General features: G+C 59.4%; 53 protein-coding genes and 5 pseudogenes. 28 read left to right on the top strand and 30 right to left on the bottom strand.

The window, feature by feature from the left end; translation table 11 throughout:
• Positions 1-378 precede the first annotated feature (378 nt).
• The 17 genes and pseudogenes from gcvT to F0169_RS06420 all read right to left on the bottom strand — a co-directional run bounded on the left by gcvT (position 379) and on the right by F0169_RS06420 (position 18,013).
• Positions 379-1,503: a glycine cleavage system aminomethyltransferase GcvT gene (gcvT, locus tag F0169_RS06495; RefSeq protein WP_152746044.1), complete on the bottom strand. Its 1,125-nt coding sequence runs from the start codon at positions 1,501-1,503 to the stop codon at positions 379-381.
• A 39-nt stretch (positions 1,504-1,542) separates the two neighbouring features.
• Positions 1,543-1,659: pseudogene (locus tag F0169_RS27740) on the bottom strand (hypothetical protein); the annotation flags it as partial.
• Between the two features lie 108 nt (positions 1,660-1,767).
• On the bottom strand, positions 1,768-4,608 hold the full coding sequence (gcvP, locus tag F0169_RS06490) for an aminomethyl-transferring glycine dehydrogenase (protein ID WP_152746043.1): 2,841 nt from the start codon (positions 4,606-4,608) through the stop codon (positions 1,768-1,770).
• 10 nt (positions 4,609-4,618) lie between these two features.
• The gene (gene gcvH / locus F0169_RS06485) at positions 4,619-5,002 is read right to left on the bottom strand and encodes a glycine cleavage system protein GcvH (protein ID WP_058412466.1); all 384 of its coding nucleotides are present in this window, start codon (positions 5,000-5,002) and stop codon (positions 4,619-4,621) included.
• 443 nt (positions 5,003-5,445) lie between these two features.
• The gene (locus F0169_RS06480; protein WP_058412465.1) at positions 5,446-6,954 is read right to left on the bottom strand and encodes a sigma-54-dependent transcriptional regulator; all 1,509 of its coding nucleotides are present in this window, start codon (positions 6,952-6,954) and stop codon (positions 5,446-5,448) included.
• A 123-nt stretch (positions 6,955-7,077) separates the two neighbouring features.
• Entirely contained in the window at positions 7,078-7,440 is a 363-nt protein-coding gene (locus F0169_RS06475; protein WP_152746042.1) for a DUF5064 family protein, read from the bottom strand.
• Positions 7,441-7,458: 18 nt separating this feature from the next.
• Entirely contained in the window at positions 7,459-8,388 is a 930-nt protein-coding gene (arcC, locus tag F0169_RS06470) for a carbamate kinase (RefSeq protein WP_152746041.1), read from the bottom strand.
• Positions 8,389-8,545: 157 nt separating this feature from the next.
• Positions 8,546-9,556: an ornithine carbamoyltransferase gene (locus F0169_RS06465; RefSeq protein WP_152746040.1), complete on the bottom strand. Its 1,011-nt coding sequence runs from the start codon at positions 9,554-9,556 to the stop codon at positions 8,546-8,548.
• Between the two features lie 11 nt (positions 9,557-9,567).
• Entirely contained in the window at positions 9,568-10,824 is a 1,257-nt protein-coding gene (arcA, locus tag F0169_RS06460; protein ID WP_058412461.1) for an arginine deiminase, read from the bottom strand.
• A gap of 23 nt (positions 10,825-10,847) precedes the next feature.
• Positions 10,848-12,275: an arginine-ornithine antiporter gene (arcD, locus tag F0169_RS06455; RefSeq protein WP_152746039.1), complete on the bottom strand. Its 1,428-nt coding sequence runs from the start codon at positions 12,273-12,275 to the stop codon at positions 10,848-10,850.
• 194 nt (positions 12,276-12,469) lie between these two features.
• A complete protein-coding gene (locus F0169_RS06450) occupies positions 12,470-13,819 on the bottom strand; it encodes a CoA transferase (protein ID WP_152746038.1) in 1,350 nt (449 codons plus the stop codon).
• Between the two features lie 37 nt (positions 13,820-13,856).
• Positions 13,857-15,202, bottom strand: a pseudogene (locus F0169_RS06445) (sensor histidine kinase).
• 67 nt (positions 15,203-15,269) lie between these two features.
• A complete protein-coding gene (locus tag F0169_RS06440; protein ID WP_058412457.1) occupies positions 15,270-15,746 on the bottom strand; it encodes an LTXXQ domain protein in 477 nt (158 codons plus the stop codon).
• 217 nt (positions 15,747-15,963) lie between these two features.
• Entirely contained in the window at positions 15,964-16,641 is a 678-nt protein-coding gene (locus F0169_RS06435; protein WP_058412456.1) for a response regulator transcription factor, read from the bottom strand.
• A 7-nt stretch (positions 16,642-16,648) separates the two neighbouring features.
• Positions 16,649-17,026, bottom strand: coding sequence for an SH3 domain-containing protein (locus tag F0169_RS06430; protein WP_152746037.1), 378 nt, complete (start codon positions 17,024-17,026; stop codon positions 16,649-16,651).
• Positions 17,027-17,115: 89 nt separating this feature from the next.
• The gene (locus F0169_RS06425; protein ID WP_058412454.1) at positions 17,116-17,415 is read right to left on the bottom strand and encodes a YciI family protein; all 300 of its coding nucleotides are present in this window, start codon (positions 17,413-17,415) and stop codon (positions 17,116-17,118) included.
• Position 17,416: 1 nt separating this feature from the next.
• Positions 17,417-18,013 carry a septation protein A gene (locus F0169_RS06420; RefSeq protein ID WP_172979351.1) on the bottom strand — a complete coding sequence of 199 codons (597 nt, stop codon included), beginning with the start codon at positions 18,011-18,013 and terminating at the stop codon, positions 17,417-17,419.
• 87 nt (positions 18,014-18,100) lie between these two features.
• On the opposite strand from F0169_RS06420, the gene F0169_RS06415 reads away from it, so the two are divergent.
• From F0169_RS06415 to rluB, 7 genes are all read left to right on the top strand, one after another.
• Positions 18,101-18,964, top strand: a complete 864-nt coding sequence (locus F0169_RS06415; protein ID WP_172979350.1) for a PHP domain-containing protein — start codon at positions 18,101-18,103, stop codon at positions 18,962-18,964.
• A gap of 13 nt (positions 18,965-18,977) precedes the next feature.
• Positions 18,978-19,607: an L-threonylcarbamoyladenylate synthase gene (locus tag F0169_RS06410; RefSeq protein WP_172979354.1), complete on the top strand. Its 630-nt coding sequence runs from the start codon at positions 18,978-18,980 to the stop codon at positions 19,605-19,607.
• A 60-nt stretch (positions 19,608-19,667) separates the two neighbouring features.
• A complete protein-coding gene (locus tag F0169_RS06405) occupies positions 19,668-20,426 on the top strand; it encodes a segregation and condensation protein A (protein WP_172979353.1) in 759 nt (252 codons plus the stop codon).
• 12 nt (positions 20,427-20,438) lie between these two features.
• Positions 20,439-21,389: an SMC-Scp complex subunit ScpB gene (gene scpB / locus F0169_RS06400; protein WP_152746034.1), complete on the top strand. Its 951-nt coding sequence runs from the start codon at positions 20,439-20,441 to the stop codon at positions 21,387-21,389.
• Positions 21,390-21,558: 169 nt separating this feature from the next.
• Positions 21,559-21,954, top strand: coding sequence for a hypothetical protein (locus F0169_RS06395; protein ID WP_058412448.1), 396 nt, complete (start codon positions 21,559-21,561; stop codon positions 21,952-21,954).
• A gap of 81 nt (positions 21,955-22,035) precedes the next feature.
• Positions 22,036-22,227 (top strand): DUF1289 domain-containing protein, encoded by a 192-nt coding sequence (locus F0169_RS06390; RefSeq protein WP_152746033.1) that lies wholly within the window; start codon positions 22,036-22,038, stop codon positions 22,225-22,227.
• 144 nt (positions 22,228-22,371) lie between these two features.
• Positions 22,372-23,613 (top strand): 23S rRNA pseudouridine(2605) synthase RluB, encoded by a 1,242-nt coding sequence (rluB, locus tag F0169_RS06385; protein WP_152746032.1) that lies wholly within the window; start codon positions 22,372-22,374, stop codon positions 23,611-23,613.
• Between the two features lie 146 nt (positions 23,614-23,759).
• Here rluB and F0169_RS06380 read toward each other — a convergent pair whose 3' ends face one another.
• Positions 23,760-24,719, bottom strand: coding sequence for a M29 family metallopeptidase (locus tag F0169_RS06380; protein ID WP_058412445.1), 960 nt, complete (start codon positions 24,717-24,719; stop codon positions 23,760-23,762).
• Positions 24,720-24,790: 71 nt separating this feature from the next.
• Positions 24,791-24,928, bottom strand: a complete 138-nt coding sequence (locus tag F0169_RS27330; protein ID WP_058412444.1) for a hypothetical protein — start codon at positions 24,926-24,928, stop codon at positions 24,791-24,793.
• Between the two features lie 648 nt (positions 24,929-25,576).
• On the opposite strand from F0169_RS27330, the gene F0169_RS06375 reads away from it, so the two are divergent.
• The 7 genes and pseudogenes from F0169_RS06375 to arfB all read left to right on the top strand — a co-directional run bounded on the left by F0169_RS06375 (position 25,577) and on the right by arfB (position 31,325).
• Positions 25,577-26,998, top strand: a complete 1,422-nt coding sequence (locus F0169_RS06375; RefSeq protein ID WP_152746031.1) for an amino acid permease — start codon at positions 25,577-25,579, stop codon at positions 26,996-26,998.
• A gap of 103 nt (positions 26,999-27,101) precedes the next feature.
• Positions 27,102-27,785: a pentapeptide repeat-containing protein gene (locus F0169_RS06370; protein WP_058412442.1), complete on the top strand. Its 684-nt coding sequence runs from the start codon at positions 27,102-27,104 to the stop codon at positions 27,783-27,785.
• A 247-nt stretch (positions 27,786-28,032) separates the two neighbouring features.
• A complete protein-coding gene (locus F0169_RS27735; protein WP_241679061.1) occupies positions 28,033-28,764 on the top strand; it encodes a PAAR domain-containing protein in 732 nt (243 codons plus the stop codon).
• Between the two features lie 5 nt (positions 28,765-28,769).
• Positions 28,770-29,564, top strand: coding sequence for an S-type pyocin domain-containing protein (locus F0169_RS27730; RefSeq protein WP_241679060.1), 795 nt, complete (start codon positions 28,770-28,772; stop codon positions 29,562-29,564).
• Complete coding sequence (locus F0169_RS06360; RefSeq protein WP_152746030.1) at positions 29,561-30,013, top strand: DUF6392 family protein; 453 nt, start codon at positions 29,561-29,563, stop codon at positions 30,011-30,013. The genes F0169_RS27730 and F0169_RS06360 overlap by 4 nt, the downstream gene beginning before the upstream one ends.
• Before the next feature lie 312 nt (positions 30,014-30,325).
• Positions 30,326-30,613: pseudogene (locus tag F0169_RS06355) on the top strand (transposase); the annotation flags it as partial.
• 298 nt (positions 30,614-30,911) lie between these two features.
• Entirely contained in the window at positions 30,912-31,325 is a 414-nt protein-coding gene (gene arfB, locus F0169_RS06350; protein ID WP_152746029.1) for an alternative ribosome rescue aminoacyl-tRNA hydrolase ArfB, read from the top strand.
• On the opposite strand, the gene F0169_RS06345 is transcribed toward arfB, so the two are convergent.
• From F0169_RS06345 to F0169_RS06335, 3 genes are all read right to left on the bottom strand, one after another.
• Entirely contained in the window at positions 31,322-32,518 is a 1,197-nt protein-coding gene (locus F0169_RS06345; protein ID WP_058412440.1) for an MFS transporter, read from the bottom strand. The two genes, arfB and F0169_RS06345, sit on opposite strands and share 4 nt — an antisense overlap.
• 93 nt (positions 32,519-32,611) lie before the next feature.
• Positions 32,612-32,806: a hypothetical protein gene (locus F0169_RS06340; RefSeq protein WP_122250878.1), complete on the bottom strand. Its 195-nt coding sequence runs from the start codon at positions 32,804-32,806 to the stop codon at positions 32,612-32,614.
• A gap of 362 nt (positions 32,807-33,168) precedes the next feature.
• A complete protein-coding gene (locus tag F0169_RS06335; protein WP_058412513.1) occupies positions 33,169-33,480 on the bottom strand; it encodes an Mpo1-like protein in 312 nt (103 codons plus the stop codon).
• 162 nt (positions 33,481-33,642) lie between these two features.
• On the opposite strand from F0169_RS06335, the gene F0169_RS06330 reads away from it, so the two are divergent.
• Positions 33,643-34,701 (top strand): AraC family transcriptional regulator, encoded by a 1,059-nt coding sequence (locus F0169_RS06330; protein WP_152746028.1) that lies wholly within the window; start codon positions 33,643-33,645, stop codon positions 34,699-34,701.
• Here F0169_RS06330 and F0169_RS06325 read toward each other — a convergent pair.
• The 7 genes from F0169_RS06325 to F0169_RS06290 form a co-directional block, all read right to left on the bottom strand.
• Positions 34,658-36,112, bottom strand: a complete 1,455-nt coding sequence (locus tag F0169_RS06325) for a TrkH family potassium uptake protein (RefSeq protein ID WP_058412437.1) — start codon at positions 36,110-36,112, stop codon at positions 34,658-34,660. The two genes, F0169_RS06330 and F0169_RS06325, sit on opposite strands and share 44 nt — an antisense overlap.
• A 221-nt stretch (positions 36,113-36,333) precedes the next feature.
• The gene (locus tag F0169_RS06315; RefSeq protein ID WP_058414450.1) at positions 36,334-37,677 is read right to left on the bottom strand and encodes an imelysin family protein; all 1,344 of its coding nucleotides are present in this window, start codon (positions 37,675-37,677) and stop codon (positions 36,334-36,336) included.
• A 127-nt stretch (positions 37,678-37,804) separates the two neighbouring features.
• Positions 37,805-39,856, bottom strand: a complete 2,052-nt coding sequence (locus F0169_RS06310; protein ID WP_152746027.1) for a putative bifunctional diguanylate cyclase/phosphodiesterase — start codon at positions 39,854-39,856, stop codon at positions 37,805-37,807.
• A 196-nt stretch (positions 39,857-40,052) separates the two neighbouring features.
• Complete coding sequence (locus F0169_RS06305; protein WP_058414448.1) at positions 40,053-40,331, bottom strand: hypothetical protein; 279 nt, start codon at positions 40,329-40,331, stop codon at positions 40,053-40,055.
• 149 nt (positions 40,332-40,480) lie between these two features.
• Positions 40,481-41,077 (bottom strand): superoxide dismutase, encoded by a 597-nt coding sequence (locus tag F0169_RS06300; protein WP_017125974.1) that lies wholly within the window; start codon positions 41,075-41,077, stop codon positions 40,481-40,483.
• A 178-nt stretch (positions 41,078-41,255) separates the two neighbouring features.
• Complete coding sequence (locus F0169_RS06295) at positions 41,256-41,855, bottom strand: LysE/ArgO family amino acid transporter (protein ID WP_152746026.1); 600 nt, start codon at positions 41,853-41,855, stop codon at positions 41,256-41,258.
• 5 nt (positions 41,856-41,860) lie between these two features.
• On the bottom strand, positions 41,861-42,262 hold the full coding sequence (locus tag F0169_RS06290; protein WP_152746025.1) for an ACT domain-containing protein: 402 nt from the start codon (positions 42,260-42,262) through the stop codon (positions 41,861-41,863).
• 101 nt (positions 42,263-42,363) lie between these two features.
• On the opposite strand from F0169_RS06290, the gene F0169_RS06285 reads away from it, so the two are divergent.
• From F0169_RS06285 to F0169_RS06240, 10 genes and pseudogenes are all read left to right on the top strand, one after another.
• Entirely contained in the window at positions 42,364-43,260 is an 897-nt protein-coding gene (locus F0169_RS06285) for a LysR family transcriptional regulator ArgP (RefSeq protein ID WP_152746024.1), read from the top strand.
• A gap of 98 nt (positions 43,261-43,358) precedes the next feature.
• Positions 43,359-44,356 (top strand): annotated as a pseudogene (locus F0169_RS06280) (NAD-dependent epimerase/dehydratase family protein).
• Between the two features lie 127 nt (positions 44,357-44,483).
• On the top strand, positions 44,484-45,311 hold the full coding sequence (locus F0169_RS06275) for an ATPase (protein WP_122250870.1): 828 nt from the start codon (positions 44,484-44,486) through the stop codon (positions 45,309-45,311).
• Between the two features lie 168 nt (positions 45,312-45,479).
• A complete protein-coding gene (locus F0169_RS06270; protein ID WP_152746023.1) occupies positions 45,480-46,739 on the top strand; it encodes a D-mannose isomerase in 1,260 nt (419 codons plus the stop codon).
• 104 nt (positions 46,740-46,843) lie between these two features.
• A complete protein-coding gene (locus F0169_RS06265) occupies positions 46,844-48,130 on the top strand; it encodes an ABC transporter substrate-binding protein (RefSeq protein WP_058414441.1) in 1,287 nt (428 codons plus the stop codon).
• Between the two features lie 128 nt (positions 48,131-48,258).
• Positions 48,259-49,167: a carbohydrate ABC transporter permease gene (locus F0169_RS06260; protein WP_058414440.1), complete on the top strand. Its 909-nt coding sequence runs from the start codon at positions 48,259-48,261 to the stop codon at positions 49,165-49,167.
• Positions 49,160-50,005, top strand: a complete 846-nt coding sequence (locus tag F0169_RS06255) for a carbohydrate ABC transporter permease (protein ID WP_058414439.1) — start codon at positions 49,160-49,162, stop codon at positions 50,003-50,005. The genes F0169_RS06260 and F0169_RS06255 overlap by 8 nt, the downstream gene beginning before the upstream one ends.
• A 2-nt stretch (positions 50,006-50,007) precedes the next feature.
• Positions 50,008-51,171 (top strand): ABC transporter ATP-binding protein, encoded by a 1,164-nt coding sequence (locus tag F0169_RS06250; RefSeq protein WP_152746022.1) that lies wholly within the window; start codon positions 50,008-50,010, stop codon positions 51,169-51,171.
• A gap of 88 nt (positions 51,172-51,259) precedes the next feature.
• Complete coding sequence (locus F0169_RS06245; RefSeq protein ID WP_058414437.1) at positions 51,260-52,606, top strand: carbohydrate porin; 1,347 nt, start codon at positions 51,260-51,262, stop codon at positions 52,604-52,606.
• A 102-nt stretch (positions 52,607-52,708) separates the two neighbouring features.
• Positions 52,709-53,552: pseudogene (locus F0169_RS06240) on the top strand (D-hexose-6-phosphate mutarotase).
• Between the two features lie 131 nt (positions 53,553-53,683).
• On the opposite strand, the gene F0169_RS06235 reads toward F0169_RS06240, so the two are convergent.
• The gene (locus F0169_RS06235) at positions 53,684-54,544 is read right to left on the bottom strand and encodes a MurR/RpiR family transcriptional regulator (RefSeq protein ID WP_172979352.1); all 861 of its coding nucleotides are present in this window, start codon (positions 54,542-54,544) and stop codon (positions 53,684-53,686) included.
• Positions 54,545-54,762: 218 nt separating this feature from the next.
• Between F0169_RS06235 and zwf the strand changes: the two genes are divergently transcribed.
• From zwf to F0169_RS06220, 3 genes are read left to right on the top strand one after another with little or no spacing between them, the layout of a single operon-like run.
• Entirely contained in the window at positions 54,763-56,229 is a 1,467-nt protein-coding gene (gene zwf / locus F0169_RS06230; protein ID WP_058414434.1) for a glucose-6-phosphate dehydrogenase, read from the top strand.
• Entirely contained in the window at positions 56,216-56,929 is a 714-nt protein-coding gene (pgl, locus tag F0169_RS06225) for a 6-phosphogluconolactonase (RefSeq protein ID WP_152746021.1), read from the top strand. Before zwf ends, pgl begins: the two co-directional genes overlap by 14 nt.
• A 17-nt stretch (positions 56,930-56,946) precedes the next feature.
• Positions 56,947-57,612, top strand: a complete 666-nt coding sequence (locus F0169_RS06220; protein WP_058414432.1) for a bifunctional 4-hydroxy-2-oxoglutarate aldolase/2-dehydro-3-deoxy-phosphogluconate aldolase — start codon at positions 56,947-56,949, stop codon at positions 57,610-57,612.
• Positions 57,613-57,671 lie beyond the last annotated feature (59 nt).

The raw sequence follows: 57,671 nt of genomic DNA, 5'->3' as shown, positions 1-57,671 counted from the left end.
TCCCTGACGCTAAAATTAATGACAGCCCCTTTCATTGAAGGAGTACTGAGCTGAGTTGCAGGAAAGTAAGAGACGTCGAACGGGTTGTAGCGTCCGTTGGCTACTGCCCAGGTCCAGGTTCAAAGCGACCCATGCAAACACAGTGGGGAAACTCTACGCCAACTAACGGAGAAAAAACAAGCCCTGCCAAAAGGCCATGTTTTGCTGGGCTTCGTGACAGTTTGGCGAATAAAGTAGCGCGCACTTATTCGATAGAGTTGGTCACTTGTTATAGGCAAGTGTTGGGCGTATTGGCTATCGTAAACGCACTACTTTAAGGCGGTTGCGTTACAGTTTAGTGCACGCTGACGCAACCGCGTTACTTATAGGAACAGTCAATCAACCACGGTAGTAGCGTTGCGGCACAAATGGCATTTTACTTACACGTAGTGGTACTTTTTTCCCACGTACTAATGCCGACACTTCGGTATCCAGTGCGGTGAAGGCGCTGTCCAGATACCCCATCGCCAACGGGCCGCCCAACGATGGGCCAAAACCACCGCTGCACACGGTGCCGATCACGCTGCCGTGTTCATCGACTATTTCTGCACCTTCACGCACCGGGGTGCGCTCTTGCGGCAACAGGCCGACACGCTTGCGGCTCACACCGGCTTGCTGTTGGGCAAAGATTCGCTCGGCGCCGGGGAAGCCACCGGCGCGCGCGCCATCGGCACGCCGGGCCTTGGAAATCGCCCAGAGCAGGCTGGCTTCAATCGGCGTGGTGTCGGTGTTCATGTCATGGCCGTACAGGCACAGGCCAGCTTCCAGGCGCAGGGAGTCGCGGGCGCCCAGGCCGATCGCTTGTACTTCGGTTTCGGCCAGCAGGCTGCGCGCCAGGCTCTCGGCGTTGGCCGCCGGCACCGAGATTTCAAAGCCGTCCTCACCGGTGTAGCCCGAGCGGCTCACGTAGCACTCCACACCCAGCAGGCGCAGGGTGGCGAACTGCATGAAGGTCATTTTGCTGACCTCAGGCGCCAGGCGCGCCAGTACCTTCACCGCCGCCGGGCCTTGCAACGCGAGCAGGGCGCGCGCCTCGAACAGCGGCTCGATGCTGCAGTGGTCGCCGATATGTTTGCGCAGGTGCGCCAGGTCCTGGTCTTTGCACGCGGCGTTGACCACCAGGAACAGCTCGTCGTTACCCAGGTTGGCCACCATCAGGTCGTCAAGAATCCCGCCCTGTTCGTCAGTGAACATGGCGTAGCGCTGCATGCCCACCGGCAGGTCAATGATGTCGACGGGCACCAGGCTTTCCAGCGCTTTGGCGGCGTTCGCGCCGCTGAGGCGGATCTGGCCCATGTGGGACACGTCAAACAACCCGGCGTGTTCACGGGTGTGCAGGTGTTCTTTCATCACGCCCAGCGGGTATTGCACCGGCATGTCGTAGCCGGCGAAGGGCACCATGCGCGCGCCCAGCTCAAGGTGCAGCGCATGCAGTGGAGTTTTCAACAGGGTTTCGGTGGGCATATTCAGCTCCTGAAAAACGTGCTGGCGCGCCTTTGGGCGTCAGCACTCGATAATCTTGACCGCCAAACCGCAACGCGTGGTTTCTGTGTATTTGCTTTTCATGTCGGCGCCGGTCTTGCGTAGGGTGCGGATAACTTTGTCGAGGAATACAAAGTTGAAGAAGCTTGTGTGGGAGGGGGCTTGCTCCCGATAGCGGAGTGTCAGTTGATAGAGCGGGTAACTGATACACCGCGATCGGGAGCAAGCCCCCTCCCACCGTTGATCCTAGGCATAGCTCTCGATTGAGGGGCACGCGCAGACGAGGTTGCGGTCGCCAAACACGTTGTCGACGCGGCCAACCGGCGGCCAGTATTTGCCTTCGATCAACGAGGCAACCGGGTACACGGCCTGCTCACGGCTGTACGGGTGGCTCCATTCGCCGACCAGTTCGGCCGCAGTGTGCGGCGCGTTTTTCAGTGGGTTGTCGTCCTTGTCCAACGTGCCGTTTTCTACCGCGCGAATCTCTTCGCGGATGGCGATCATCGCGTCACAGAAGCGGTCGAGTTCTTCTTTGGATTCGCTTTCGGTCGGCTCGATCATCAAGGTGCCGGCGACCGGGAACGACATGGTCGGCGCGTGGAAACCGAAGTCGATCAGGCGCTTGGCCACGTCATCCACGCTGATGCCGCTGCTGTCTTTCAGCGGGCGCAGGTCGAGGATGCATTCGTGCGCCACCAGGCCGTTGCTGCCGGTGTACAGCACCGGGTAGTGCTCTTCGAGGCGACGCGAAATGTAGTTGGCATTCAGGATCGCCAACTGCGAAGCGCGCTTGAGGCCCGCGCCGCCCATCATGCTGATGTACATCCAGGTGATCGGCAAAATGCTCGCGCTGCCGAATGGCGCCGCGCACACCGCGCCTTCCTTGCGCTGCATGGCCGCGTGGCCCGGCAGGAATGGCGTGAGGTGGGACTTCACGCCAATCGGGCCGACGCCTGGGCCGCCACCGCCGTGCGGAATGCAGAAGGTTTTGTGCAGGTTGAGGTGGGACACGTCGCCGCCGAATTTGCCCGGCGCACACAGGCCGACCATCGCGTTCATGTTGGCGCCGTCGATGTAGACCTGGCCGCCGTTGTCATGAATCACCGCGCAGATCTCGCGGATGCCTTCTTCGAACACGCCGTGGGTGGACGGGTAGGTGATCATCAGTGCCGCGAGGTGGTCGCGGTGCTCGATGGCTTTGGCGCGCAGGTCTTCGATGTCGACGTTGCCACGCGCATCGCAGGCGGTCACCACCACACGCATACCGGCCATGTTGGCGGTCGCGGGGTTAGTGCCGTGGGCCGACGAGGGGATCAGGCAGATGTCGCGACGCGCATCGCCACGGCTCTGGTGGTACGCACGAATCGCCAGCAGGCCTGCGTATTCGCCCTGGGAACCGGCGTTGGGTTGCAGCGAGATCGCGTCATAACCGGTGGCCGCGCAGAGCATGGCTTCCAGTTCGGAAGTCAGTTGCAGGTAGCCGGCGCTTTGTTCGGCCGGGGCGAACGGGTGCAGCGCACCGAACTCGGCCCACGTCACCGGGATCATCTCGCTGGCGGCGTTGAGCTTCATGGTGCACGAGCCCAGCGGGATCATGGTGCGGTCCAGCGCCAGGTCCTTGTCGGCCAGTTTGCGCAGGTAGCGCATCAATTCGGTTTCGGAGTGATAACGGTTGAACACCGGGTGGCTGAGGATCGGCGATTGGCGCAGCAGTGCGGCAGGCAGTGCGCTGTCGACCTCGGCGGCAAAGTCCGGCAGCGCTTTACCTGCGGCGAAGATCGACCACAAGGTTTCGATGTCAGCCTGGGTGGTGGTTTCGTCGACCGACAGGCCCAGACGCTCAGCGTCTACCACCCGCAGGTTGATGCGCTGGGCGCGGGCCTGGTCATGCAGGGCGGCGGTGTTGACGCCCGTGTGGAGGGTCAGGGTGTCGAAAAAGTGTTGCTGCTCAACCTTAAGGCCAAGCGCGGTCAAGCCTTTGGCCAGGATCGCGGTCAGTTGGTGAATGCGCCGGGCGATCTGGGTAAGGCCTTTAGGGCCGTGGTACACGGCGTACATGCTGGCGATGTTGGCCAACAGCACTTGGGCGGTGCAGATGTTGCTGGTGGCTTTCTCGCGACGGATATGTTGCTCGCGGGTCTGCATCGCCAGGCGCAGCGCCGGTTTGCCGAAACGGTCGACCGAAACGCCGACCAGACGCCCCGGCATGTCGCGCTTGAACGCATCCTTGGTCGAGAAGTACGCCGCATGCGGGCCACCAAAACCCAGCGGCACGCCGAAGCGTTGCGCGCTGCCAATGGCCACGTCGGCGCCGAACTCACCCGGCGGCGTCAGCAAGGTCAGGGCCAGCAGGTCGGCGGCCACGGCTACCAGCGCGTTGGCGGCGTGGAAGCGCTCGGTCAGTTCGCGGTAATCAAACACATCACCGTTGCTGGCCGGGTACTGCAGCAGGGCACCAAAAAACCCGCTGACGTCGCTCAGTTCACGCTCATCGCCAATCACCACGTCGATGCCCAGCGGCTCGGCACGCGTGCGCAGCACGTCGAGGGTTTGCGGGTGGCTATGGATCGAGGCGAAAAACGCATTGCTGCTTTTGTTTTTGCTCAGGCGCTTGCAGAACGTCATGGCTTCGGCGGCGGCGGTGGCTTCGTCGAGCAAGGAGGCATTGGCGATCGGCAAGCCGGTGAGGTCGCTGATCAAGGTCTGGAAGTTCAGCAGCGATTCCAGACGGCCTTGGGAAATCTCGGGTTGGTACGGGGTGTAGGCGGTGTACCAGGCCGGGTTTTCCAGCAGGTTGCGCAGGATCGGCGACGGCGTGTGGCAGTTGTAATAGCCCTGGCCGATGTAGGTCTTGAACAGTTGGTTTTTGCCGGCGATGGCCTTGATTTTGGCCAAGGCGTCGGCTTCGCTCAGGCCGTCTTCCAGGCCGAGCACGCTGGTGCCCTTGATGCTTTCCGGGATCACACTGGCGCTTAACGCTTCCAGCGAATCAAAGCCCAGACTTGCGAGCATGTGTTGCTCGTCTTGCGGGCGCGGGCCGATGTGGCGGGCGATGAATTCGTTGGCGGTGCTGAGATTAATCGTCATGGTGCGCTCCTCAAGCTTCAGCGTTGGCTTTGATCAGGCGGTCGTACGCATCCTGATCCAACAGCTTAGCCACTGCCTCGGCATCGGCGGGTTTAAAGCGGAAGAACCAGCCTTCGCCCATCGGGTCTTCGTTGACCAGTTCCGGGCTGCCGTCGAGCTTGTCGTTCACTGCGACCACTTCACCGTCCAATGGCATGTACACGCCGCTGGCGGCTTTGACCGACTCCACCGTGGACGCTTCAGCGCCTTTGGCGTAAGCCTGCAACTCGGGCAGTTGCACGAAAACCACATCACCCAGCGCGTTCTGCGCGAAAGCGGTGATACCCACGGTGACGCTGCCATCGGTCTCGGCGCGCAGCCATTCGTGATCTTCAGTGAAACGCAACTCGCTCATGGAAACTCCTCAAAGCCAGATTTCTCTGGAGGGCGGCATTGGAATAATGAAGAGTTGCATAGCAATATTGCGGCCAACGTTATTAAATCGTTATAAATCAACAAGTTAATAAAATTGGTTATAAGCCTATAAATTTTATCTGTAGCGATTTCGATACAGGTCGGCGCCTGAAAAAAAGCCTATGTGGATCAAAGCCTTGCATGGCACGCAAAAAACATGGCTGTAGCGATAGCGTTACGCTGTAGCGCTTTCAGTACAGGTGAAGGTCGCTTTTGGTGAACCCCGGCGGCCTGGAAGCCGACCTCAGTGGTTGAAGCCGATCAAAAGTACTTTTTGCGGGAGCGGGCTTGCTCGCGATGGCGGTGTGCCAGATAAGTATCTTTCAACTGACACGCCGCCATCGCGAGCAAGCCCACTCCCACAGTTGCATCTTTGCGCAGCCGTCAGGGCTTGTTGGGAATGCCGTACTTGCGCAGGCGATGCGCGATGGCGGTGTGGGAGGTTTGCAGGCGGTTGGCCAGTTGGCGGGTCGACGGGTAGCTAGCATAGAGCTTTTCCAGCAAGTTGCGCTCGAAGTCTTCCACCGCCTGTTCCAGGCTGGCGACTTCGCCGTCGCTTTGGCGCGCCACCGACGTACCGGCAATGTCCAGGTCACCAATGTCGACGATATTGCTTTCGCAGATGGCGGCGGCGCGGAAGATCACGTTTTGTAACTGTCGAACATTGCCCGGCCAGCGGTTGCCCAACAGCGCCGGGTAAGTGCCGGGCGCCAGGCGGCAGACCGGGCGCTGTATCTGCGCGCACGCTTGCTGCATGAAGTAGCGCGCGAGCAGCAGGATGTCCTGGCCGCGTTCACGCAGCGGCGGTACTTCGACGTTGAGCACGTTGAGGCGGTAAAACAAGTCTTCGCGAAACGTGCCCTCGCTGACCATTTTTTCGAGGTCGCGGTGCGTGGCGCTGAGGATGCGCACATTGACCTTCACTTCGCGGTCACCGCCCACGCGGCGGAAGCTGCCGTCATTCAGAAAGCGCAGCAGCTTGGCCTGCAGGTACGGCGACATCTCGCCGATCTCATCGAGAAACACCGTGCCCTGGTTGGCCAGCTCCATCAGCCCCGGTTTGCCGCCGCGCTGGGCACCAGTGAAGGCGCCCGGGGCATAGCCGAACAATTCGCTTTCGGCGAGGTTTTCCGGCAGCGCCGCGCAGTTCAGCGCCAGGAACGGTGCACTGTAGCGCGCGCTGATGGCGTGGCAGGCACGCGCCACCAGTTCTTTGCCGGTGCCGGTTTCGCCCTGGATCAACAGCGGTGCGTCCAGTGCTGCCACCCGTTGCGCCCGCGCCTTGAGGGTGCGAATCACCGGGGATTCACCCAACAGCGCGTCAAACCCTTCGGCATGGTCGTGGTGCAGCGCAGACAGTTGCTCGCCGATGCGGTTGGGTTGGTAAAGCGTGAGCAGCGCGCCAGCATCGGTGATCGGCGTGGCCTCCAGCAAGAACGTATGGCCGTTCACGCTGATCTCGCGCAAGGGCAAGCGAAAACCCTGTTCAAGCAAGGTGTCGAGCAGCGCCGGGTCGTTGAACAGCGCGGCGATGCTTTCTCCGGCCGGTTCGCGCCCATACAAGGCGATCAATGCCGGGTTGGCCAAGAGAATTTTGCCCGCGCTGTCCAGCGCCAGTACCGGGTCGGTCATGGCCGCCAGCAGCGCGTCGAGTTGCAGGTGGCGGCGCTGGCCGGGCAGGATGTCGACCACGGTGACGGCTTGCACACCGTGCACGCTGAACAACGCGTCGCGCAGTTCTTCGAGCACCTCGGCGCTCAGCGTCGGGGCGTCGATATACACGTTGGGCGGCACCATCTCCACCGCATCCAGGTTGAGATTACGCCCACCGAGCAAGGCCAGGACTTCCTGGGTAATGCCGACGCGGTCGATGAAGCTGACGTGGATACGCATGGGGCGGTGTTGATTCTGAAGAGCGGAGGGTGGCAAGTATGCCTTGCAGATGATGCAGATCAAAATGTGAGAGCGGGCAGTGCGACGTTGATCGTTCCCACTGCGTGGGAACGATCATCGTGGCTATTCCAGGTGTTCCGGTTTGACCGGGTCGCCCGATTTCACATCCAACTGCTGCCGCACGTCCTCAAACATCAAGTCGTACTGCTTGTGCATCGAGCCATTGAGCACGGCCGTCTTCGGCATTCCGTATTTTTGCGCGATGTTCATCGCACGCCGGGCAAAGTCGAACGCCTGGTCCTTGGGTAAAAAGAACGCCTCGTCGAGGTCCTTGCCCTGCACCGAGCCGTGCAGCTTGAACAGCATCCCCTTGCCTTCCTTGGGGTCCTGGCTGACTGCGTAGTCGATGCACAAGTTGTAGCTGTAGTCGTCCTTGTTGAGCGCGTGACGCTCAACGTGCAAGTGACCGGGTTCAAACGTGGCCATAGGCGTTTCTCCTCTGCTTCACAGGTAAGTGATGCCAGCTTTCGCCGTGCTGATGCGTGTGCCGGCGGTGCCCTGGACGATGGCTTCGATGGTTGAGAGTGAACCGATAACCGCTGTTTTGCCAGTCTTGCGGGCGAACTCGCAGGCGGCTTGCACCTTTGGCCCCATGGAGCCTGCGGCGAAACCGAGCTTATCCATTTCGTCGGGGTGGGCCTGGCCGATGGCTTTTTGGGTGGGCGTGCCGTAGTCGATAAACGCGGCGTCGACGTCAGTGGCGATCACCAGCAAATCGGCATCCAGTTGCTCAGCCAGCAACGCTGAACACAGGTCTTTGTCGATCACCGCTTCGACGCCGCGCAGTGTGCCGTCTTCGCCGTAGAGGGTTGGAATACCGCCGCCGCCGGCGCAAATAACAATCGCGCTTTTTTCCAGTAACCACTTGATCGGGCGAATTTCAAAGATACGTTTCGGCCTGGGGCTTGCCACCACGCGGCGGTACTTGTCGCCGTCGGGGGCGATGGCCCAGCCTTTTTCGGCCGCAAGCTGTTCGGCTTCGGCCTTGCTGTACACCGGGCCGATAGGTTTGCTGGGGTTCTGGAAGGCCGGGTCGTTGGCGTCCACTTCCACTTGGGTCAGCAAGGTCGCAAACGGTACGTCAGCGTCCAGCAGGTTGCCCAGTTCCTGTTCGATGATGTAGCCGATCATGCCTTCGGTTTCAGCGCCCAGCACGTCCAGCGGGTACGGCGAAACCTGGGTGTAGGCCGCCGCCTGCAACGACAGCAGGCCGACTTGCGGGCCATTGCCGTGGGCGATCACCAGTTCGTTACCGGGGTGGATTTTGGCGATCTGTTCGGTGGCGGTACGGATGTTGGCGCGTTGGTTGTCCGCCGTCATCGGTTCACCGCGGCGGAGCAGGGCGTTACCGCCCAGTGCAACGACGATACGCATAATCAAATCCTTCTAGCGTTCAGCCTTGTGAATACGGAACCCGCTGTGGGAGGGGGCTTGCTCCTGATGGCGGCTGTACATTCAACATCTCTGGTGACTGACATACCGCCATCGGGAGCAAACCCCCTCCCACATGATCGAGTTCCAACCTTGAGCTTTAGATGTCTGCGAGCGCTGCCACCAGAATCGCCTTGATGGTGTGCATGCGGTTTTCTGCTTGCTCGAACGCGATATTGGCGGGCGACTCAAACACCTCTTCCGTCACTTCCACGCCGTTCGCCAGGTTCGGATAACGCGCCGCGATGTCCTTGCCCACCTTGGTGTCGCTGTTATGGAACGCCGGCAAGCAATGCATGAATTTCACCCGTGGGTTGCCCGAGGCTTTCATCATCCTGGCGTTGACTTGGTACGGCAGCAGTTGCTCGATGCGCTCATCCCACGCTTCCACCGGCTCGCCCATCGATACCCAGATGTCGGTGTGGATGAAGTCCACGCCGTTCACCGCCTCCACCGGGTCTTCGGTGATGGTGATGCGCGCGCCGCTTTCTTCGGCAAAGGCCTGGCATTGCTTGATGAAATCGTCGTGCGGCCACAGCGCTTTGGGCGCGCCGATGCGCACATCCATGCCCAGCTTGGCGCCGATCATCAGCAGCGAATTGCCCATGTTGTAGCGCGCATCGCCGAGGTAGGCGTAGCTGATGTCATGCAGCGGCTTGTCGCTGTGTTCGCGCATGGTCAAGGTGTCGGCGATCATTTGCGTGGGGTGGAACTCGGCGGTCAGGCCGTTGAACACCGGCACGCCGGCGAAGGTGGCCAGCTCCTCGACGATTTCCTGCGCAAAGCCACGGTATTCAATGGCGTCGAACATGCGGCCGAGTACGCGGGCGGTGTCTTTCATGCTTTCTTTGTGGCCGATCTGCGACGACACCGGGTCGATGTAGGTGACGTGCGCGCCTTGGTCATGCGCCGCCACTTCGAACGCACACCGGGTGCGGGTCGAGGTTTTTTCGAAGATCAGCGCGATGTTTTTGCCCTGCAAGTGCGGACGCTCGGTGCCGGTGTATTTGGCGCGTTTGAGGTCGCGGGACAAGTCCAGCAAGTAGTGCAGCTCGCGCGTGGTGTGGTGCATCAGCGAGAGCAGGCTGCGGTTGCGCATGTTGAACGCCATGATGGGTCTCCTTAATAGTCGATGGGGTCGCGGATGATCGGGCAGGTCATGCAGTGGCCGCCGCCACGGCCACGGCCGAGTTCACCGGCGCTGATGGTGATGACTTCCACCCCGGCCTTGCGCAACAGGGTGTTGGTGTACGTGTTGCGGTCGTAACCGATCACCACGCCAGGCTCGACGGCCACCACGTTGTTGCCGTCATCCCATTGCTCACGTTCGGCGGCGAAACTGTTGCCGCCGGTCTCGACCACGCGCAGGGCGTTCAGCTTGAGCGCGCTGGCGACCACGTCGAGGAAGCTTGCTTCTTCACGGCGCACGTCAATGCCGCCGGGCTTGCTCTCATCAGGGCGCAGGCTGAACGCGACGATCTGGCTGACCACTTCCGGGAATACGGTGACGAGGTCGCGGTCGCAGAAACTGAACACCGTGTCCAGGTGCATCGCGGCGCGGGATTTCGGCAGGCCGGCAACGATCACACGCTCGACGGCGTTGTGTTTGAACAGGTTCAGCGCCAGTTGGCCGATGGCTTGGCGCGACGAGCGCTCGCCCATGCCGATCAACACCACGCCGTTGCCGATCGGCATTACATCACCGCCTTCCAGCGTGGCGTTGCCGTGTTGCTGGTCCGGGTCGCCGTACCAGACCTGAAAGTCGGCATTGACGAACTCGGGGTGGAATTTATAAATGGCGCTGGCCAGCAAGGTTTCCTGGCGTCGCGCTGGCCAGTGCATCGGGTTGAGTGTCACGCCGCCGTAGATCCAGCAGGTGGTGTCGCGAGTAAATTGAGTGTTCGGCAGCGGCGGCAGGATGAAGCTTGAGTGGCCAAGAAAATCGCGGAACATCTCGATCGTCTTGCCGCCGAAACTGTCCGGCAAGTCGTCAGCCGAGACGCCGCCGATCAGGTATTCAGCGACCTTGCGCGGCTCCAGGCTGCGCAGCCAAGAACCCACTTCGTTGACCAGGCCAAGGCCGACCTGGTTGGCGGTGATCTTGCGCGCCAGTAACCAATCGAGGGCTTCAGGGATGGCGACGATGTCGGTCAGCAGGTTGTGCATTTCCAGCACATCAATGTCGCGCTCGCGCATTTTGGTCACGAAGTCGAAATGGTCGCGCTTGGCTTGGGCCACCCACAGCACGTCATCGAACAGCAGTTCATCGCAGTTGTTGGGGGTCAGGCGCTGGTGCGCCAAACCTGGGGAGCACACCATGACTTTACGCAGTTTGCCGGCTTCGGAATGTACGCCGTACTTCACTTTTTCGGTGGTCATTACAGATCCTCCAATGGGAACACTTACAACGTCAGGAAGCCGGCGTAGAGCCCATAAGCCGCCACCAGGGCGCCGATGACGACTGCGCCGAAAATCAGCTTCTCCAGCGTGGTGAAAATCGGTTTGCCGAGTTCACGCTTGGCCATTGCGAACAGAATCGCGCCGGGGGCGTAGAGCAGGGCGGACAACAGCAGGTACTTGGTGCCGCCGGCGTAAAGCAGCCAGATCGCGTAGATCAGCGCGATGGCGCCAATGCACAGGTCTTTCGCACGTTCGCGCGCGGCGTTTTCGTAGGTCTCGCCGCGCACCGCCAGCAGCAGGGCATAGGCGGCCGACCACAGGTACGGGACCAAAATCATCGACGTGGCGAGGTAGATCAGCGACAGGTAAGTGCTCGCGGAAAACAGCGTGATCAGCAGAAAAACCTGCACCATCGCGTTGGTCAGCCAGAGGGCGTTGACCGGTACGTGGTTGGCGTTTTCCTTGCGCAAAAACGCCGGCATGGTGTGGTCCTTGGCGGCGGCGAACATGATCTCCGCACACAGCAACACCCACGACAGCAGGGCGCCCAGCAGTGAGATGATCAAACCTACGCTGATCAGCAGCGCGCCCCAGTGACCGACCACATGCTCGAGCACGGCGGCCATCGACGGGTTCTGCAACTTGGCCAATTCCGGCTGGGTCATGATCCCGAGAGACAGCACATTCACCAGCATCAAAAACAGCAGCACGGTGATAAAGCCGATCACGGTGGCCTTGCCGACATCGGAGCGTTTTTCCGCCCGTGACGAGAAGATGCTCGCGCCTTCGATGCCGATGAACACGAACACGGTGACCAGCATCATGTTGCGCACCTGGTTCATCACACTGCCCAGGTCCGGGTTTTTTACGCCCCAAATATCTGCGGTGAAAATTTCCAGCTTGAACGCAAACACGGCGATCAACACGAACAGCACCAGCGGCACCACTTTGGCGATGGTGGTTACCAGGTTAATAAACGCGGCTTCCTTGATTCCGCGCAGCACCAAAAAGTGCACGGCCCACAGCAGCACCGACGCGCCGATCACCGCCGCAGGCGTATTCCCCGCGCCAAAAATCGGGAAGAAGTAACCGAGGGTGCTGAACAACAGGACGAAGTAGCCGACGTTGCCCAACCAGGCACTGATCCAGTAACCCCACGCCGACGAGAAACCCATGTAGTCGCCGAAACCGGCCTTGGCGTAGGCGTACACACCGCCATCGAGCGTGGGCTTGCGATTGGCCAGGGTCTGGAACACGAACGCGAGGGTCAGCATGCCGATGGCGGTAATCACCCAACCGATCAACACCGCGCCGACATCGGCGCTGGCGGCCATGTTTTGCGGCAGTGAGAAGATCCCGCCCCCAATCATTGAGCCCACGACCAGTGCAACCAGTGCACCGAGTCGAAGTTTTCCGGGAGAATCAGACATTGCGTGCCTCCAATGCAGGAGAAGAGAGGCCACAGAGTAATTGGATGTGCCAGGTAAGCAGCTGACTTAGATCACGGCATTGGCGTATTTAATTGTGATTGTCAGGGCCGTTTCGCGAGCAAGCCCGCTCCCACATTTTGAGGTATGAGCTGCATTAACTGTGTGCGGGCTTGCTCGCGAAGGCGATTTTCAGCTCACCACTGTGGCCGGTGTGACCCCAACTCCGCCGCCGGTAAATCCCACTGCAACGGTGTGCCGCTGATGCTCACCGGCGCGAGCAGCCGATGGGCTTGGCCCCAGGGTGTTTGCTCAACGACCACACCTTGATCGGTGGAGTCTTCCGCGCGCAACGCCGGTTGCTCCGGCACCGGCCCGGCGTCCATCAACAGCTTCGCCGTACGCGCCAATGACAACTGCGCCGAACCGCCGCGCCCGGTTTTCAAGCGCTGTGTTAAAGCCTGAAGCGCACTGGCCGCCATCAAATACCCGGTCGCGTGATCCAGTGCCTGCACCGGCAGCGGCAGCGGTTTATCCGCGTGTTGGCAGGCCATGCCCGCATCGGCAATCCCGCTGCTCATCTGCACCAAACTGTCGAACCCGCGACGATTGCGCCACGGCCCGCTCCAGCCGTAGGCATTAAGGCTAACGTCAATCAAACCGGGCGCGAGCAGTTGCAGCGCGTCGGCGGTGTAACCCAACTGCTCCAAGGCGTCGGCACGGTAACCGTGGAACAGAATGTCGGCGTCTTTAAGCAGGGTTTCAAAAATCTGCCGCCCTTCGATGCTTTTCAGGTCGAGCCGCGCGCAGCGTTTACCCAGCGTCATTTCCGGTACTACGCCCGGCTCGCTCCAGGTGGGCGAGTCGACGCGCAGTACGTCTGCACCCAAGCCTGCGAGGAATCGACTGGCCACGGGGCCAGCCAATACGCGGGTCAAGTCCAGCACTTTGATGCCCGCCAGCGGGCGCGCGACTGAACCGAGCCAGGGTTTATCGGCGGTGGTTTCAAACGTCTGGCGCTGCACCAGGGCTTGCGCGTTCACCGCCAACCCTTGCGGATGGTTTTGCCAGGCCCGCCACGAACGCATCTGCGCCGCACAGCCGCCTGTATCAACTATTGCCTGCTCCAGTTCAGCGGCGTTCCAGCTCGCGACGTGCTTGGCCATGTCGGCGCGAGTATTGACCTTGCCCAGTACCCGTTCAGCGGCGGCCCGGTGATGGGGCGCATTGGTGTGCAAACGAATCCAACCGTCGGCGCTGGCGTAGTCGCCGGCCACCTCATCCCACAGCGGCGGCACTTGCCAACCCACGGGGCGAATCGAGGACGAAAACCAGAAGGAGGCGAGGCGTCGGTCGACCGTGACGTTGGGCAAGCGGCCGGTCATCTCCAGTACAAGCTGGGCGACAGCCTGGCCTGCGGCACCGAGGCTGGCGCTGGCGAGTTCGGTCACGGCGAAGGTCGAGGGCAGGGCGCCGGCCTCGGTAAAGGCCAGCGCGGTGTGCGGCAGATCGAGTGCGGCTTGGATGGGGGTCAGCAGGTCAGTCATCAAAGGCCCTCCGTGAGAGAAGGCTAACTATAGAAGATCATCCGGCCGGTGTGGCAACCCCAGGCGTTAACGGCAAGTCGATGCTGGCGATAAAGCCGCCGTCAGGGTGATTCGCCAGGATCAGGCTGCCGCCATGCCGTTCCGCCGCGCGTCGGGCGATGGCCAAGCCCAGCCCGTGGCCTTGGGCCGCTTGGCCGGGGGCGCGATAAAACGGTTCGCCCAGTTGGCTCAGGTGCTCGGCCTCAACGCCCGGGCCATGGTCGCGCACGCTGATCAAAATGCGTTCGCCGAGGCGTTGGGCCTGCAGCTCGATCGGTTGGCCGAGCGGGTTGAAGCGCTGGGCGTTGCGCAACAGGTTATCCACTGCGCGCTCAATCATCGTCGGCCAGCCCTTGAGGTGCAGGTCGTTGTCGGCGGTCAGTTGCACCACTTGGTCCGGCGCGCCGAGTTGGGCGTCTTTTTGCAGGATCTTGAGCAGCGGGTTGAGGTCGACGTCCTCGGCGCTGGCGTTGTCGGCATCGACGCGCGCCAGCACCAGAATCTCGCTGATCAGCGCTTCCAGGCGGTCGCATTCACGCGTCAGGCGGGGCCAGAGCTTTTCGCGTTCTTCGGCGCTCGCGCGTTCGGCCAGGGCCAGGGCGATGCGCAAGCGGGCCAGCGGCGAGCGCAGTTCGTGGGACACATCGCGCAGCAACTGGCGCTGGCTGCCGATCAGGCTTTGCAGGCGCGCGCCCATGCGGTTGAAGTCGGTGGCCAATACGCCAAACTCGTCACGCCGGTTGGCCAGTCGCGCCAGGCTGTTCTGCTGGTAGGTGGCTTGGCCGAGGTCATGCACCGCACCGCGCAAGCGCTGAGTGGGCGGGTGATGGACAGCGTCACCAGCAAACTGAACAGCGTCAGCACCACCAGCGCAATCGCCAGCGCACTTAATGGCCACGTCAGGCTGCTACGGTGCCATTCGTCGAGTTCCGGGTGCGGGATGCGGTAGATCAGCAAGTAGGTGTCGCCGGTTTTTTCGCTGGTGTACTCGGCGGTCAGGCGGCGCCAGGGCAGGTGGCCGTCCTTGTTGTCACTTTGCCGGGCCTCAAGCGCGGCGGCACGTCGCGGGAAGGTGCCGCGCACCACCGGCTCGCCACTTTCATTCAGCACTTGCACGTCGATGTGGTACTGGCGTTTGCGTTGTTGCAGCAAATCCTGAGCGGCGTCCTCGCCTTGGGCTTCGTAGAGCTGGGTCCACTCTTGCGCCAAATTATTGAGGCCGGGGTGACGGCTGAGAATCCAGGCATCTTGGTTGAGCATGTGACCAAGCAGAATCGACAACCCGGCAACCAAGGCGATGGCCAGCCAGAAACTGGCCAGGATGCGCCAGAACAATGAACGCACAGGAAACCCTCAAACAGGAAAAGCCCAGCGGCGAGGGCCACTGGGCTGGGGAGGTGACGCGCTTACATTATTGCGCTTTTTGCGGCTGTTGCGCTTTCCAGGCCTGGAATTCCTTCCACTCGGCGCGGCGCTCGGCTTGCTTTTTGACTATTTCGTCGAATTTCTTCTGTTGATCGGGTTTCAGCACGGCACGGATGTCGGCTTGGGTTTTCTGTTTGCCGGCAGCCATTTCGTCCTGCATGGCTTTCTGGTCAGCGGCCGGGAGTTTGTCCAGGTACTTTTTGACCAGGTCTTTGCGAGCGTGCCATTGGTCGCCCATCAGCTTACCGATTTGCTCGCGCTGTTCCTTGCTCAGATCCAATTGGGCGAACGGGCCACCTTTGCCACGCGGGCCGTGTTCACCGTCGTGGCCCGGGCCGCCCATCATGTGGCCTTCAGGACCGCCCATCGGGCCAGGGCCAGGGCCTGGGCCTTCCGGCATTGCAGCCATGGCGACGGTGGGCAGGGCGGCGGCGAACATCAAAGCGATCAGGGTCTTGCGCATGGTGATTCTCCAGTGTCTATTCCGGTGAGTCCGGATGTGAGTAGATTACGGAGATCAAGGTCAACGGCGGTCAGGTGAGGGTAAAGGTTTGGTAAGGGGCATCAGTTGGAAGCTGCACGTTTTAAGCTGCAAGCTGCAAGATAACAGCGACTATCAATGCACCTTTGAGGGTGTTTTTTCTTGCAGCTTGCAGCCTGTGCTGTTTCTTGCAGCTTCTTCAAAGGCTGTAGTAGTACCCACGGCTGCGCAGCGCCACAATCCGTGGCCGGCCATCCGCGTGCGGGCCGATCTTTTTTCGCAGGTTGCTGACGTGCATGTCCAAACTGCGGTCATACAGCGTCAATTTACGCCCCAAGGCAATCTGCGCCAGCTCCTGCTTGTCCAGCGGTTCACCCGGTTGGCGCAACAAGGCTTCCAGCAAACGGCTCTCGGACACCGTCAGCACGAACTCCTGTTGATTAATGCTGACCACCCCGCGCACCGGGCTGAAGCACAGGTCACCCAACTCAAGCTGCGTCGATACAGCCGCCGGGTGGCTGCGGCGCAGTACGGCGCGCAAGCGGGCGGTAAGCTCGCGTGGGTCGCAGGGCTTGGCCAGATAATCATCGGCGCCCAGTTCCAGCCCGAGGATACGGTCCAGCGGCTCGCCTCGGGCCGAGAGCATCAGCACCGGCAATTCCGGGTGGTCGTTGCGCAATTGCTTGAGCAGCTCCAGGCCGCTGCCGTCCGGCAACATCACGTCGAGCACTACCGCCGCCGGGGCGCTATCGCTCAAGGCTTTGCGGGCGCTCAAACCATCGTGGCAGGCACGCACCTGGAAACCTTCCTGGCTTAACCAACTGGTCAGAAGCTCGCACAGCTCCTGGTCATCATCTATCAGTAACAGCTCGCTCATGACTCACTCAATTTAGCCATTGTCGACGACGACGGTGCCCACCGCTGGCGAAAACCCCGCACAGCAAGGCGATCAGTGCAACGGCCGCGCCGGTGACAAACCATTGCTGTTGCTCGGTTAGCCACTGGTTCAAGGCGCCGCCTTGTGCTTCTTTGAGTTGCTGCACCAGGCGTTGGTTCTCTTGGCGCAAGCGACTCAGCTGCGCACTTTCGCGCGCGGCGTCTGCGGTGTGCAGTTGTTTGCTCAGCTCTTCACGCAGCCGTTCGCTTTCTTTCAAACGCTGCTGCAACTCGGTGACCTGGCTGCCGCTGTTTGAGGTTTCTTCAGCGTGGGCCGTAGCCCCGATCATTAACACTGCCAACAGACACAACTGATGTAAGCGCATCGGAACTCCTGATTCCACACGAATATTCAGCAGGTTGTCGGCAGATTACCGGGAATATTGAGCCATCAGGCGCTTGCCGGGCATCACCCTCAAGGCAGGACTTGTTTGAACGGCTTGATCACGACCTCCGCGTAAACGCCCGCCGTTACGTAAGGGTCAGCGTTAGCCCACGCTTGGGCATCGGCCAGGGACGCGAACTCGGCGACGATCAGGCTACCGGTGAAACCGGCGTCGCCTGGGTCATTGCTGTCGACTGCCGGGTGTGGCCCGGCCAGCACGATGCGGCCTTCGGCCTGCAGCTGTTTCAGGCGTTCGACGTGGGCAGGGCGCACGCTCAGGCGTTTTTCCAGCGAGTGGGCAACGTCGGTAGCAATGATTGCGTAGAGCATGTCAGTCCTCGGTCTTCGGCGTAGTAGGGTCGGTGTCCTGCAGGTGGCGCGACAGATAGATACCCTGGCCGACCAGGAACAACACGGTCATGCCCAGGCTGCCGAACACCTTGAAGTCGACCCAATAGTTCTGGAAGGTAAAGGCCACAAACAGGTTAGCGGCGCCGCAGAACAGGAAAAACACCACCCAGGCCACGTTCAAGCGTACCCATACCGGCTCCGGCAAGGTTAACGCGTGGCCCATGATCCGTTTGATCAGCAGGCGATCACCGATGAAATGGCTGCCGATAAAGGCCAGGGCGAACAGCCAGTTGACCACCGGGGCTTTCCATTTAAGGAAGGTTTCGCTGTGGAACGCCAGGGTCAGGCTGCCGAAGACGAGGCAGGCGATCAGGGTCAGCCATTGGCTTTTTTCGAGTTTGCGCTGGGAAATGAAGATCGCGCCGTAGACCACGACAGAGCTGATGATCAGCACCGCGGTGGCGCTGTAGATGCCTCCGAATGTCAGCTCATGGCCGGCGACATCGATGACCCTTGGGTCGAGTTTGTAAACGATGAAAAACAGCAACAGCGGGATGAAGTCGATGAATTGTTTCACAGTAAGAGCCAGAAGCTGGATGTGGCGGCATAATAACAAACATCCTTGGTAGCGAAAGCGCCAGCTGACTTGAGGTTACACACTTCCGTGAATGTTGATTTGCACTGCCACAGCACCGCCTCCGACGGCGCCCTCGCGCCCGCGGTACTGGTTGCGCGTGCGTTTGAAAAAGGCGTGCGAGTGCTCGCGTTGACCGACCACGACACGCTCGAAGGCCTCGATGAGGCCCGTGCGACGGCGCATGGCTTGGGCATGCAGTTGGTCAACGGCGTGGAATTGTCCTGCACCTGGGGCGGTGCCACCATTCATGTGCTCGGTTACGGGTTTGATCAAAAAGCCCCGCCATTGGTCGAGGCTATCGCCCAATTGCACGATGGCCGCTGGCTGCGGTCCGAAGAAATAAGCCGCAAACTCAGCCTTAAAGGCATGCCCAATGCCCTCGAAGGTGCTCGCGCCGTCCAGCAGGCGCTGGGCGACAGCGGTAACGCGCCGGCCCGGCCGCACTTCGCCGATTGGATGGTGCGTGAAGGTTTTGTTAAGGACCGCGCCGAAGCGTTTCGCAAATGGCTCGGCGCCGGCAAGTTGGGCGACGTCAAGCAACATTGGCCGACCCTGGAAGACACCGTGCAAACCCTGCGCGCCTCCGGGGCCTGGGTCAGCCTGGCGCACCCTTGGCATTACGATTTCACCCGCAGCAAACGTCGCAAGCTGATTGCCGACTATATTGGAGCGGGCGGGCACGCAATTGAAGTGGTCAACGGCCATCAACCCGCCGAACAGGTGGGTAGCCTGGCGATTCTTGCCCGCGAATTTGGTCTGCTGGTCAGCGCCGGCAGTGATTTCCATGGCCCTGGCGGTTGGTCGGAGATTGGCGAATATCGCCAAGTCCCGGAAGACTTGCCGCTTTTGTGGGGGCGACTCAAGCATGACCCCATTATTGCCACCGTCTGAACAGGTAGAACACGTGAGTCAATTCTTCCAGATTCATCCGGAAAACCCTCAAGCGCGCCTGGTTAAACAGGCGGTGGAGATCATTCGCGCCGGTGGCGTGGTGATCTACCCAACGGACTCGTCCTACGCCATTGGTTGCCAAATCGGCGATAAAAGCGCGGTTGAACGGGTCAGACGCCTGCGTGACCTGGACAAGAATCACAACTTCGCACTGATCTGCAGCGATTTGTCGCAACTGGGGCTGTTCGCCAAAGTCGACACCGGCACGTTCCGCTTGCTCAAGGCGCATACGCCGGGGCCGTACACCTTTATTCTGAACGCTACCCGCGAAGTGCCGCGCCTGTTGCTGCACCCGAAGAAGCGCACCATCGGCCTGCGGGTGCCGGAGCACCCGATTGCGCTGGCCTTGCTGGCTGAGCTGGGTGAGCCGTTGATGAGTGTGTCGTTGATCATGCCCGGCGATACCGAGCCGCTCGAAGACCCGTACGAAATGCGCCAACTGCTGGAAAAACAGGTGGACTTGATCATCGACGGCGGTTTTGGCGGCGGCAAGGCCTCCACCGTGATCAACCTGGCCGACGGTGAGCCGGAGGTGATCCGCGTAGGCTGCGGCGACCCGGCGCCCTTTATGGCAGAGGCCTGAATGTCGGCCGTAGAGACTGTCGACAGCCAGGCAGGCGCCCAGCAAGAGCTGCCGTTTGCCATGGTGTATGGCCAGGCGGTGATGGAAATGCCGCTGGACTTGTACATCCCGCCGGACGCGCTTGAGGTCTTCCTTGAAGCGTTCGAAGGCCCGTTGGACTTGCTGCTGTACCTGATTCGCAAGCAGAACATCAACATCCTCGACATCCCGGTGGCGGAAATCACCCGTCAGTACATGGGCTATGTCGAGTTGATGCAGTCGGTGCGCCTGGAACTGGCCGCCGAATACCTGGTGATGGCCGCCATGCTCGCCGAGATCAAGTCGCGCATGCTGCTGCCGCGCGCAGAATCGATTGAAGCCGAGGAAGACGACCCGCGCGCCGAGCTGATCCGCCGCCTGCAAGAGTACGAACGCTTCAAGGCAGCCGCTGAAGGTATTGACGGCCTGAGCCGCGTCGGTCGCGACGTGGTGGTGCCCAAGCTGGATGCCCCGGAAGCGCGTGCGCGCAAGCTGTTGCCGGATGTAAGCCTGGAAGAATTACTGATGTCGATGGCTGAAGTGCTGCGCCGTGGCGACATGTTCGAAAGCCACCAGGTCAGCCGCGAAGCGCTGTCGACCCGCGAGCGCATGAGCGATGTACTTGAGCGGCTTAAAGGCGGCGGTTTTGTGCCGTTTGTCGAGTTGTTTACCAAAGAAGAAGGGCGCCTGGGCGTGGTGGTGACCTTTATGGCGGTGCTTGAACTGGTCAAGGAGTCCTTGGTCGAGCTGGTCCAGAATGAGCCTTTTGCGGCTATCCACGTGCGGGCGCGAGCCGAATAAAGAGCTGAATCGATGAATTTGACTGAACCCCGCGAACTGGCCCCGTTGCTGGAGGCCTTTCTTCTGGCCTCGGGTAAACCGCAATCTCTGGAGCGCCTGTTCGAACTCTTTGAAGAGGCCGAGCGCCCCGAGCCGCCCGTGTTCAAAAAGGCCCTGGAGATCTTGCGCAAATCCTGCGACGGCCGCGCCTTTGAGCTGCGTGAAGTGGCGTCAGGCTACCGTCTGCAGATCCGTGAGAAGTTTTCGCCGTGGGTCGGCCGCTTGTGGGAAGAGCGCCCGCAGCGCTATTCGCGAGCGATGCTCGAAACCATGGCGCTGATCGCTTATCGCCAGCCGATCACCCGGGGCGAGATCGAAGATGTGCGTGGCGTGGCGGTTAACAGCCACATCGTCAAAACCTTGCTGGAGCGCGAGTGGATTCGCATCGTCGGTTACCGCGACGTGCCCGGCAAGCCGGCGATGTTCGCCACCACCAAAGTGTTCCTCGACCACTTCAACCTGAAAAACCTCGACGACCTGCCGCCGTTGGCCGAACTGCGCGAGATGGAGCCCGACCCGGTGCTCGACTTTGACGACGCGCCGGTGCCCGCCAGCCTGCAAGAACTCGCCGACGCCAGCGCCGAGCCGGAAGCGCCGAAGGACGAAACCAGTTTCCATACCTTGCTGCTTGAGCTGGACGACATGGAGTTGGGCCTCAAGACTGACTTTGATGATTTGCTGCGTGACGGCGCCGCCGAGCCCGAACCTCAACTGAACGTTGAGGTTGAGCCTGAGGTTGAGCGTGAAGTCGACGTTGAACCCGGCGCCGAGCCGGAGGAAGACATTCTGGGTGTCGCAGTGGCCCGCGAGAAACTCTTGGCTGCCGTCGCCGCCTTGGGGCAACTCCAATTGAGTGACGAAGAAGCTGAAGCGCAAGCCCTGGCCGAAGCCATCGAAAATGAGCGTCGCGCGTTTGAGCCCTGATTCACCCGCGCGTCCGAGCCGTCAGCCTGCGGCATGGCAGGCGTGTTACCTGTTGGTTCTGACAGTTGTTTGGTTGTGATGCTCGGCGTTTACTCGCTGCACGCCATTACGACTGTGCCGTTTCATTCGTGGTGGTTGTAATCCCTTCCTTTAAGTTGGATGACCCCTCATGAATATTACTCGTCAACGCATTACGTCTTCGCTGGGCGTGGTGGCTTTAATCGGTTCGGCTGTTTTTACCTGCGTTTATGCGGTGGCAGCCACTTATAACCCTCTCAGTGGTGACGTCAGCGTCAACATTATCGCGGGGGCCGCGCCCACTGGCGCTGTTGGTCTGAGTACCGGGCCTACGGGGGTAGAACGCCCTGTCTACTACCGCCCAGGTTCCTCGGACGCACTGTGGATCGGCGCGTCCAACACGTTGCCTCAGGGGTGCAAACCCACGGAATTCAAGGACGATGACGGCACTGCGATTCCGGTCTGGATTAAGTTGAAATGCACTGCAGAGGACTGGCAAGGCAAACTGTCCAAGACGGGTAAACTATTCACCGTCAAGCGCCTTTGATACAGGCCGTACTGCTGGCTCTGGGCGCCTGCATTTTGATGGGTCCCACGCATTGAGTGGGGCCAAATTCAGAGGATTCCCATGAGTTCGACCAAAGACCCTTGCATCAGCATCTGCAAATTCAGCGACGACATCTGTGTCGGCTGTGGCCGCAGCAAGCGCGAAATCCGCGCCTGGAAGAAACTCGACAAGGTCGACAAGCGCGCGGTGCTGGCCGAAGCCCAATTGCGGCTGTTGGCGCTGGATGCCACCGGTCGGCGGAAAAGCAAATGACGCTGTGTTTATCGGCTAGTCTGTGATGCGCAACGCGCGTCATGCGCGTATGATTCGCGACCCTTTGGCGACGTATTCGCCCAAAGCCCCGCTTTCAACACTCTTCAGGCCATGCCTGACTCGACCCACCGGGAGGTGCTTAAGATGAACGACAAAGACCAGAACGACAGCCAGGAAATCGGCCCAGCAGGCGAAAAACTGCAAAAGGTGCTGGCGCGTATCGGCGTGGGCTCACGCCGCGACGTCGAAGCCTGGATCACCCAGAAGCGCATCAAGGTCAACGGCGTTGAAGCCACCCTCGGCCAACGCGTCGACCTGCACGATGCAATCACCATTGATGGCAAGGTCATCAAGCGTGAAGAGGCCGCCGAATCGGTGCGCCGCGTCATCATGTACAACAAGCCTGATGGCGAGATCTGCACCCGTGACGACCCGGAAGGCCGTCCGACCGTGTTCGACAAGATGCCCAAGCCCAAAGAAGGCCGCTGGATCAACATCGGTCGTCTCGACATCAACACCACCGGCTTGCTGATGTTCACCACTGACGGTGAGCTGGCCAACCGCCTGATGCACCCGTCTTACGAGATGGACCGTGAATACGCGGTGCGTGTACGGGGTGAAGTCGACGACGAGATGATCGAACGCCTCAAGGCGGGCGTGGTGCTGGAAGACGGCCCCGCCAAATTCACCGACATTAAGCAGGCGCCAGGCGGCGAAGGTTTTAACCATTGGTACCACTGCGTGGTGATGGAAGGCCGTAACCGTGAAGTCCGTCGCCTGTGGGAATCCCAAGGCCTGGTGGTCAGCCGCCTGAAGCGCGTGCGTTTCGGCCCGGTGTTCTTGAACTCCGACCTGCCGATGGGCCGCTGGCGCGAAATGAGCCAATACGAAGTCGACATCCTCAGTGCCGAAGTTGGCCTGACGCCTGTTGCCATGCCGCAGATGAACGCCAAGAGCAAAGACAAGCTTGAGCGTATGCAGCGTAAATCGTCGCGCCCAGTGGCCCGCACCGAGCGCGTTGCGCGCACCCTGCGCCCGGCGTTGAATGCGCCGGCTATCGGCGGTCGCATCTCGCGTGAGCCACACATCGAAGGCGAGCGTCGCCCAACCGCGCCGTCGCGTCAGGAAGGCGAGCGTGCGCCACGCACCCCGCGTCCTGCGCGCGGTGAAGCGCCAGCCGCGGGTCGCGGCAACCGTGGTGAAGCTGGCCGCGGTACGCCGTCGTCCGATCGCCCGGCCGACAACGCCAGCACCAAACGCCCAGCCAAGCCAGCGCCGAAAAAGCGCCCTGGCCTGAAGCTGGTCGCCGATGAGCCGTCGGGCAAGCGTCGTGGCGCACCGGCCGGTTCCGGTCAGCGCCCGGGTTTTGGTCGCAAAAAGCCTTGAAGGCAGCGGTGAGTTTTTAGCTGCAAGCTGCAAGTAAAAGCGTCAACTCTCGCGGGTTGGCGTTTTTTTTGGTGAAGCGCACTCGAAAACATGGAGGGAGCGAGCTCCCTCCCACCCTTGAATCTGCAGTGTTTCAAGTCAGTTGTTTAGAACGCAAACGTCCCGTCAAACACCGGCTTGTCATCCAGCGCCAACACGCCGCTGGCAAAGATCAGGTCCAGGTGATGGCTGCCCTTTTGCCCGCCGCCCAAGCCCAGGTGCAAGCCGCAATGGCGCTCTTCAAACCCGGCATTACGCGCGTACAAGTCTTTGACCCCTTCATTGGTGCCAATGCCCAGCTCTTCGACACGGCGGTTGGACGGGTTGGCGTTGAGGTATTTGTTGAAGTCATCCGCCAGACCCGGCACATCGCTGGCCACGCCGCAAATCGTCGAGTTCTCGATCCACAGCTCCAGCGGTGATTGCAGCACGCCGTATTTACGCGCGAAGGGAATGGTGCTGAGAAACGTGCCGACAAACCGCACTTGGCCGTTGATGGCCTCGCTGTGGGTGGCGATCTCGCCGGGCGCCAAGTCGTGGTTGCCGACGCCGTTGATATTGGTCCACTTCTTGATGCTGCTCAGCGGCGCTTCCAGGCGTGAACCGTGCTTGTCGGTAAAGCTCAGCATGTTGGCCTGGGACATGTGCCGGATCAGCGTAGCGTTGAGGTCGGCAATGCGCTGCGGCTCGACGCTGAAGGTGTCGTAGAAATAGTCGCCGTAATCTTTGAACAGCAGGGATTTTTTCCAGTGTTCCGCCATAACGCCCTGCAGGGCGCGGATGAAGTCCGGGCCTTCCGCACGCGGGTTGGGCAAGGTCGAGGAGTCGTACAGAAACAGGTACAGGTCGCACGCTTCGATGGTCTGGGCCAGGGTTTCACTGGGTGTCAGGTCCAGACGCTGCACCTGAAAGTTGAAACGGGCGGCACTGCCTTGGGTGATCGCTTGGGCAATGGCGTCATAACGTTCGGTATGGCCGAGTAGCACGGTGGGGCAATTCAAGCCTTGCAGGGCGGGGTGGTGAGCGAGGTAGTAGAGAAAGTGTTCGACGGCGCGGGCCTTGTCCATGACGTGTGTCCTTGTGTGCCTTGGGTAAGGTGGCAGGTGCCGTGCACAACACCTGCCGGGTACCTGCGGTGTTAGAAAGGCCACATCGCCGTGCCGAATGGCACAACGGCATCGGCTTGCATCATTTCCACGGCGGCCTCATGGGTCGGCGCTTCAAACCAATCGTCGAGTTGCAGTTCGGTTTCCAGGTCGTTTTCCAGTGCTTTCATGGTGTATCTCCTAGAGGACGTTGTTTGAGAACGGCTTGCCAGCGGGCTTCGCTGAGCAAGTGAATTAACCTAGGTGAGAGTGTTTCGAAATGCAAAAATTTTATTGACACGGTCTCATTTGAATTTTTTGTTCTGTTTTTTTGCGTTGGGTATTTTTTCAACAGAAACAGTGGACTGGCTGAACCGATTGATCAGAATTTTCTTACCGACAAATTTACGTTGGCTGACAGATCAAGCCGTGTGTAACGTGGATTTTACGGCGTGTAACGATGTGTTTACGCTTTTGCCAGGGTGTCATTGAGCGATGCCGCACCGTAAGGAATACCTGACAGATTGTCACGGGCGCTTCGCGGCAGCGGCTTGAAGCTGTCGAGCGGTGTACAATTGCGCCGCGTTTTACTGTGACCGCCTGCTGCGTACCCCGCAAAAGGCCAAGACCCAGGGTTTACCGACCCTGATCACTCCGCCCGGCCATGCGCCGGACGGGTTCGATTTCGTCACAGATAAAAACAAACAGGTGACGCATGACCGTTAGCAATACGCTGTACTCCAGGTGCCTGCGCTGGGGTTTGAGCGGCGCTGCTTGAGTCGGGATTCAAGTCAGCAACGTGCATTCAACATCATCAAACCTTGCGTGAGACCCTATTCATGAGTGAACCCCATGCCTCTTCAGGCGAGCTGAAACGCGGCCTGAAAAATCGTCATATCCAGTTGATCGCCCTCGGTGGCGCCATCGGCACCGGCCTGTTCCTCGGCTCCGCCGGGGTGCTCAAATCTGCCGGCCCGTCGATGATTCTGGGCTACGCGATCTGCGGCTTTATCGCTTTTATGATCATGCGCCAGCTTGGCGAAATGATCGTCGAAGAACCGGTCGCCGGCTCCTTCAGCCACTTTGCCCACAAATACTGGGGCGGTTTCGCCGGCTTCCTGTCGGGCTGGAACTGTTGGATTCTGTACATCCTGGTGGGCATGTCGGAACTCACCGCTGTCGGCAAATACGTGCACTACTGGTGGCCCGAGATTCCGACCTGGGTGTCGGCAGCGGGTTTTTTTGTGTTGATCAACCTGATCAACCTGGCCAACGTCAAAGTGTTCGGTGAAGCCGAATTCTGGTTCGCCATTATCAAGGTTGTGGCCATTTTGGGCATGATCGCGCTGGGCAGCTACTTGCTGGTCAGCGGCAGCGGCGGCCCGCAAGCCTCGGTCAGCAACTTGTGGGAACACGGCGGCTTTTTCCCGCATGGCATCGGCGGGCTGGTGATGGCCATGGCGATCATCATGTTTTCGTTCGGCGGCCTGGAAATGCTCGGTTTTACTGCCGCTGAAGCCGATCAGCCGCGCACGGTGATCCCCAAAGCCATCAATCAGGTGATCTACCGCATCCTGATTTTCTACATCGGCGCGCTGGTGGTGCTGTTGTCGCTGACGCCGTGGGACAGCCTGCTGGCGAGCCTTAACGCTTCCGGCGATGCCTACAGCGCCAGCCCGTTTGTGCAGGTGTTCTCGATGCTCGGCAGCAACACTGCTGCGCATATCCTCAACTTCGTGGTGCTGACCGCGGCGTTGTCGGTGTACAACAGCGGCACCTACTGCAACAGCCGCATGCTGCTGGGCATGGCGGAACAGGGCGATGCGCCCAAGGCATTGGCGAAAATCGACAGGCGCGGCGTGCCGGTGCGTTCGATTCTCGCCTCGGCGGCGATCACCCTGGTGGCCGTGTTGATGAACTACCTGATACCGCAACATGCGCTGGAACTGTTGATGTCGTTGGTGGTGGCCACACTGGTGATCAACTGGGCGATGATCAGTTTCTCGCACTTCAAGTTCCGCCAGCACATGAACCGCAGCGGTCAGGTGCCGCTGTTCAAGGCGCTGTGGTACCCGTACGGCAACTACCTCTGCCTGGCGTTCGTGGCGTTTATCCTGGTGATCATGCTGATGACGCCGGGGATTCGCGTGTCGGTGTACGCGATCCCGCTGTGGGTGGCATTTATGGCGCTGTGCTACGTCATCAAGAGCAAGCGCACGGCTGGAGCGGCGCAGACCGCGGCGAGTACAGCATTGAAGTAAACTGCCTGGTCTAAAGAAAACCCGGCGCCTTGCCGGGTTTTTTGTGGGCGCTGGCGGGTTAGACTTGCGCCTGGTTTTAATCCATTCCCTGCCCGGAGGCCCCATGCAGCACACCGATATTGACGGCGGCAGCTTGCAGCGCGATGAACTGGAAGATTTGATCGACCAGCACAGCGGGCCGTTGCGCCTGATCGGCGTGGACCTGAGCGGGGCAGACCTGTCGCGAATGGCGCTGGACCACTGGGTGTTTGAGCGTTGCATCCTGGTGCAGAGCTCTTTTCTGGGCTCGCGCCTTGAAGGCACTCAATGGACCAGCTGTCGCGCGGCCCATGCCATCTTCGAGGCGGCGAACCTGTTGGAGGCGCAGTTCAACAGTTGCGACCTGAACAACACGCGTTGGCAGCGCAGTAAACTGTCCCAGGCAAGTTTTGCCCACTGCAAGCTGACCGGCGCCAACTTTACCCACTGCGCGTCCCTGGGGCTGAGTTTCAGCGAAACCCGCCTCAACAGTGCGTTTTTGTCCGGCCTGTCGTTTGCCCGAACCGTGCTCAATAACCTGGATTTCTCCGACAGCGACTTGTCGGATGCCGATTTTCGCAAAGCTGAATTGATCGACTGCAGCCTCGCCCACGCGCGCATCAATGGCGCCAACTTTGCCGGTGCCGACCTGCGCGGTGCGGATTTGAGCGGCTTTCGGCTCAATGATGCCAAACTGTTCAAAGGCGCCGTAATCTCCAAAGTCCAGGCGTCGATGCTGTTGTCCGAGTTGGGCTTGTCCGTTGCCTAAGGTTTTTGATTGATGCTGGTTATTTCCAGTCACTTATTCCGTATTCTTTTGATTCTTATTATGTCCTTTATTTTTAATGGTTTAGTGATTAATTAATCGTTGAGTTGCAACGGAGTCTTTTTGTTTTTTTCCGTTTCGTACCCGTATTGGCAGAGATTTACTGCGTAACTTTAGGAAATGTCCTGCATCTTTCTCCTGGGTACATTTGATAGCGTCAAAAGCTTTGATCGATCATCAAAGGACTGTTATGGCTTTTGTTATCAGAGAGGGAGATCCGACAACTACTGGCGGTAAAGTGGTCAAGGGCTCCACAAATACCACCATCGAGTATCAAAAAGCAGCGCGCATCAGTGATCCAGTGTGGTGTCCAAAATGCAGTTCTATGGGGTTTATCGCAGAAGGTAACCCCACAGTCATAGACGAATTCGTAGCTATTGCTACACATGGCCATGCTGTCCAGTGTGGTTGCCCCTTCGGTAGTAACCGGCTTATTTCCACCCAGACGAGCACAATGGCCGCTGAAGATGTGAGTGTTGCCATTGCTCCTGATTTTGCCGCCAAAGCCCAAGCCGCGACCCATATATGGGCTCAAGCTATCAGCGATGGATCCTATAAAAGCGAATTCACGGCAGGCATTCCAACCAATAATTTAAGTGGTTACAAGCCCCCAAAACTCTGCGTTTTCGCGAAGTCCTGCACAGTCCCTGCTGGCTCGATAGACGCTGGGAAGGGTAAAGAGCCGGCAGATAATTTCGGTAAGGTCGCGATTCTTGGGGCTGTTGGAGCCCCTGCAAGTGTTGAGGCTGGTTCCGGTGGAATAACATACCTTGGTCGAATCGCTGGGCAGCTTGGCACTGAGAGGCTTGGCACGTGGGCCCTTCGTAGTGCTGTGACAGCTGGTTCTGTCGCTACCGGATTGCTTCTCGCGTTCTTGCCTAGAGACATAGCTGACGCAGTCTCTATACCGAAGAGCAACTGAGAGGTATGAGCGAGGCGGCGACGAGGGTTCGCTTCCAATTCCGAAAAGACGAAAAAGGAGAGACTCAGGTCTACGGAGTACATACGGCCCAGTCATCAGGGATGGCAAGCGTTCCTGTTGTGAATGCTAAGTGGAGCGCGGACAAGCAGCACATCGAAGCGCATGTGGGCGGCGTAACTATCATCTGGACTCCAGATGATGGCCCTGTAATCACTGCTCCATCGCCGTATCCTGGTGTGTCAGACGAGCTTTCAAAAGTATTGGTACACCCAATAGCCGAGGACACTGATACTCAGATCGAGATTTATCCCGCCGAAAATGACATAACCTGGCAGGACTGCATCTTGGTATTCCCGCCAAAGTCAGGTGCTCCACCGCTTTATATTGTTTTTGCGAAGCCGGCAGTAAATCCTTTAGAAGTCGGGGTGTACAAGGATCTAAGCAACAGAAGTGTGAAGGACACGCTTGATATTGACCATATCACCTCTCAAGCAGCCCTAAGAACATATATCGTCGATAATTTCGATAACGTGACGCCAGAGGAGATTAAATACCTACTGTCTCAGGCGCCAAGTATCGCGATTCCGCAGTCCGTTCATAGAAAATATAGCGAGACTTATGCAGGGCGAAATGTAAAGGCCAAGCAAAGACTCGACGCCTCAAATCTAAAGGCAGCAGTTGATAGTAACTTTGACGCTATCAAGCGCGGATTGTTCGAAGAGGGTTACGCAGAAGGTGATATTGAAAAGGCTCGCGAAGAATTGCATAATCTGCATAAAGAGCAGGGGTGGTACAAATGACTACTAAAGTAGACGAGTACGTAAAAAGTATCGGTAAGAGCTATTCCGTATTGCTGGCGGAAGGCGCTATTCCTAAAAAGAGTCTTCAGTATTTATTTGAAGGAGATGAAGAGCCATCTTTGACTGTTGAAGACGGTTTGAGCTTGAGCTTTTCTGAGGAGAAGATACTTCAGCATGTCTATGTGACACTTCTTAAAACTGTTGAGGGCTCCAAAGAGTATAAAGGCCCCTTGCCTGAGCCCTTGGTCAAGCAGATCAACCAAAGCTGGGTGAGAGGAAGGTTTGGTGCCCCGGTAGACTCAAAAGGGCCCGTAACGCTTCCAGTGCTCGGCAAGAAGGGCGGTTGGGATGCGTACAGTCTAGATCCGAAGGTGTATGGATCAGTTCGGATGATCTTTCAATACACCGAGTCGTTGGCTGTCAACGTCATCCATTTCAAACGTAAATAACAGTGGTAGGGGGATGCCTAAAATTTCTACCCCATGGTAATGATAAGTTTTATTCGATACAGCAGTCATTTTTTGCGCACTGGCTGCGCAAAAAATGATAAACCCTACACAGAGCAGGGCTGATCCTTTACAAGCTGGCTGGTGGCATGACCAGGGAAACGCGATGCCATCTAAATCTTAAGTAAACCTAAGAGAACTAGAATATTTCCGTACGGTACGGGGCACACTGCCCACCCCAAGGAAATCCAATGACCGAGCCCACCAAGCGTACCAAACGGGTCAAGCCCGATCCTGAACTGGTCAAATTGGACCAACGACGCCGGTAACGCTCGCAAAGGCCATAGTGGCAAGACGCTGAAAGGGGATTTCGGCGAGTTACCGCTGGATATTCCGCGTGACCGGCAAGGCCTTTTTGAGCCTCAGTTGATCGCTAAACACCAAGCCCGCTGGACTGGTTTCGACGAAAAAGTGATCTCGCTTTACAGCCGAGGCATGACCGTGCGCGAAATCCAGGTGCACTTGGAAGAGATGTATGGCACTGAGGTCTGTCCCAGTCTGATCTCGGCCATTACTGACGCCGTGAGTGAAGAAGTCAAAGCTTGTCCCCTGCGTTGGTGCGCTCTCGGTAGTAGCCGTTGATGAACCCCGCCGTCTTGCGCTCGAGTGTCAGGTGCCTGTGCCACGGGAGCCTATCGGTTCGGGTTTCTTGCCCTTGACGTTGTAGGCTTCCATTTCTGTCAGTCGAATGCGCTTGGCCATTTTCCCGTTTGTTTCCCGTTTCGCCTGAAAAGTAACGTTGTAGAGTGGAAACACTGAGAGAATAGAAGAACGCCTAAAGCCCTAATAATCAAGGGCTTTACGGATACTGAGAGTTTTTCGGAATCACTATGAGAATGCAATGCTGAGGGTTTCCAACAACGTGCACCTGGCCGATGCCGAGATCGAGTTGACCGCGATTCGCGCCCAAGGCGCGGGTGGGCAGAACGTCAACAAGGTGTCGAGCGCCGTGCACCTGCGTTTTGATATTCCGGCGTCGTCATTGCCGGACTTTTACAAGGAGCGGCTGCTGGCGCTGCGCGATAGCCGTATCACCAGCGAGGGCGTGCTGGTGCTCAAAGCCCAGCAATACCGGACGCAGGAGCAGAACCGCGCGGATGCCCTGGAGCGCTTGGTGGAGTTGATCCTCAGCGCCACCAAGGTCGAGAAAAAGCGCCGCCCGACCAAACCCACGCTGGGTTCCAAAAAACGTCGGCTGGAATCCAAAACCAAGCGCGGCAGCATCAAGGCCGGGCGCGGCAAGGTCGACTTCTAAGCGTTACGTGCTTCGCGAGCTTTGGGCGCTTGCCGGTACAGGTACACACTCAGCAGCAAGCCACCTGCGGCGGCGAGGGCGGCAAACAGGAAAATCGACGCGAAGCCGAAGCCTGCCGCCACCGCCCCGGCGAGTGGGCCGGTGATGCCCAGTGACAAATCGATAAACAGCGAATAAGCCCCCACCGCCGAACCACGGCTGGAGGCCGGCACCAGGTTGACCGCCTCGACCCCCAGCGCCGGAAACACCAGCGAAAAACCGAAGCCGCTTAACGCAGCGCCAGCCAAGGCCAGGTGCGCATCCGGCGCCAGCCACAGCAACAGCAAGCCGAGAATTTCTACCGACAGGCAGGCAATCGCCACGCGAAAGCCGCCGATACGGTTGATCAAGTTGCCGAACAACAACCGCGCACCGATGAAGCTGGCGCCGAACAGGCTCAGTGCCCACACCGCGTTATCCCAGTGCTGGGTGGTGTAATACAGGGTGATAAACGTGGCGATGGTGCCAAAGCCGATCGAGCCCAACGCCAATGCGCAGCCGTGGGGTAACACACGGCCCAGCACGTTCATGAACGGCAGGCGCACGCCGCTCACAATCGGCGCTGGCTCTTTGTTCCAGGCCAGCAGCACGCCCAGCACCGCCAGTAAAATAATGCTGACGCCCATGCTCCACAGCCCGAAATGGCTGACCAGCACGACCCCAAGCGGTGCACCCACGGCCAGCGCGCCGTAACTGGCGATGCCGTTCCACGAGATGACCTTGGCGGTATTGGCCGCACCCACCCGACCGATGCCCCAGCCGATGGCGCCCGAACCCACCAGGCTTTCCGCGCTCCCCAGTACCAGCCGCCCGATCAACAGGCTGGCCAGGCTGATCGCCGGCAGGCTGGAAAACCACGCCGCGAGCAGCATGAACACGCCACTCAGGCCGCAGCCCACCAAGCCGATCAACACCGCGCGTTTGCTGCCCAGCGTGTCGATGATTTTGCCCGCATACGGGCGGCTGAGCAGGGTGGCCAGGTATTGCACACTGATCACCAGGCCCGCGATAACCGCGCCATAGCCCAGTTCACTGTGCACATAACCCGGCAACACAGCCAAGGGAATGCCGATGTTGAGGTAACCGATAAAGGTGAACAGCACGATGGAAACGACTTGCAGCGTAACCGCCATGGGGCGCTGGGTATCTGGCATGGGAGAGGTTCACTGTAGCAGCGGGTAAAGATAGGCTGCTAATGATACCGGCGCTTTGGCCGGGCGGGGCGTCAAAAAATCAAAAACTTCAGATCAGGCCTGAGCAGGCGTCAACATTTGCGTGGTTACCAGGGCCGCCAATGCGTTTTCCTGGGTACCGAAGCGCTTGAGCAGCATCGCCTGTTTGTCTGCACTGAGGCGGTTCCAGACGTCGACCATCTGCAAGGCTGCATCCAGTACGGCGGCGTCGGGGGTGTTGGCTGGGGTGTTCGGGGAGTTATCGGTCATGGCGGGTTTCTCAGATGATTCAGGCAGTGTGGAAAGCGCTCATTGTTGCGCTTTCCACACGGTCTGGTACGGCGTCAGTCGCGGCTTTCGCTGTCGACTGGTTTTGCTTCTTTGGCCTCAGGCTGCTGTTGTGGGCTGGCCTGCTGCGGTGTTGGCTGCTCAGCTGGGTGCAGGCTTGGGAAGGGGAGATTAGGTATCTCGTGCATAGTCGTCGCTCCTCGCAAGGTCTGTGTTGAATCGCAGGTGTGTCCGCGCTCTTAAAAAGCCTTGGCAGGATACAGCACTGTAAATGACAAAAAGACTTTTATGTCGACGAATGCGGGAACCTTTATTTTTTTAGCAAGTGACAAGAGGTCACACGCCTAGAACGGCACCTTGCCCAGAATCATGTCGCGGTACATCACAAAATCGCCGAGTAAACTGTAGAACGGGTGCTGAAAGGTCGCCGGGCGATTCTTTTCGAAGAAGAAGTGGCCGATCCAGGCAAAGCTGTAACCGGCGATGGGCAGGGCAATCAGCAAGCCCAACGAGCCTCTGCCGATGGCATAGGCCGCAATACCAATCACCAATGTAGTGCCGATAAAATGCAGGCGCCGGCAGGTGCTGTTGCTGTGTTCGCTCAGGTAGTAAACGTAGAACTCGGCGAAGCTGTTGAATTGTTTGACGTTTTCCACGGTTGCCAGCCCTCGGTGGGTGGTGCTGCCCAGCACGTGTGCGGTGGGTAGCTTATTTGAGTCTAGAGTGATCAGTGGTAACAGCCAGTGACAATAGATGCCACTTTAGTATCCTTGCCTTCCTGGCTACTGTTTTTAAGCCTGCTTTATTAAGAAGACGCCATGAGCGAACGAACAACTTCTGCAAGCTGGGCGATGGGGATAGTCAAGGCGTTGGAAATGGATGGCCTGGACTGCCGCGTCTTGTTCAAGCAACTGGGCCTGGACTACGCCGCCCTCAGTGACCCTGACGCGCGTTTTGCGCAGGACTCCATGACGCGGCTGTGGCAACGGGCAGTGGAGCTGTCGGGCAACCCGGCAATTGGTTTGAACATGGGCAAGGTGGTGCGCCCGGCGTCGTTTCACGTGGCCGGTTATGCGCTGATGTCGAGCAACACCTTGGCTGAAGGCTTTAGGCGTCTGGTGCGCTACCAGCGGATCATCGCCGAAAGCGCCGACTTGAGTTTTCGACTGTTACCCGACGGCTATGCGCTGATTCTGACAGTGCACGGTGATCACTTGCCGCCGACCCGGCAAAGCGCCGAAGCCTCGCTGGCCAGTGCATTGGCGCTGTGCGGCTGGCTTACCGGGCGCACTCTGCAGCCGCGCAAGGTGGTGTTGCAAGGCGAACAGCCAGCGGACCTTTCACCCTACAAACTGGCCTTCCACGCGCCGCTTGAATTCAATGCAGCGTATGACGCGCTGATTTTCGAGCGCGCGGACATGGAGGCGCCGCTGCCCACGGCCAACGAGGCGATGGCGCTGTTGCATGATCGGTTTGCCGGCGAATACCTCGCGCGGTTCTCCGAGAGCCGCGTCACCCATAACGCGCGTCAGGTGTTGTGCCGTCTGTTGCCTCAGGGCGAACCCAAGCGCGAAGTGGTTGCGCAGACCCTGCACCTGTCCCAGCGTACCTTGCAGCGGCGCTTGCAGGAGGAGGGCACGAGTTTTCAGACGCTGCTCGACGACACTCGCCGCGAACTCGCCGAGCAATACCTGGCGCAGCCGAGCATGACCTTGCTGGAAATTGCCTACCTGTTGGGCTTTGCCGACCCGAGCAACTTCTTCCGCGCGTTTCGCCGCTGGTTCGACGCCACGCCCGGCGAGTACCGGGCGCGGTTGCTGGCGGCGTTGACGGTCAGTGACGCCAGAACGCCGGAATGCACAGCACAAAGACTGTAATGATCTCCAGCCGCCCCAGTAGCATGCCGAACGACAAGATCCATTTGGCCGCATCCGGCAGGCTGGAGAAGTTACCCGCCGGGCCGATGGTTTCGCCCAAGCCCGGGCCCACGCCCGACACGGTGCTGGCGGCACCGGTCAATGCGGTCATCCAGTCCAGGCCGAGTAATGACAGGGCCAGCGCGATGGCGCAGATGGTGATGGCGAAGAAGAACGAAAACGTCAGAATCGAGCGTACGATTTCTTCGTCGAGCCGGTGGCCGTTGTACTTCTGCTTGATCACTGCGCGCGGGTGAATCAGTTGGTTCAAGTTGGCCTTGAGCAAGATGTAGGCGACCTGGAACCGGAAAATCTTGATGCCCCCCGCGGTAGAGCCGGAGCAGCCGCCGACGAAGCCCAGGTAGAAGAACAACATCAGTGAGAAGTTGCCCCAGATGCTGTAGTCCCCGAGTGCAAAGCCGGTAGTGGTGACCACTGAAGTGACGTTCACCGCCACATGGCGCAACGCTTCCAGCCAGGGCAAATTGGTGGTCCACCAGTACCAGGTGCCGAGTACCAGCCAGGTCACCAGCAGCAAACCGAGCAGGCCTTGCACCTGTTGATCCTTGAGCAGCGCCTGGCGGTTACCGCGCAAGGTGGCCACGTACAAGGTGAACGGCAAGCTGCCGAGAATCATCACCACCACCGCCACCCAGTGCACTGCCGGTTGTTTCCAATGGGCCAGGGATTCATCGGAGGTGGAAAAACCACCGGTGGAAATCGCCGACATCGCGTGATTGATCGCGTCGAACAGGCCCATCCCGGCCCACCAGAACGCCAGGCTGCCCAGAATGGTGATGCCCACATACGCTGCCACAATCAGGCGCGCCACCATGTGTGAGCGGGGCATGACTTTTTCCGAGCGGTCCGAGGATTCGGTCTGGAACAGCCGCATGCCGCCAATGCGCAGCAGCGGCAGAATCGCGACGGCCATGCCGATAAAACCGATGCCGCCGAGCCAGTGCAGCAGTGAGCGCCATATCAATATGCCGGGGGACATGCTGTCCAATCCGCTCAATACGGTGGAACCGGTGGCGGTGATGCCGGACATGCTTTCAAAGAATGAGTCGGTATAGCTGATGTGCTGGGTCAGTAAAAACGGCAGCGCGGCGAAGATGCACACGACCAGCCAACTGGTGACTGTCAGCAAGTACATATCGCGGGGGCGAAGGTGAACGTGTTCGGGGCGGCCGGGGATGACCAGCGCCAGGCCCGCGAGAAAGGTGATCAGGCTGGCCCACAGGAATGACGGTAGATCGGCGGTGCGTTCGAAGATCACCAAGGTGGCCATTGGGATGACCATGGCGATCGCCAGCGTGATCAGGAAGATGCCGATGATGAAACCAATGATGCGTAGGGTCGGCAACGCCATGAAGTGTGCTCGGGTGGTCGGGGTTGGGGCGCCATTCTACCTGGGGTGTGGGGTGTGTAAACCTGGGGCGCATTCCAGGAATGCCGACCCAATCTGTAAAACCAAATGCAGGCAACTGTGGGAGCGGGCTTGCTCGCGATGGCATCGACTCGGTATGCCTGAGTTACCGAGGTGTCTGCATCGCGAGCAAGCCCGCTCCCACATGATCTAACAGCGCCGGATCAGAACTCGTGATCAGCGCTATCCGGGTTCAAGTCACTGATCCCCAACTTACCCGCAGCCGTCTCAATCGAACCGGTTTGCTTGACCAGCGCCGCAATCGCATCGCGCACGATCTGGTTGCCCGCGTCATTGCCTGCGGCAATCAGTTGGTCGTAATGCTCACCTTTGTTGGCGTGATCAACCATGACCTGAATCTTCGCCTCGGTGGCGGCAAGATCGGCTTTCAACGCGGTATCAGCTGCCGGGTCAGCCTTGGCCACCAGCGACGACAAGCTCGCGCCCGTCATTTTGGTGCCGTCGGTGCGGGTGTACTCACCCAGGTAAACGTTACGAATACCCTTGGCATCATAGAAGTGCGAGTTGTGGGTGTTATCGCTGAAGCAATCCTGCTCGTCTTCCGGCGAGTTGGCTTCCAGGGAAACCTTCATGCGCTCACCGGCCAGTTCGCCAAGGGACAGGCTGCCCATGCCGAACAACATTTTGCGCAGGCCGTCGGTGGCAGGTTCTGCCTCCAGCGTGGCGCGGTAGTTGTCTTCGACGTCAGGTTTCCAGTTGCCGACCATTTCTTCCAGGTCGCTGACCAGCAGTTGAGTCACCGAGCGCAGGTAGGTACGGCGGCGCTCGTTGTGGCCGCCAGTTGCACCGTCGCCGGTCAGGTAGTCCGAAGCGGGGCGGTTGCCTGCGCCAGGGCCTGTGCCGTTGAGGTCTTGGCCCCAGAGCAGGAATTCGATGGCATGGTAGCCGGTGGCGACGTTGGCTTCGGAGCCGCCCAGCTCATTCAGGCTGGCGAGTTTTTCCGGCGTGATCTCTTTAACGTCGACCTTGTCTTCGCCGACCTGAATCTCGGTGTTGGCGATGATATTGGCCGCGGCGCCCGGGTTGCCCAAGGCGTGCTCGTAGGATTTGTCGACGTAGTCGATCAGGCCTTCGTCCAGCGGCCATGCGTTAACCTGGCCTTCCCAGTCGTCGATGATGGTGTTACCGAAACGGAACACTTCGCTCTGCAGGTACGGCACGCGCGCGGCGACCCAAGCGGTGCGGGCCGCTTTCAGGGTGTCGTCGTTCGGGTTGGCGAGGAATGTATCAATCGCGGTTTGCAGGGTTTTCGCGGTGGATTCGGCATCGCTGTACACCGCAAACACCATGTCAGCGTAATGCGCGACCACGGCCTTTGCCGCCGCTTCGTCGACTTGGCCGGCAGGCGTGGCAGCCGCTGGTGCGGCAGTGCTGGCCGCCGGGGTCGGCGCTTGAGGCGCGGCGGCCTTGTCTTTACCTTCGCCGCAGCCGGCGAGAGAAATGGCAATGGCCAGCAGACTGGCGGTGGCCAGGGGCATACGAATCATGGCGAACATCCTGCTTCGGTTGTTGATAGGGCGCGCCGGGGAGCGCAAAAACTGCGACATAATGCGAAAGATTTGCATTTTGTGTAAAGGTTTATGCGAGGGAAATATTTAGTATCGTTTTGCGATGTCACAGAATCGCTGCGTTATTGCGCTCGGCGTGTTTCAAATAAGCCGCCAACTCCCGGGCCGGCAGGGGTTTGCTGTAGTGGTAGCCCTGACCCTCATGGCAGCCCTCGGAAATGATATAGGCCTCTTGCTCGGCCGTTTCCACGCCCTCGGCGATCACCTGCATGCCCAGGCTTTTGCCGAGTTGGATAATGGCGCGCACGATGGTTGCGTCATCGTCGTCGTCGAGCAGGTCCTGGACGAAGCTCTTGTCGATTTTGATCTTGTCCAGCGGCAAGCTTTTCAGGTAACTCAGGGACGAATAGCCGGTGCCGAAGTCATCAATTGCGATCAACGCCCCGGAACGACGCAGGCTCAGCAAGTGCTGGGCGGCGGTGCTGATGTCTTCCATCAGGCCGGTTTCGGTGACTTCCAGTTCAAGGCTGCGCGGCGGCAGGCGGTAGATCTGCATCAGGTTGTTGACCACCCGTGGCAACTCGGCGTGGTGCAACTGTACGGTGGACAGGTTGACGGCCATGCGCAGGGTGGTGAAACCCTGGTCATGCCATTCGCGCAACTGCCGGCACGCTTGGTCGAGTACCCATTCGCCAATCGGGATAATCGTACCGTTCTGTTCCGCCAGCGGGATGAACAAGTCTGGCGGCACCAGGCCGTGCTCCGGGTGCTGCCAGCGGATCAGTGCTTCCACGCCGACCACGCGGTGATCGCGGTAGCTGATCTGCGGCTGGTAAACCAGGTAGAACTGATCGCGGCCGAGGGCGTCGCGCAGGTCTTTTTCCAATTCACGGCGGCGGCGCATTTCACTGTCGACGCTGGCGATATAGAACTGATAGCGGTTGCGTGAGCGGCTCTTGGCCAGCGTCATGGTTTGTTCGGCTTTTTGCAGCAGCTTCTCGGTACTGTCGCCGTCTTCGGGGAAGAGCGTGATGCCGATGGTGGCGCGCAGGCGAATCTGTTCGTGCTCCAGGGCGAATTCAGATTCCAGGTCATCGAGGATGCTTTGCGCCAGTTCTGCCGCTTCGTAAGGTTGGTCGATGTCGGCCTGTACCAGCGCAAACTGGTCGCCGCCCAAGCGGGCGAGGGTGCCCAGCCTCGCGCTGTGAGCGCGCAGGCGGTCGGCCAGAGCCAACAGTAATTTGTCGCCGGCCTGGTAGGTGAACTGTTCATTGACGCTTTTGAAGTCATCCAGCCCCACGCATAACACCGCGACACGGCGTTGCCTACGGCCGGCATCGATCAAAATCTTGTCCAGTTGCTCTTGCAGCTTCTGGCGATTCGGCAGGCCGGTCAGATAATCGTACTGGCCCATGCGCAGCAGGCTGGATTCGGCTTCGTGACGCAAGTGGGTGTTGCGCTCGATCGATTCGAGCAACTGGTTGGCGGTATTTATCCACAACCCCAACTCGTTGCGTTCGTGGCCCTTGATCTGCGGGATCTTGTGTTCGCTGGGCCGGTCCGGGTTGATCGAGGTCAGGTGCTCGATAATCCGCGACAACGGTTTGGTCAGCAGCCAGTGGTAGACCAGGTACAACACCAAACCCAGAGCCAGGGCGCGCAGTACACCGGAAATAAAGATGATCACTGAATTGACAAGAAAGCCTTCGCCGTACGTGGCGGTGTCCAGCGTGATGCTCAGGTCGCCGTAATACTCACTGTAGGGGCCTTTGCCGACCAATGAAGTGGTGAAGGTGCGTTCCTGGCCAAGAATCAGGTCGGTCAGCCAACGGGTGGAGGATTGCTGCAAGGCGCGGTTTTTTTCCGCAAGCATGCTTTCGTTGGGGTGGCCAATCGAGGCAATGCGCACGGCGTCGTCTTGAAACAGACCTTCGATCACCTGCATGCCCATCTCGCGGTCCAGGCTGTAGACGGCCTGTGTAGAGGGGTCACGAAACATGTCGAGAATACGCTGGGCATCAGCCGCCACAGCCTGGCGCGTCTTGTAGGCATCGAAGACGATTTGCGCCACGCTCAACGCCACGCCCACGATAAATGCCGACAGCAGCACAACCCGTAGCAACTTCACCGACAAGCTGTTTTTGAGTTCCAGCTTCAAAGGGTCATTCCTTGTTCCATGCGGGTAGCCTCAATATGCCATGAGTATTGGCAATCTCGTGATGGCAGTCAAAGGAACATTCAGGCGTTTGGCTGGTTTGACAAGGAATGGACGGGGTTACGATGGCGCAGCAGCGAGGCGGACTGGCGTCCGCCTGCTTGAGGCAATTGCGCGAGCGCGCACGGTCACGCGTTTATCAGCTTTGAAAGGTCACCGAACGCTTCACCGTTTCTACCTGGGCCGAATACTCTATGTTTTGTTTTTCGTGACTGTACGAATTCTGCATAGAGTGTTTTTCGTGACTATGCGAATTCTCGTGTGCCACCTTATTTTGATCTCCTCCACCTGCTTTACCAGCCGCTTGCGACTTGGCTAACTCACCGACCGTTTTAGCGATCTCGGTGACGGCTTTGAATGCTTCGCCAACGATAGGGAGAGCGGCTGAGGCGAGTCCGGTTATTGCGCCAATGGACATTGTAATTTCTCCGACAGATACGAGAGGCAAATTCCTCACGCAGACTGGGTGGTTTAATTCGCTCACCGAGTTCCGAGGCCCTGGCCTTTATTCATCGCGCATAAAAAAGCCCGGCAGGATAGCCGGGCTTTTTCTACTGCAAGCAGTGCTTAGGCAGTGAAGGTTTTGCCTTCGAACTGCTCAGCCACGAACTTCCAGTTGACCAGGTTCCAGAACGCTTCCACATACTTTGGACGCACGTTGCGGTAGTCGATGTAGTAAGCGTGTTCCCAGACGTCGCAGGTCAGCAGCGGGGTGTCGCCACTGGTCAGCGGGTTGCCGGCGCCGATGGTGCTGGCCAGGGCCAGGGAACCGTCGGCTTTTTTCACCAGCCAGCCCCAACCGGAACCGAAGGTGCCGACCGAAGTCTTGGTGAACTCTTCTTTGAACTTGTCGAACGAACCGAAGGCTGCGTTGATGGCTTCAGCCAAGGCGCCGGTGGGTTGGCCGCCGGCGTTTGGTGCCAGGCAGTTCCAGTAAAAAGTGTGGTTCCAGACCTGAGCGGCGTTATTGAAGATGCCGCCCGAAGAGGACTTGACGATTTCTTCCAGGGTCTTGCCTTCGAACTCGGTGCCAGGCACCAGGTTGTTCAGGTTCACGACGTAGGTGTTGTGGTGCTTGTCGTGGTGGAATTCCAGGGTTTCCTTGGAAATGTGCGGCTGCAGGGCATCGTGTGCGTAGGGCAGCGGCGGCAATTCGAAAGCCATGATGATTCTCCTAATCAGGTCAGTTGCGGTGAGCGCAAGGCCGATCACGGGCGGCCAAACAAGCGCCGGGGAGTTTGTACTCTTTGCGGCGCAGGGTCCGGATCATAGCACCGGGGGTGCGGCAAAACCACGCAACAACTGTGTGGGATAGAGGTTCCAGAGCGTTTTGGAATATTCCTCAAGCACTGATCAATTGGTAGGCCACGCTGAACATCATCACGGCAACCAAAAGGTCGAGCACACGCCACGTAGCCGGGCGCGCCAGCCAGGGTGCCAGCCACGCCGCGCCGAGTGCCAGCGTGGCGAACCACAGGAACGAAGCGCTGGCGGCGCCCGCAACATAGGCACCGGGCTGGGTTTGTTGAGCGCCCAGTGAACCGATCAGCAACACGGTGTCGAGGTACACATGCGGGTTGAGCAAGGTGACCGCCAGCGCACTCAGCAATACGGCGCGTAACGAGCGCACCTTAAGGGCGCCGCCTTGCTCAAGGCTCTGCCGCGAAAACGCGCGGCGCAACGCCAACGCGCCGTACCACAACAGGAACGCCGCGCCGCCCCAGCGCGCAATCGCCAGCAGCAGCGGGTTTTGCGCCAGCACCGTCGCCAAGCCAAAGACCCCGGCAGCCACCAGTATCGCGTCACACACGATGCACAGTGCCGCCACCGGCAAATGATGTTCACGGCGCAGGCTTTGCGCCAACACGAAGGCGTTTTGAGTGCCGATCGCCATGATCAGACCAAGGGCCACTAATAGCCCGTTTACATAGCTCTGCCACATAGGTGTTACTCCGCGTGCGCTGCCAATTGCCGTAATACGTGCATGGCGCGCTCGGCATCGGCGCGGCCGACAAACAGGTGGTCGTGGTAAAAACCGGCAATCACGTTGCAACTGATACCGGCATTGCCCAGCGCACTGGCGAAGGCCGCCGTCAGGCCCACGGCTTCAAGGGCGGAATGCACATTCAGGGTGATCCACGCAGCGACGTAGTCGAAGCTCAAACCGGCGTGTTGCGCCTGTTGACGTTCAACAATCAGGGTCAAACCTTCCTGCTCGCGAAAGCTGCCGATTACCTCGCAACCCGCCGGGATGCAGGCGTCGGGCAGGGTGCAGAACACGTAATCGCCGTCGTTAAGCTGTGGGCTCATACTGCGCAACAGCGTCGCCAAGGTAGTTTCGCCAGCCATGTGAGCGTTCCTTATGGGTTGTGAGAATCAATGCTGGTCATTCTCTGGCGCCAAGCTGTATAAGAAAAACAAATATTACTGATCGCTCATTAGAGAAACTGATGTTCGACTATAAATTGCTTTCTGCCTTGGCGGCGGTCGTGGAACAAGCCGGTTTCGAACGCGGTGCGCAGGTACTGGGGGTGTCGCAGTCGGCGATTTCTCAACGCATCAAGTTGCTGGAAGCACGCATCGGCCAACCGGTGCTGGTGCGCGCTGCGCCGCCTGCGCCCACCGAGATTGGCCGTCGCCTGCTTAACCATGTGCAACAAGTGCGGCTGCTTGAGCGCGACCTGCAAAGCCTGGTGCCGGCGCTGGACGCCGAGGGCATGCCCGAACGCCTGCGCATCGCAATCAACGCCGACAGTCTCGCCACGTGGTGGGCGGCGGCCGTCAGCGGTTTTTGCGCCGAGCAACACCTGTTGCTGGACCTGGTGGTAGAAGACCAAACCGTCGGCCTCAAGCGCATGCGCGCCGGTGAAGTGGCGGCGTGTATCTGCGCCAGTGAGCGCCCGGTGGCCGGCGCGCGTAGCCTGTTGCTCGGCGCCATGCGCTATCGGGCAATGGCCAGCCCAGCCTTTATTGCGCGGCATTTCCCTGAAGGCGTGCGTGCCGACGAACTGGCGCGCACGCCAGCGCTGGTGTTCGGCCCGGATGACTTTCTGCAACACCGTTACCTGGCATCTCTGGGCGTGGAGGGTGGTTTTGAGCACCATTTATGCCCATCGTCCGAGGGCTTTATTCGGTTGACGGAAGCGGGCTTGGGCTGGGGGTTAGTCCCCGAATTGCAGGTGCGCGACCAACTGGAAAAAGGCGTTTTAGTCGAATTGTTACCCGATAAGCCCATCGATGTGCCGCTGTACTGGCATCATTGGCGCAGTGGCGGGCAGTTGTTGGGCTTGCTCACCGACCATCTGGCCCAGGCATGTGGCCAATGGTTGGTGCCCTATCAGCAGTAACAAGCGTCAAGCAGCAAGCTGCAAGAGAAAAGCTTGCGGACCGTTTTTAACTTGTAGCTTGAAGCTTGACGCTAGAGGCTGCATTCGTAGGAGGCTACATGAAGATCTTGGTCACCGGCGCAAGCGGCTTCATCGGCGGGCGCTTTGCGCGTTTCGCCTTGGAGCAAGGCCTGCACGTGCGGGTCAACGGCGGCGCGCCGAAGGTGTGGAGCACTTGGTACGGCGCGGCGCCGAGTTTATCCAGGGTGATTTGAATGACGCAGGCCTGGCGCGCGAGCTGTGCCGTGACGTCGAAGCCGTGGTGCATTGCGCCGGCGCCGTCGGGCTGTGGGGCAAGTACCAGGACTTTCATCAGGGCAATGTGCTGGTCACCGAAAACGTGGTTGAGGCGTGCCTCAAACAGCGCGTCGGGCGCTTGGTGCACCTGTCTTCGCCGTCGATCTACTTTGACGGGCGCGATCACCTTGGGCTGACCGAAGAACAGGTGCCCAAGCGTTTCAAACATCCCTATGCCGCGACCAAGTATCTGGCGGAGCAGAAGGTGTTTGGCGCTCAGGAATTCGGTCTTGAAGTACTCGCCTTGCGCCCACGCTTTGTCACCGGCGCAGGCGACATGAGTATTTTCCCGCGGTTGCTGAAAATGCAGCGCAAAAACCGTCTGGCGATTGTTGGCGACGGCCTTAACAAGGTCGACTTCACCAGCGTGCACAACCTCAACGAAGCGTTGCTCAGCAGTTTGTTGGCGCCCGGCTCGGCGTTGGGCAAGGCCTACAACATCAGCAACGGCACGCCGGTGCCGGTGTGGGATGTGGTCAATTACGTGATGCGACAAATGGACCTGCCGCAGGTCACCCGTTATCGCTCTTACGGTTTGTCCTACAGTGTGGCGGCGTTGAACGAGGCATTCTGCGCGATGTGGCCAGGGCGACCGGAGCCCGCATTGTCGCGGTTGGGCATGCAGGTCATGAACAAAGATTTCACCCTCGACATCAGCCGGGCCAGGCATTATCTCGACTACGAGCCCAAGGTCAGCCTGTGGACCGCCCTCGACGAGTTCTGCAGTTGGTGGAAAGCCCAGGAGCCGGGGCTTAAGTAAGCTCACAACCAGCAACACATCGGGAACCGAATTCCGGGTTCCGAGTCGATCAGTGCAGTGCCGGCGCGGTTTATACTGCCGGCGCTCGATTTTTCAGCTAGCCATCTCACCGATTCAGGGTTGATTCATGCGTAACGATGCTAAAGACGATTTCGACAACGTTCCCAGCCTGCGGGCCGACCACGGGGACGATGATGATTTCGAGCCGACCCCCGCCACGTCCGTGCGCTCGCGCAATACCAAAGTGGTCAAGGTCAAGAGCGCCAGCACCGGCCCGCTGTGGGCATTGGTCGGCGCGCTGCTGATCGCCTTTGTGGGCCTGGCCTGGTGGAGCTTCCAGCAGATCTCCCTGATGGGTCAGCAATTGGTTGCCACCCAAGAGAGCTTTGCACGCATCAGCGAAGAAGCGGCAGGGCGCCTGCAGGACATTTCCGGCAAGGTGGTGGCCAGTCAGGCCAGCGTGAACAACGGCAGCGAAGCGCTCAAGCTGCAAATCCAGCAGTTGGAAACCCAGTTGCAGGAGCAGGGCAAGCAGCAAGTCGGCGTAGCCGGCCAAGCCACCGCGTTGGACCAGCGCCTGGCGCAAATGGCCGCCGGTACCACCGAGCTGTCGAACGCCAACAGCAAGCTGCAAGGCCAGGTTCAGGCGCTGACCGAAGCCGTTGCAAGCCTCAAGGCCGCGCAAGGTGATGTGGCCAAGCGTGATGCCGAGGTCAAGGAATTGTCCGCCGACGTTGCCGCCCTTAAAAAGCAGGGCAACCCGAGCGCCGCCATCGCCCGTCTGGAACAAGACTTGGTGGTGCTCAAGAGCGCGCAGGAAAATCCGTCGATTAATAGCGATGCGCCGACCAATAAAGAATTCGACGTGTTCCGCATCCAGACCACCCGCAATATCACCACCTTGCAGAGCCAGGTGCAGAACCTGCAGCAACAGCTCAACGCGCCAGCAAGATAAGCGTGATCGTTCCCACGCCAGAGCCTGGGAACGATCACACCGTTGATACACAGGGCCGCTTTTGGGAGTGTCACCGGTCGGTGACATTTACCTTGTGCTTCGTTACATGCCGCCGCCGCGCCCTTGTTTAGACTCAGGTCATCCCACAAAAAATAATAAGGGCCACCCATGACCATGCAACCGCTGCCTGCCAGCAGCTGGCTCAACGCTTCTGCCCATCACACCTGGCTCGCCGCCGAAGGCCAGCGCCTGTTGTCATTCGCCAAAGCCTCTCGACTGCCCGACGGTTTCGGTAACCTGAACGATAAAGGCCAACTGCCGGCCGATGCCCACGCCGAAACCATGAACACCGCGCGCATGACCCACAGTTTCGCCATGGCCCATGCCATGGGGTTGCCCGGTTATGCCGAGCTGGTTGAACACGGTGTGGCTGCGCTTAGTGGCCCTTTGCGCGATAGCGAACACGGTGGCTGGTTCGCCGCGCCCCACGCCGTCGACGGCAACCGGGGCAAGGCTGCCTACCTGCACGCGTTCGTGGCGCTGGCCGCCAGCTCAGCGGTGGTGGTGGGTGCGCGCGGTGCGCAGAACCTGTTGAACGACGCCATCCATATCATCGACCAGTTCTTCTGGAGCGAGGAGGAGGGCGCAATGCTCGAATCGTTTGCCCAAGACTGGACTCACGTCGAAGCCTATCGCGGCGCCAACAGCAACATGCACGCCACCGAAGCCTTTCTGGCGCTGGCCGATGTCACCGCCGACACGCGTTGGCTGGACCGCGCGTTACGCATCGTCGAGCGGGTTATTCATACCCACGCCGTGGCTAATCAGTACAGTGTCATCGAGCATTTCGACGCACAGTGGAAACCCTTGCTCGGCTACAACGAAGACAACCCCGCCGATGGCTTCCGCCCCTACGGCATCACCCCCGGCCACGGTTTTGAATGGGCGCGGCTGATGTTGCACCTGGAGGCCGCGCGCCTGCAGGCCGGGTTGGCCACGCCGGACTGGCTGGTGACTGACGCCAAGGGCTTGTTTGCCAGCGCTTGCGAATACGCGTGGGCCGTGGACGGTGCCCCCGGCATTGTCTACACCCTGGACTGGAATCATCGTCCGGTGGTGCGTGAGCGCCTGCATTGGACCCACGCCGAAGCAGGCGCTGCGGCGCAGGCGTTGCTCAAGCGCACGGGCGAGTTGCACTACGAAACCTGGTATCGGCGTTTCTGGGAATTTTGCGACAGCCACTTTATCGACCGTGTCGATGGCAGTTGGCATCACGAACTCAGCCCGCATAACCTGCCCAGCAGCAAAATCTGGGGCGGCAAGCCCGACCTGTACCATGCCTGGCAAGCGGTCGTGCTGCCTGCACTGCCCTTGGCACCCAGCATGACCAGCGCTTTGGGCCGAGGGCTTTATGTCACAAAGTGGTGACATTTGTACGTCCCTTTGTTACCTGCGCCTTGAAAATCCCTGTTTAAACTCCGTGCAGCGCAAGCTCTAGACTTGCATGCATAACAACAAGAAAAGGTATTCAGATGAACGCGATCAATCGCCTCGCCGTTGCTATTTCCATTGCCTCGTTAGCTCCCCTCAGTGTGTTTGCCGCCGACTCGAAAGGGACGGTTGAAGTGGTGCATTGGTGGACCTCCGGCGGTGAAAAAGCAGCGGTAGACGTACTGAAGGCTCAAGTTGAGAAAGATGGCTTCGTCTGGAAAGACGGTGCTGTCGCAGGTGGCGGTGGCGCCACTGCCATGACCGTGCTGAAAAGCCGCGCGGTTGCTGGCAACCCGCCAGGCGTTGCCCAGATCAAAGGCCCGGACATCCAGGAATGGGCGTCGACTGGCTTGCTCGACACGGACGTGCTCAAAGACGTCGCCAAAGAAGAAAAGTGGGACTCCCTGCTCGACAAAAAAGTCTCCGATACTGTGAAGTATGACGGTGACTACGTTGCCGTACCGGTCAACATCCACCGCGTGAACTGGCTGTGGATCAACCCGGAAGTCTTCAAAAAAGCCGGTATCACCAAGAACCCGACCACCCTCGAAGAATTCTACGCAGCCGGCGACAAGCTCAAGGCCGCAGGCTTCATTGCGCTCGCGCACGGTGGCCAGCCTTGGCAGGACAGCACTGTATTTGAAGCCGTCGTACTGTCGGTGATGGGTGCAGAGGGCTACAAAAAAGCCCTGGTTGACCTGGATAACGCTGCGCTGACCGGCCCGGAAATGGTCAAGTCGCTGACCGAGCTGAAAAAAGTCGCGACCTACATGGACGTCGACGGCAAGGGCCAGGACTGGAACCTTGAAGCAGGCAAGGTCATCAATGGCAAGGCCGGCATGCAGATCATGGGTGACTGGGCCAAGTCCGAATGGACCGCCGCCAAAAAAGTCGCCGGCAAAGACTACGAGTGCGTAGCCTTCCCGGGCACCGACAAAGCCTTCACCTACAACATCGACTCCCTGGCGGTGTTCAAGCAGAAAGACAAAGGCACCGCTGCCGGCCAGCAAGATATTGCCAAAGTCGTGCTGGGTGAAAACTTCCAGAAAGTCTTCAGCATCAACAAAGGCTCGATCCCGGTTCGGATCGACATGTTGAACAAAATGGACTCGTACGGCTTTGACTCCTGCGCGCAGACCGCTGCCAAAGACTTCCTGGCAGACGCCAAGACCGGCGGCCTGCAGCCGAGCATGGCGCACAACATGGCCACTACGCTGGCAGTACAAGGCGCGTTCTTTGACGTTGTGACCAACTTCATGAACGACCCGAAAGCCGACCCGGCCGACACCGCCAAGAAACTCGGCGCTGCGATCAAGTCGGCAAAATAAAGGGCAGCCCCGAGCTGCAAGTTTCAAGCTTCAAGCGGCAAGTTAGAAGCAGCCCACTGTAGGGCTTCTGACTTGTAGCTTGTAGCTTGCAACCGCCCTAAGCCCTATTTCTTTTGTTGGATTTTCCCATGAGTTCTGTTGCTGTGTTCAGCAAGGCCTCGCCGTTAGATGCATTGCAGCGCTGGCTACCTAAATTGGTGCTGGCGCCCAGCATGTTCATCGTTCTGGTGGGCTTTTACGGCTACATCCTGTGGACATTCGTTCTGTCGTTCACCACGTCGACGTTTCTGCCAAGTTACAAATGGGCGGGGCTTGCGCAATACCAGCGGTTGTTCGACAACGATCGGTGGTGGGTGGCGAGCAAGAACCTGGCGGTTTTCGGCGGCATGTTTATCGGCATCACCTTGGTGATCGGCGTGACGCTGGCGATTTTTCTCGACCAGAAAATCCGTCGCGAAGGCTTCATTCGCACCATTTACCTGTACCCGATGGCGCTCTCGATGATCGTGACCGGTACGGCCTGGAAATGGTTGCTCAACCCGGGCATGGGCCTGGACAAACTCTTGCGTGACTGGGGCTGGGAAGGCTTCCGTCTCGACTGGCTGATCGACCCGGACCGCGTGGTGTACTGCCTGGTGATTGCCGCTGTATGGCAAGCCTCCGGTTTTATCATGGCGATGTTCCTCGCGGGCCTGCGCGGTGTTGATCAATCGATCATTCGTGCAGCGCAGATCGACGGCGCCAGCCTGCCGCGCATCTATTGGAGCGTGGTGCTGCCAAGCCTGCGCCCGGTGTTCTTCAGTGCGGTGATGATTCTCGCGCACATCGCCATCAAGAGCTTCGACCTGGTTGCGGCAATGACCGCCGGCGGCCCGGGCTACTCGTCCGATTTGCCTGCGATGTTCATGTACTCGTTCACCTTCAGTCGTGGCCAGATGGGCATGGGCTCGGCCAGTGCAATCCTGATGCTCGGCGCGATCCTCGCGATCATCGTGCCTTACCTGTACTCCGAGCTGAGGACCAAGCGTAATGACTAGTCTTGCTAACAAACCGGCCATCAGCCTGAGTCGCATCGCGATTTACGCGGTGCTGATCCTCGCGGTGCTGCTGTACCTGGTGCCGCTGGTGGTGATGTTGCTGACCAGCTTCAAATCCCCGGAAGACATCAGCACCGGCAACCTGCTGAGCTGGCCGACCGTGGTCACCGGCATTGGCTGGGTCAAGGCCTGGGCCACGGTTGATGGCTACTTCTGGAACTCGATCAAGATCACCGTTCCGGCGGTGCTGATTTCCACCGCCATCGGTGCATTGAATGGCTACGTGCTGTCGTTCTGGCGCTTCCGGGGTTCGCAGTTGTTCTTCGGTTTGCTGCTGTTCGGTTGCTTCCTGCCGTTCCAGGCCGTGCTGCTGCCGGCTTCGTTCACCCTCGGCAAGATGGGCCTGGCCAGCACCACCACCGGCCTGGTGTTTATCCATGTGGTCTACGGCCTGGCGTTCACCACGCTGTTTTTCCGTAACTACTACGTCAGCATTCCGGATGCGCTGATCAAAGCCGCGCGCCTCGACGGAGCCGGTTTTTTCACTATCTTCCGCCTGATCATCCTGCCGATGTCGACGCCGATCATCATGGTCTGCCTGATCTGGCAGTTCACTCAGATCTGGAACGACTTCCTGTTCGGTGTGGTGTTCTCCAGTGGTGACTCGCAGCCGATTACGGTAGCGCTGAACAACCTGGTCAACACCAGCACCGGGGCCAAGGAATATAACGTGGACATGGCGGCGGCGATGATCGCCGGGCTGCCGACCCTGCTGGTCTATGTGATCGCAGGCAAGTATTTCGTGCGCGGCCTCACGGCCGGCGCGGTCAAGGGGTAATCATGGCTACGCTTGAACTTCGCAATGTAAACAAGACCTATGGCGCCGGCCTGCCCGACACCTTGAAGAACATCGAACTGTCGATCAAAGAAGGCGAATTCCTGATTCTGGTCGGCCCTTCGGGTTGCGGCAAATCCACGCTGATGAACTGCATCGCCGGGCTTGAAACCATTACCGGCGGCGCCATCATGATCGGTGACCAGGACGTCAGCGGCATGAGCCCCAAGGACCGTGACATCGCCATGGTGTTCCAGTCCTACGCGCTGTACCCGACCATGAGCGTGCGCGAGAACATCGAGTTCGGCCTCAAAATTCGCAAGATGAGCCAGACCGACATCGACGCCGAAGTCGCGCGCGTGGCCAAGCTGTTGCAAATCGAACACCTGCTTAACCGCAAGCCGGGCCAACTTTCCGGCGGCCAGCAACAGCGTGTGGCCATGGGCCGTGCCTTGGCGCGTCGGCCGAAGATCTACCTGTTCGACGAACCGTTGTCCAACCTCGACGCCAAATTGCGCGTTGAGATGCGCACCGAAATGAAGTTGATGCACCAGCGTCTGAAAACCACCACCGTCTACGTCACCCACGACCAGATCGAAGCGATGACCCTGGGCGATAAAGTGGCGGTAATGAAGGACGGCATCATTCAGCAATTTGGTACGCCGAAAGAGATTTACAACGACCCGGCCAACCTTTTTGTGGCAAGCTTTATCGGTTCACCACCGATGAACTTCATTCCTCTGCGCCTGCAACGCAAGGACGCTCGCCTGGTGGCCGTGCTCGACAGCGGCCAGGCCCGTTGTGAGTTGCCGCTAAGCATGAACGACGCCGGCCTTGAAGACCGCGATGTGATCCTGGGCCTGCGCCCGGAGCAAATCGTGCTGGCGACCGGCGAGGGCAATGGTTCGTCGAGTATCCGCGCCGAAGTTCAGGTCACTGAACCGACCGGCCCGGACACGCTGGTGTTCGTGCAGCTCAACGACACCAAGGTGTGCTGCCGGTTGGCGCCGGATGTTGCTCCGCAGGTTGGCGAGACCCTGACCCTGCAGTTCGACCCGGCCAAGGTATTGCTGTTCGATGCCAAGACCGGCGAGCGCCTCGGCACCGTCGCTGCGTTGCCTGTGCCGGAGGCCGCCGGGCTTGCCCGCGATGGCGCTACAGCGCTGTAAAAACTAATAAGTTGTTGTTTTAATTGAAAAAAAAGTAAACCGCGTTAGATAAAAACAGTTTAATAACAATAAAGACGAGGATGTAGGGATGAAAAAGCACCAGAACAATACCCGGCTGATCTGCCAACTGTCAGCAGCCGCCGCCCTTGTACTGTCCGCCAATGCGATGGCGGCCGATGCATTCAGCGCTGATTCCAAGTGGATGACCGGCGATTGGGGCGGCGAGCGTACCAAGCTGATCGAGCAAGGTATCGACATCAAGGCTGACTACGTGGGCGAAGTTGGCGGCAACCTGCACGGTGGCTTCAACAACGACAAAACTGCCCGTTACTCCGACCAGTTCGGTCTGGGCGTAGCACTGGACCTGCAAAAGCTGTGGGGCTGGGATAACACCCAGGCCAAGATCCAGTTGACCAACCGTAATGGCCAGAACATTTCCAATGACCGTATTGGTGACCCGCGCGCCGGCACCTTGAGTTCGTCTCAAGAAGTGTATGGCCGAGGCCACATGGTGCGTCTGACGCAGTTCTGGATTCAGCACCAGATGTTCGACAACAAGTTGGACGTGAAACTCGGTTACTTCGGTGAAGGCGAAGACTTCAACACCTTCCCGTGCGACTTCCAGAACCTGTCGTTCTGCGGTTCGCAGGTCGGTAACTATGTAAACACCTGGTACAACTGGCCAGTCAGCCAGGCGGCTATCCGCGTGAAGTACAACATCACGCCTGAGCTGTATGCGCAAATCGGTGCCTACAACCAGAACCCATCGCAGCTGGAGCACGGCAACGGCTTTAAGCTCAGCGGCAGCGGCACCAAGGGCACCGTGATTCCGGTGGAATTGGTCTGGTCGCCGAAGGTTAACAACCTGCCGGGCGAATACCGTGTGGGTTACTACAAAAGCGCCGCCGACGCTGCCGACGTACGTGAAGACGTTAACGGCAACGACGCTGCCACCACAGGCCAGGCCTACCGTACCCACAGCAGCAAAAAAGGCTACTGGTTCGTTGCCCAACAGCAACTCACCACGCATAACGGCGACGCTTCGCGCGGCCTGAACATCGCTGCCAACGCTACGTTCCACGACAAGGAAACCAACCTCGTCGACAACTATCAGTCGCTGATGCTGGTGTACAAAGGCCCATTCGATGCTCGTCCAAAAGATGACGTCGGTATCGGCGCTGCGCGTTTGCACGTCAACGATGACGTGAGAAAGAACGCCGAGTTGTCCAACGATGCGGGTGGGTTTACCGACTACAGCCAGGCCGGTTTCTCGCCACTGCGATCCACCGAATACAACTATGAAGTCAACTACGGCTTCCACGTTACCAACTGGCTGACCGTGCGCCCTAACCTGCAATACGTCACCCACCCGGGCGGCGTGGACAAAGTCGACAACGCGCTGGTAGCGGGCCTGAAAATTCAGTCTCAGTTCTAACGCTGTTGCGATAAGCTCCTTCTCTCTGTGCGCATTTTGCGGGTAGCCATGGCTACCCGCTTTTTTTGCGTTGCACTGTGAAGATATTCAGGACCGTGGCACATGCATGAGCATCCGCTGCAACGCTTTTTCAAGTCCCTGCGCGAGCAACCGGTGTTCGCTTGGGAGCGCTTTCAGATGCGTGACGTGTTGGTGATCGACCATCCACTGTGCCAGGCTGTGTTCAGTCGCCAGGGCGCGCAGTTGCTGCACTTCCAGCCGCGAGGTCAAAAACCCTGGTTGTGGTGCGCAGCCAAATGGCCACAAGTCGGCGCCATTCGTGGCGGTGTGCCGGTGTGCTGGCCGTGGTATGGGCGCCATCCGTGCGAAAACGCGTGGCCATCGCATGGCTGGGCGCGTTTGATCGACTGGAAACTGCTCGACAGCAGCACCGCCGACGACGGCGTGCGCCTGCACTGGCAGTTGCAACTGTGCGACTGGCAGGTCGACCTGCACGCGCACTTGGGCGAAACCCTGGAATTGCGCCTGTGCACCGAGCATCAGGACGAACTGCCGTGCCAACTGAGCCATGCTTTGCACGCCTATTGGCGGATTGGCAACGTCGGCGAGGTAGCGCTGTCTGGGCTTGATGGCGCGCAAGGTTATGACCAACTCAATCGTCAGGTTTGCCAGCAGGAAGGCGAGTTGCGCGTGGAGGGCGGGTGCCAGCGGGTGTTTCAGCACGACGGTGAATTGCACCTCAAAGACCACGCCTGGCAGCGCGAACTGTGCATCGACACCGGCAACAGCGCCGACACCGTGGTGTGGCACCCCGGCCGGCAGCCGTTGCTCGGCGTGAGCTTCAATGAGGCGTCGGGGTTTGTGTGCGTGGAGTCGGCGATGGCGGCGCAGCCTGGCGCCGGGGGAGAGGGCGCATTTGAGTTTGCAGGCCAGGGCTGGGGTTTAGCGGGGTGGCTGATGGCCTCATCGCGAGCAAGCCCGCTCCCACATTTTGACCGAGTCCCAGCGTGGAATACCGTCAACTGTGGGAGCGGGCTTGCTCGCGATGAGGCCAGTACCATCACTACACCTTTAGGCCTAGTTAAACTCATCCCCCACCGGATACCGGCTGTCATTCAAACTCTCTTTGATCTTGCGCAAGTGCGGCTGGAAATCCACGCCACGGCGCAACGTCATGCCCGTCGCCAACACATCCAGCACCGTCAGCTGGATGATCCGCGAGGTCATCGGCATGTAGATGTCGGTGTCTTCGGGCAGCGGAATATTCAGGCTCACCGTACTGGCTTTGGCCAGCGGCGAGTTCTCGGCGGTTACGCCCAGCACCGAAGCACCGTTTTCCCGCGCGATACGCGCCACTTCCACCAGCTCGCGGGTGCGCCCGGTGTAGGAAATAATCACGAACAACTCGCCCGTGTGAGCCACCGACGCGAGCATGCGCTGCATCAGCACGTCGGCATGCGCGGTGACGGCCAGGTTGAAGCGGAAGAACTTGTGCAGCGCATCCATTGCCACCGGTGCCGAAGCGCCGAGGCCGAAGAAGTGGATCTGCCGCGCCTGAATCAACAGGTCTACGGCTTTGCTGATCAGGGCAGGGTCCAGCGCCTGGCAGGCGCTGTCGAGCGAGGCAATCGCGCTGCCGAAAATTTTCTGGGTGTAGGCCTCGGGGTTATCATCGGCCTCGACGGCGCGGCTGACATACGCCGCACCACTGGCCAAACTTTGCGCCAGCTGCAATTTAAGTTCAGGGTAACCACTGACGCCGAACGAACGGCAGAAGCGGTTGACCGTCGGTTCACTGACCGAGGCGGCTTGGGCGAGGGCGGCGATCGAGAAGCGTGTGGCCTGCTGCGGGTTGAGCAGGATGACTTCAGCAACTTTACGCTCAGCCTTGTTGAGTTCTTCGAGGCGGTTCCGGATCTGTTCCAGAAGATTTCGCACGCGGTCCATTCAGTCTTCCTTCGGGCGACGATGCAAATAAAAGGTGGCAACTAATCGATGAGTGGCCTTTTGCGGTGGCCTATCCTACTGAGGGTAGCTGAACACCACCACTCGCAATGCGTAATTCGGGAATATGTTGTGGTTATTACTACATTTTCCCTTGAGTGATGCCTTCAAAAAAGGTATTTGTAGCTTAACTTGATAAAAGAACAAACATCATGCCTTCGATAACCGTAGAACCCTGCACCTTTGCCCTGTTTGGCGCGTTGGGTGATCTGGCGCTTCGCAAGTTATTTCCTGCCCTCTATCAACTTGATGGCGCCGGGCTCCTGCACGACGACACGCGCATTCTGGCCCTGGCCCGTGAAGCCGGTTCCGAGCAGCAACACATGGCGCATATCGAAAAAGAATTGCGCAATTATGTCGGCAAGCAACTCGACGAAGGCATCGCCCAGCGGTTTCTGGCGCGCCTGACCTACGTGCACGTCGACTTCTTGAAGGCTGACGACTACGTGGCCCTGGCTGAAATCGCCGGCACCGAGCAGCGTCTGATTGCCTACTTCGCCACCCCGGCGGCGGTGTATGGCGCGATCTGCGAAAACCTGTCCAAGGTCGGCCTGGCGGAAAACACCCGCGTGGTCCTCGAAAAACCCATCGGTTCGGACCTGGAGTCGTCGCGCAAGGTCAACGACGCCGTGGCGCAGTTTTTCCCGGAAAACCGCACCTACCGCATCGACCACTACTTGGGCAAAGAGACCGTCCAGAACCTGATCGCGCTGCGTTTTGCCAACAGCCTGTTCGAAACCCAGTGGAACCAGAACTACATCTCCCACGTTGAAATTACCGTGGCCGAGCAAGTAGGCATCGAGGGGCGCTGGGGTTACTTCGACAAGGCCGGCCAACTGCGCGACATGATCCAGAACCACCTGCTGCAACTGCTTTGCCTGATCGCCATGGACCCGCCGGCTGACTTGTCCGCCGACAGCATCCGTGACGAGAAGGTCAAGGTGCTCAAGGCCCTGGCGCCGATCAGCCCGGACGGCCTGACCACCCAAGTGGTGCGCGGCCAATACATCGCCGGTTACAGCGCTGGCAAGGCGGTGCCGGGTTACCTCGAAGAAGAGAACTCCAACACCCAGAGCGACACCGAAACCTTCGTGGCCCTGCGTGCCGATATTCGCAACTGGCGCTGGGCTGGCGTGCCGTTCTACTTGCGTACCGGCAAGCGCATGCCGCAAAAGCTGTCGCAGATCGTTATCCACTTCAAGGAACCGTCGCACTATATTTTCGCCCCGGAGCAGCGCTTGCAGATCAGCAACAAGCTGATCATCCGCCTGCAGCCGGACGAAGGTATTTCGTTGCGCGTGATGACCAAGGAGCAGGGCCTGGACAAGGGCATGCAGCTGCGCAGCGGGCCGTTGCAACTGAATTTTTCCGACACCTATCGCAGCGCGCGGATTCCCGATGCCTACGAGCGGTTGTTGCTGGAAGTAATGCGCGGCAATCAGAACCTGTTTGTTCGCAAAGATGAAATCGAAGCCGCGTGGAAGTGGTGTGACCAGTTGATCGCCGGGTGGAAAAAATCCGGTGATGCGCCCAAGCCGTACGCGGCGGGTTCCTGGGGGCCGATGAGCTCGATAGCACTGATCACGCGGGATGGGAGGTCGTGGTATGGCGATATCTGAATTGAAACTGCCTCAGGGCGTCAGCGCTCATGAGTACCGTACGCCCGCATTGCTCGCGGACGGCTTGGCCAATGACGTGGCCGAGCAACTGCGCGCGGCCATCAGTGCGCGTGGCGAGGCGACGCTGGTGGTGTCCGGTGGCCGCAGCCCCGTGGCGTTCTTCCAGAACCTGGCCAAACAAGGCCTGGACTGGTCCAAAGTCACCATCACCCTGGCCGACGAGCGTTGGGTGCCGGTGGAACACGCCGACAGCAACGCTGGCCTGTTGAAGAAATACCTGCTGCAAGGCCCAGCGGCCAAGGCCAGGTTTTTGAGCCTGTACAACGTTGCCGCGAACCTTGAAGACGCCGCCGAACTGGCTGATCGCCAATTGGCAGAGCTGCCGGGCATTGATGTGCTGGTGCTCGGCATGGGCGATGACGGCCACACGGCGTCGTTGTTCCCCAACAGCCCGAACCTGAACGAAGCCCTGCAGGCTGACGGTAGTCGCCGTTGCTGGCCAATGCTGGCGCCGACCGTGCCGCACCAGCGCCTGACCATGAGTCGCGCGTTGCTGGCCACCGCGCATTACACCGTGCTGTCGATTTCCGGCAGCTCGAAGTTGACCACATTGAGCGCCGCGCTGGCCAGTGATGACATTGCTGCCATGCCGATTCGCGCGTTTTTGCAACCTACATTAGAGATTTACTGGTGCCCATGAGCCAAGGATCAGCCGCTATGAAAAGCCCTCAACCTACCGTGTCCATGGCGGATAAAGTTGCCCTGATCGACAGCCTCTGCGCCAAGGCGCGGATCCTGCCGGTCATCACCATCGCCCGCGAACAGGACATCCTGCCGCTGGCCGATGCCCTGGCAGCCGGTGGTTTGACCGCATTGGAAGTGACCCTGCGTTCCGAGTTTGGCCTCAAGGCCATTCAGGTACTGCGTGAGCAACGCCCGGAACTCTGCACAGGCGCAGGCACCGTGCTCGACCGCCATATGCTCGAAGCGGCCGAGGTCGCTGGCTCGCAATTTATCGTCACCCCCGGCATCACCCGCGACCTGCTGGAAGCCTCGGTGCACAGCCCTGTTCCGTTGCTGCCGGGCATCAGCAATGCCTCCGGCATCATGGAAGGCTACGGCCTGGGTTATCGCCGCTTCAAGCTGTTCCCGGCTGAAGTCAGCGGCGGCGTCGCGGCGATCAAAGCCCTCGGCGGCCCGTTCGGCGAAGTCAAATTCTGCCCAACTGGCGGTGTTGGCCCGGCCAACATCAAGCAGTACATGGCGTTGAAAAACGTGATGTGCGTAGGCGGCAGCTGGATGCTCGACCCTGAGTGGGTCAAAAACGGCGACTGGGCACGCATCCAGGAAGTCACCGCGCAGGCGCTGGCGCTGCTGGATTGATCTGATTCACCGAATCGTTGTTGCTGTGCTTAACGGCATTTTTGCGGTGCACTTGGTCG

The organism is Pseudomonas kitaguniensis, assembly GCF_009296165.1.
In the GTDB taxonomy this organism is placed as follows: domain Bacteria; phylum Pseudomonadota; class Gammaproteobacteria; order Pseudomonadales; family Pseudomonadaceae; genus Aquipseudomonas; species Aquipseudomonas kitaguniensis.
Note: the sequence above shows the minus strand (reverse complement) of the source record. Positions and strands in the feature narration are given on the sequence as shown.

Coding starts and splice junctions, on each gene's coding strand:
- F0169_RS06475 (WP_152746042.1), bottom strand. CDS start 7,440: ATGGCCACGTTTGAACCCGGTCACTTGCACGTTGAGCGTCACGCGCTC.
- F0169_RS06425 (WP_058412454.1), bottom strand. CDS start 17,415: ATGCTCTACGCAATCATTGCTACCGACGTTGCCCACTCGCTGGAAAAA.
- F0169_RS06275 (WP_122250870.1), top strand. CDS start 44,484: ATGCGTAACGATGCTAAAGACGATTTCGACAACGTTCCCAGCCTGCGG.
- arfB (WP_152746029.1), top strand. CDS start 30,912: ATGCTGAGGGTTTCCAACAACGTGCACCTGGCCGATGCCGAGATCGAG.
- F0169_RS06265 (WP_058414441.1), top strand. CDS start 46,844: ATGAACGCGATCAATCGCCTCGCCGTTGCTATTTCCATTGCCTCGTTA.
- F0169_RS06260 (WP_058414440.1), top strand. CDS start 48,259: ATGAGTTCTGTTGCTGTGTTCAGCAAGGCCTCGCCGTTAGATGCATTG.
- F0169_RS06465 (WP_152746040.1), bottom strand. CDS start 9,556: ATGGCGTTCAACATGCGCAACCGCAGCCTGCTCTCGCTGATGCACCAC.
- F0169_RS06390 (WP_152746033.1), top strand. CDS start 22,036: ATGAGTTCGACCAAAGACCCTTGCATCAGCATCTGCAAATTCAGCGAC.
- F0169_RS06345 (WP_058412440.1), bottom strand. CDS start 32,518: ATGCCAGATACCCAGCGCCCCATGGCGGTTACGCTGCAAGTCGTTTCC.
- zwf (WP_058414434.1), top strand. CDS start 54,763: ATGCCTTCGATAACCGTAGAACCCTGCACCTTTGCCCTGTTTGGCGCG.
- F0169_RS06440 (WP_058412457.1), bottom strand. CDS start 15,746: ATGCGCAAGACCCTGATCGCTTTGATGTTCGCCGCCGCCCTGCCCACC.
- F0169_RS06245 (WP_058414437.1), top strand. CDS start 51,260: ATGAAAAAGCACCAGAACAATACCCGGCTGATCTGCCAACTGTCAGCA.
- gcvP (WP_152746043.1), bottom strand. CDS start 4,608: ATGACGATTAATCTCAGCACCGCCAACGAATTCATCGCCCGCCACATC.
- F0169_RS06315 (WP_058414450.1), bottom strand. CDS start 37,677: ATGATTCGTATGCCCCTGGCCACCGCCAGTCTGCTGGCCATTGCCATT.
- F0169_RS27730 (WP_241679060.1), top strand. CDS start 28,770: ATGAGCGAGGCGGCGACGAGGGTTCGCTTCCAATTCCGAAAAGACGAA.
- gcvH (WP_058412466.1), bottom strand. CDS start 5,002: ATGAGCGAGTTGCGTTTCACTGAAGATCACGAATGGCTGCGCGCCGAG.
- F0169_RS06270 (WP_152746023.1), top strand. CDS start 45,480: ATGACCATGCAACCGCTGCCTGCCAGCAGCTGGCTCAACGCTTCTGCC.
- F0169_RS06330 (WP_152746028.1), top strand. CDS start 33,643: ATGAGCGAACGAACAACTTCTGCAAGCTGGGCGATGGGGATAGTCAAG.
- pgl (WP_152746021.1), top strand. CDS start 56,216: ATGGCGATATCTGAATTGAAACTGCCTCAGGGCGTCAGCGCTCATGAG.
- gcvT (WP_152746044.1), bottom strand. CDS start 1,503: ATGCCCACCGAAACCCTGTTGAAAACTCCACTGCATGCGCTGCACCTT.
- rluB (WP_152746032.1), top strand. CDS start 22,372: ATGAACGACAAAGACCAGAACGACAGCCAGGAAATCGGCCCAGCAGGC.
- F0169_RS06395 (WP_058412448.1), top strand. CDS start 21,559: ATGAATATTACTCGTCAACGCATTACGTCTTCGCTGGGCGTGGTGGCT.
- F0169_RS06380 (WP_058412445.1), bottom strand. CDS start 24,719: ATGGACAAGGCCCGCGCCGTCGAACACTTTCTCTACTACCTCGCTCAC.
- F0169_RS27330 (WP_058412444.1), bottom strand. CDS start 24,928: ATGAAAGCACTGGAAAACGACCTGGAAACCGAACTGCAACTCGACGAT.
- F0169_RS06325 (WP_058412437.1), bottom strand. CDS start 36,112: ATGGCGTTGCCGACCCTACGCATCATTGGTTTCATCATCGGCATCTTC.
- F0169_RS06360 (WP_152746030.1), top strand. CDS start 29,561: ATGACTACTAAAGTAGACGAGTACGTAAAAAGTATCGGTAAGAGCTAT.
- F0169_RS06220 (WP_058414432.1), top strand. CDS start 56,947: ATGAAAAGCCCTCAACCTACCGTGTCCATGGCGGATAAAGTTGCCCTG.
- F0169_RS06375 (WP_152746031.1), top strand. CDS start 25,577: ATGAGTGAACCCCATGCCTCTTCAGGCGAGCTGAAACGCGGCCTGAAA.
- F0169_RS06285 (WP_152746024.1), top strand. CDS start 42,364: ATGTTCGACTATAAATTGCTTTCTGCCTTGGCGGCGGTCGTGGAACAA.
- F0169_RS06405 (WP_172979353.1), top strand. CDS start 19,668: ATGGTGTATGGCCAGGCGGTGATGGAAATGCCGCTGGACTTGTACATC.
- F0169_RS06430 (WP_152746037.1), bottom strand. CDS start 17,026: ATGCGCTTACATCAGTTGTGTCTGTTGGCAGTGTTAATGATCGGGGCT.
- F0169_RS06435 (WP_058412456.1), bottom strand. CDS start 16,641: ATGAGCGAGCTGTTACTGATAGATGATGACCAGGAGCTGTGCGAGCTT.
- arcD (WP_152746039.1), bottom strand. CDS start 12,275: ATGTCTGATTCTCCCGGAAAACTTCGACTCGGTGCACTGGTTGCACTG.
- F0169_RS06370 (WP_058412442.1), top strand. CDS start 27,102: ATGCAGCACACCGATATTGACGGCGGCAGCTTGCAGCGCGATGAACTG.
- F0169_RS06480 (WP_058412465.1), bottom strand. CDS start 6,954: ATGCGTATCCACGTCAGCTTCATCGACCGCGTCGGCATTACCCAGGAA.
- F0169_RS06450 (WP_152746038.1), bottom strand. CDS start 13,819: ATGACTGACCTGCTGACCCCCATCCAAGCCGCACTCGATCTGCCGCAC.
- F0169_RS06300 (WP_017125974.1), bottom strand. CDS start 41,077: ATGGCTTTCGAATTGCCGCCGCTGCCCTACGCACACGATGCCCTGCAG.
- F0169_RS06250 (WP_152746022.1), top strand. CDS start 50,008: ATGGCTACGCTTGAACTTCGCAATGTAAACAAGACCTATGGCGCCGGC.
- scpB (WP_152746034.1), top strand. CDS start 20,439: ATGAATTTGACTGAACCCCGCGAACTGGCCCCGTTGCTGGAGGCCTTT.
- F0169_RS06255 (WP_058414439.1), top strand. CDS start 49,160: ATGACTAGTCTTGCTAACAAACCGGCCATCAGCCTGAGTCGCATCGCG.
- F0169_RS06295 (WP_152746026.1), bottom strand. CDS start 41,855: ATGTGGCAGAGCTATGTAAACGGGCTATTAGTGGCCCTTGGTCTGATC.
- F0169_RS06305 (WP_058414448.1), bottom strand. CDS start 40,331: ATGTCCATTGGCGCAATAACCGGACTCGCCTCAGCCGCTCTCCCTATC.
- F0169_RS27735 (WP_241679061.1), top strand. CDS start 28,033: ATGGCTTTTGTTATCAGAGAGGGAGATCCGACAACTACTGGCGGTAAA.
- F0169_RS06340 (WP_122250878.1), bottom strand. CDS start 32,806: ATGACCGATAACTCCCCGAACACCCCAGCCAACACCCCCGACGCCGCC.
- arcA (WP_058412461.1), bottom strand. CDS start 10,824: ATGACCACCGAAAAAGTGAAGTACGGCGTACATTCCGAAGCCGGCAAA.
- F0169_RS06290 (WP_152746025.1), bottom strand. CDS start 42,262: ATGGCTGGCGAAACTACCTTGGCGACGCTGTTGCGCAGTATGAGCCCA.
- arcC (WP_152746041.1), bottom strand. CDS start 8,388: ATGCGTATCGTCGTTGCACTGGGCGGTAACGCCCTGCTCCGCCGCGGT.